A 56,763-nucleotide genomic window follows, 5' to 3' on the forward strand; every position below is an offset into this window, starting at 1 on the left:
GGGGTCAGTCCACCGCCGCCATGCGCATTTCGTCGTTGTGGTGGCGCTGCTGCTCTTCCATCACCAGCATGCCGAGTTCGCGCTTGAGGGCGTTGAACTCGGACGAGGCGGGGTCGCGCAGGCGCGGCAGCTCGACCAGGATGTCGCGCTTGACCGTGCCGGGACGGTAGGTCATGACGACAATGCGGTCGGCCAGGTAGATCGCTTCCTCGATGCTGTGCGTGACGAAGATGATGGTCTTCTTCAGCTCGGCCCAGATGCGCAGCAGCTCGTCCTGCAGGTTGCGGCGGGTGAGGGCGTCCAGCGCGCCGAACGGTTCGTCCATCAGCATGATGGGCGAATCGAGCGCGAGCACGCGGGCGATCGCCACGCGCTGGCGCATGCCGCCCGACAGGTCTTTCGGGAAGCGGTGGCGGAAGTCGCTCAGCGACAGCATGGCCAGCAGCTTCGAGACGACCTGGTCGATCTCGCCCTTGGCCATGCCTTTGATTTCCAGGCCGAAGGCGATGTTCTTTTCCACCGTCATCCACGGGAACAGCGCGTACTCCTGGAAGACCATGCCGCGCTCGGGGCCGGGGCCGGTCACCAGCCTGGCGTCGGCGGTGATCTCGCCGCTCGATGGCAGCGAGAAGCCGGCGATGGCGTTGAGCAGCGTCGATTTGCCGCAGCCCGAAGGGCCCAGCAGGCAGACGAACTGGCCCTGCGGGATGTCCAGGTTGATGTCCTTCAGGGCCACCACTTCGCGGTCGCTGCTCTTGAAGATCTTGTTCACGCCGCGCACGGCGATGTGGCTGAAGTTCTTTTCCATTTTGCTCATGTCAGTTCTCCAGGCCGCGGTGCCACCGCAGCAAATGATTGTTCAGTTTATTCATGCCGATGTCTATCATCAGGCCCAGGATGCCGATGCTGATCATGCCGGCGATGATCTTGTCGGACCAGAAGTACTCGCGCGCCTCGAGGATGCGGAAACCGAGGCCGTTGTTCACCGCGATCATCTCGGAGACGATCACCACGATGAAGGCGGTGCCGATGCCGATCCGCACGCCGGACAGGATGTAGGGCACGGCGGCCGGCAGCATCACGCGGACGAACATGGTGCGCTGGCTGACGCCGAGGTTGCGTGCGGCGCGGATGTAGATGCCATCGACTTGCCGCACGCCGGCGATGGTGTTCATCAGCACCGGGAAGAAGGCGCCCAGCGCGATCAGGAACACGGCCGGGGCGTTGCCCAGGCCGAACCACAGGATGGACAGCGGGATGTAGGCGATCGGCGGTATCGGACGCAGCACCTGCATCATCGGATTGAACCAGGCGTAGGCGCGCTGGCTGGAACCCATCATCAGGCCCAGCGGCAGCGCGAGGCCGGCGCCGATGGCGAAGCCGACCAGCACGCGGTACATGCTGCCCAGCGTGTCGAGCCACAGTTCGCCCGACACCGCCCACGACAGCCAGGAGCCGGCGGCCGGGTCGTATGCCGTCAGCGGCAGCGCGTATTCGGCCAGTTTCTGCACCACCGCCAGCGGCGACGGCAGCACTTGCGGGTTGACCCAGCCCAGCATGGCGCTGGTTTGCCACAGCAGCACCACTAAGGTGGGCACGACGAGGCCCGTGGCGATCTCCCGCCAATTATGTTTGACCATGATGTCTCCTGCTTATGTGATGGTAGTTTGTGATGGTTATTTGATGTTCAGGCTTTTCTTCGCTTCGTCCAGCAGGTCGGTCTTGACCCACTCGCTGGCCACCGGGGCCTTGCGCATCTTGCCCACGCCGGTCTTGGCCATCACGTCGGTGGTGATCTGGATGTGTTGCGGCGTGATGTCGTAGCTGTACGGCGAATTGCTGATGGCGTCCTGGAAGTCGTCGGCGGTGATCTGGTTCTTGAAGATCACTTCGCGCACGTATTTCTCGGCCGTCGGCTTGCTGTCGATGAAGGTCCTGGTCGCCTGCACGAAGCAGTTCATGAACTTGGCGGCGGTGGCGCGGCGCTCGGTGTAGAACTTCTCGCTCATCACCATGGTGCGGACCGGTTCGCCGATCGGCGTGTCGTAGGGCTTCATCACCTCCACGCCGAAGCCCTTGTTGATGGCCTGCGAGGATTGCGGTTCCGATTGCATGATGGCGTCGATGTTCTTGCCGAGCAGGGCCTGGTTCAGGTCCGCGAAGGCCAGGAAGATCAGCTGCACGTCCTTGCCCGGCTGGTCGGAGAAGGTGATGCCGGCCTGCTGCAGCTCGGCCGCCAGCAGCACCTCGTGGATGCCGCCGCGCGTCACGCCGACCTTCTTGCCCTTCAGGTCCTTGATCGACTTGATGCCGCCGTCCGGACGCGCAACCAGGCGCGCGCCGCCCTTGGCGAAACCGGCCACGACGTAGATGGGTGCGCCGTTGGCGCGGCCCTGGATCGCCGCTTCGGAGGCGGTGGCGCCCACGTCCAGCTCACCGGCCAGGATGGCCTGCATCACGTCCGGGCCCTTGGCGAAGATGTGCTCTTCGACCTTGATGCCGCACTTGGGCGCGATTTCCTTGATGTAGGACACGGCGCCGTAGTGCGCGAATTTGAGATTGCCGAGGCGGACCACTTCCTGGGCGCTCGCGGCAGATGCCGAGAACGCGGACGCGATGGCCAGTGTGAGGGAAAGAATGCGGGTGGTGCTCATGCTCGTCTCCTAAGCGGGGTTGTTGTGGAGATCTATTGAGCAGGTTCCGTGCCTGGCGGAGGGAAAACGCCAAGTGCCTGATTTGATTCATTTGGTGCGCCGCCGCAAAGCCGGAGGCCGGCGGACGGTGCGGCGGAATTCCAGAATCGGCGGCGGCGTCTGTGCGGATTTTCGCCGTGGCGTGCGGGCCAATGCCGTTCAGTTACTTGGAGTGCATGCGCAGCATGGATTGCCGTGGGGGCGCCGAGCCCTGCGCGGGAATGACAAGCAAACTGTCGTTCCCGCGAAAGCGGGAACCCATGCTGAGTAAAAATGCACAATATGCGCTTACGCAGGCTTGTTGGCGTTGCTGCCGTAGCACATGCTCGGCTCGATATCGGGCCGGTAGTTGTCCACCATGCGGTAGCGCGTCGCGTACCAGGCGAAGACGGCGGCCGCCAGTGCGGCGAAAGCGGCGAAGAAGTACATCTGGAAAGCCATCACTGAAAAGCCGGTGCTGGCGATGTAGGCCGACACGGCCTCGTTCTTCACGCTGGAATTGAGGATCAGTACCCACAGGTTGCCGACCGTGACGGCCAGGTACCACAGCGACATGATGGTGCCCTTCATCGAGGCCGGGGCCTGGCTGTAGGCGAATTCCAGGCCGGTGGCGGACACCAGCACTTCGCCGAAGGTCAGCAAGGCATACGGCAGGATCTGCCATGCCATCGACACCGGCGTGCCGCCGTCCATGACCACCTGTATGGTGCCGATGACCACCCAGGCCAAGGCGGACGACAGGATGCCCGCGCCCATGCGGCGCAGCGCCGTCGGTTCGATGCCGATGGCGCGCAGCAGCGGCAGCAGCGCCAGGTTGTTGAACGGGATCAGCAGCATCACCAGCATGGGGTTGAGCGCCTGCATCTGGGCCGGCACGAGACTGAAGGTCCAGCCCAGCAGGTTGTAGGTCGGATGCGTCATGTCGTTCGCCTGCACGATCCAGGTCGATGCCTTCTGGTCGAACAGGGACCAGAACGGCGTCACCAGCGCGAACACGATGAAGATGCGCAGCACGGCGCGCACGCCGTCGACGCCTTCGTCGCTATGCTTGCCGCGCGCGCGTTCCAGCTGCATCGAGGTGCCGATGCCGCCGAAGGCCAGCAGCAGCACGAGCGCGGAGCAGGCGGCGATCACGAAGCCCCACTTGGGCGTCATGGCCAGCGAGGCGAGGGCACCGATGACGCCGATGGTGGCGACCGTCAGGCCGGGGCGGGACTGGCCCGGCGCTGCGCTCGTCAGCGCGCTCTTGGCCACGTTGAAGAAGGAGTTCGGGTTGGGCGCGGCGGGCGGCACGTGCACATACTTCCTGCGGCCCAGCCACAACACGAAGGTGGCGATGAACATCAGCACGCCCGGTATGCCGAAGGCGACGGCGCCGCCGTAGTCGCGCAGGAAGATCGGCATCAGCAGCGAGGCGAAGAAGGAGCCGAAGTTGATGCTCCAGTAGAAGGCGTCGAACACGACCTTCGCGCGTTTCTTGTTGGTCTGGTCGAACTGGTCGCCCACGAAGGACGCCACCAGCGGCTTGATGCCGCCCGAGCCGAAAGCGATCAGCGCCAGGCCCAGGTAGAAGCCTTGCAGATTTTTCTCGAAGACGGCAAGGCAGGCGTGGCCGGCGCAGTAAATGAGGCTGAACCACAGGACCGTGTTGTACTTGCCGAAGAATCGGTCGGCCAGCCAGCCGCCCAGCAGCGGGAAGAAATAGACGCCGATGACGAAGGTGTGGAACACGTGCTTCGCTTCGCTGGGGCGGTCCGCCAGCGGGATGAATAGCAGCAGTGTGCTGATCAGGAATGGCGTGAGGATGTTGCGCATGCCGTAGAAGCTGAACCGTTCGCATGCCTCGTTGGCGATGATGTACGGAATTTGCCGCGGCAGTGGTCCGTTACCCTGCTGCGTATCGTTTTGTGACATTGGGGATCTCCCTGTTTGGATCTGAGCGGGATGCTATGCCGAAGGCATCTGCTTTGGCAACTGGTATATGCAAGTTGTCATGTCGTAAATATGGGATAAATTTTGTAGTTTGACTACTATGGTGACGCGGTTGTTTTGCGCTATTTTTATGTATCACGATGATTTTAAACGATATTTACTTGATTTTCGCACGCGTGACTGGAATTGAAAAAAGCAGTGTGTTCATGTATATTATCTACAAACTCCCCCACATGGATACCGACATGAGCAAAGAATTGTCCCCGAACTGGTGGCGCGAAGCCATCATCTACCAGGTTTATCCGCGCAGTTTCAACGATACCAATGGCGACGGCGTGGGCGACCTGCCCGGCATTACCGCCAAGTTGGACTACATAGCGCAACTGGGCGTGGACATCGTCTGGATCTCGCCATTCTTCAAATCGCCGATGAAGGACTTCGGCTACGACATTTCCGACTACTGCGACGTCGATCCCCTGTTCGGCACCCTGGCCGACTTCGACCGGCTGATCGCCAAGGCCCACAGCCTGGGCCTGAAGATCATGATCGACCAGGTGATGTCGCACACGGCCGAGGACCACGCCTGGTTCGCCGAGAGCCGCAAGAGCCGCGACAATCCCAAGGCCGACTGGTACGTCTGGTCCGATCCCGCGCCGGACGGCTGCCCGCCCAACAACTGGATGTCGGTATTCGGCGGTTCCTCGTGGCAGTGGGACTCGCGCCGCAAGCAGTACTATATGCACAACTTCCTGGTCAGCCAGCCGGACCTGAACTTCCACAACCCGGAAGTGCAGCAGGCGCACCTGGACGCGCTGCGTTTCTGGCTGGAGCGCGGCGTCGACGGCGTGCGCATGGACGCCTGCAACTTCCACTTCCACGACCGCCAGCTGCGCAGCAACCCGCCGGCGCTGGTGCGCGACACCTCCACCGTGACGGACGTGAACCCCTACGGCATGCAGGCCCACATCCACGACAAGACCCAGCCTGAGAACGTGGCCTTCCTGAAGAAGCTGCGCGTGCTGCTGGACGAATTCGGCGCAGTCGCCATCGGCGAAGTGGGCGCGGACGATTCGCTGGCCGTGATGGCGGAATACACCGAAGGCGGCGACAGGCTGCACATGGCCTACAGCTTCAACCTGCTCACGCCCGTTTGCTCGGCCAGGCATATCCGCTCGCAGGTCGAACAGTTCGACGCGCGCGTGAAAGATGGCTGGGCTTCCTGGTCGGTCGGCAACCACGACTCGATCCGCGTGATGACGCGCTGGGGCGGCGAGGACCCGTCGCCGGAGATGGCCAAGCTGGTACTGGCGATGCAGCTGTCCCTGAAGGGCACGCCCTGCCTGTACCAGGGCGACGAGCTGGCCTTCACCGAGGCGGACGTGCCCTACGAACTGCTGCAGGACCCGTACGGCATCACCTTCTGGCCGGAGTTCAAGGGCCGCGACGGCTGCCGCACGCCGATCGCCTGGAACGACGACAGCAACGGCGGCTTCACCAGCGGCAAGCCGTGGCTGCCGGTGGACGAGAAGCACATCGCCCGCGCCGCTTCGCTGCAGGAAAACGACCCGTCGTCGGCGCTGGCGTTCGCCCGCAAAATCATCGCGTGGCGCCGCACCGTGCCGCAGCTCACGCGCGGCGACATCGTCTTCTTCGACGCGCCCGAGCCGGTGCTGGCGCTGCGCCGTGACCTGGAAGGACAGCGCAGCGTGCTGGCTGTCTTCAACCTCGGCGCCGCGCCGGTGACGTTCGCGCTGCCGCAGGCGGCCGGCGCCGAGACGATAGACGCGCCGGGTCTGCCGGGCGCGATGGCGGCGGACGGCACCGCGACCTTGCCGGCCTACGGCGCTTGGTTCGGCTACGCGGCATAGTAGGCCGGGCATGGATTCCCGCTTGCGCGAGAATGACAAGGGTGGGCCGTCATCCCCGCGCATGCGGGGATCCATAGTGCGTAGTTTTTATCCACGGTTTATTGCTTTTTCGGTTATCCTTGCCCCCTTTACAGGCATAACCCTGCATAACGAAATCGACGATGAAACTAGCTGCAGTTGACCAAAAATCCAGCCGCACCGCGTTCGCGGACGGTCCGCGCTTGCTGGCCGACATCGGCGCCACGCATGCGCGTTTCGCGCTGCAAACCGCTCCCTCGGAGTTCCGCGCCGTGCGCGTGCTCAAGTGCGACGATTTCGCCGGCATCGTGCCGCTGCTGCGCAGCTACCTGGCCGACCATGCCGACATCACGCTGAACCATGCCGCGCTGGCCGTGGCCAACCCGGTCAGCGGCGACTACGTGCGCATGACCAACCGCGACTGGGAATTCTCCACCGACGAGGTGCGCCGCGCGCTGGGCCTGCACACGCTGCTGGTGGTGAACGACTTCACCGCGCTGGCCATGTCGCTGCCCGGCCTCAAGCCGGCGGACCTGATGCAGGTCGGCGGCGGCGCCCCGGCCAGCAATTCCGTCATCGGCGTGCTGGGACCGGGCACCGGCCTGGGCGTGTCCGGCGTGATCCCGACCGTGGACGGCTTCGTCACCCTGGGCTCGGAAGGCGGCCACACCAACTTCGCCCCGGCCGACGAGCGCGAATACGCGATCCTGCAATACGCGTGGCAGACCTGGCCGCACGTGTCGACCGAGCGCCTGATATCAGGCCCCGGCATGGAAATCATCTACCGCGCCATCGCCAAGCGCAACGGCCGCAATGTGAAGGACTTGAACGCGCAGGAAATCATGGCCGGCGCGCTGACCGACAAGGACCCGCTGTGCCTGGAAGTGCTGGAGTGCTTCTGCGCCATGCTGGGCGGCGCCAGCGCCAACCTGGCGGTGACGCTGGGCGCCTTCGGCGGCGTCTTCATCGGCGGCGGCATCGTGCCGCGCATGGGCGAGTGGTTCGCCAGCTCGCCGTTCCGCGCCCGCTTCGAAGCCAAGGGCCGCTTCACGAGCTATCTGTCCGAGATTCCGACCTACGTCATCACCACGCCGAATCCGGCCTTCTACGGCGTGGCGACGATCTTGTCCGAACACCTGCGCGGCCGCAGCGGCGCCAACACGCTGATGGAGCGCGTGCAGCACCTGCAGCACGAATTGACCCCGGCGGAGCAGCGCGTGGCCGCGCTGGTGCTGGAGCAGCCGCGCCTGGTGCTCAACGAGCCCATCGCCGACATCGCGCGCCTGGCCGAAGTGAGCCAGCCGACCGTGATCCGCTTCTGCCGTTCGCTGGGCTTCTCCGGCCTGGCCGACTTCAAGCTGAAGTTCGCCAGCAGCCTGACCGGCGCGATCCCCGTGCGGCACAGCCAGGTGCGCGTGAGCGACAGCACGCACGACCTGAGCGCCAAGGTGATCGACAACACCGTGTCCGCCATCCTGAAGTTCCGCGACCAGCTGGACGTGCGCTCGCTGGACCGCGCCATCGCGCTGGTGGCGAAAGCCAAGCGCATCGAGTTCTTCGCGATGGGGAATTCGCGCGTGGTGGCGCTGGACGGCCAGCACAAATTCTTCCGCTTCCGCATTCCGACGGCCGCTTACGGCGATTCGCACCTGTTCGTGCTGGCGGCCGGGCTGCTGAAGGCGGGCGACGTGGTGATCGCCATTTCCAATTCAGGCAAGCTGCCCGAATTGCTGGAAGCGGTGGATGCGGCGCGCGCGGCCGGCGCCGACGTCATCGCCATCACCAGCAGCCAGTCGCCGCTGGCCAAACGCGCCTCGGTGTGCCTGGCCGTGGACCACTCGGAAGACAGCACCACCTTCCTGTCGATGATCTCGCGCATCCTGCAGCTGCTGCTGATCGATATCCTGTCGGTGGGTATTTCGGTGGACGCGCAAAACGCCGAGCTGGTGCTGGAACGCAAAGCGGGCGAGGGCGTCGAAACCGACAGCCGCCGCCTGCTGATCTCCCACCTGGACAGTTAGCGGCCGGTTCTCAACGCGGCGGCTATTCGCTAGCCTGCCGCACCACCAAATCCAGCAGCGCCTGCGCGCTTTGGATCGCCGACGATGCGCGCGCATCCCTGGCCAGCATTTCAAACGTGCCTTGCGTGAAGTACAAGCCATCGGAAGCCAGGAAGGCGATGCGCAGGTGGCCGGGGCCGGGCGGCGGCGTGCGCGCGCCGGGTGCGGCGGCCGCGTTGCGCAGCGCCGGCTTGGCCGTTTCCACCAGCGCCTTGGCACTATCGGCCACCGCGTCCGGTGCGCCCTCGAACACGGCGAACTTGCCGGTCTGGTTGATGTAGCGCACGGTGCCGTCCGCGTAGGCGGCAAGCACATCGAGGCCCTCGTCGAGCGGCACTTCCACGATCACACCCAGCAATTCGCGCGACGGCACGGCATGCCCGTTCTCGCGCAGCCAGTTGTAGGCCAGGATGCGCACGCGGCTCTCCTCGTCATGGTCCTCGGCGATGGTGCGCACCACGGCGGCGTCGGCCTGCTCGCCGAACAGCGCGGTTTCCGTTCCCTGCGGCTTGTACAGCGTCGATTCGTCGCAGAACAGCAGGTTGTAGATCAGGTTGAGCTCATCCTGCTTGTACGGCGCGCTGGGAACAGCGGGGCCAGCCGGCGGCGCCGGGTCTTTGATGCCTAAGAGGGCGAGTATTTTCTTGAACATGGGGCTGAACGACGGGACAGAGTTTGCATGATACGGCAATGCGCAGAACAGGGTGGTACAAAAAACATCTTGAATTCTCGAAAAAACAAGTTAAGATATATCTTACTTCGATATATCTTATGGAGATGTGCCATGTTTCACTTTTTCAAAAACCACCATCGTTTCCACCAGCACATGCACGGCCACGGCCACCACCGGGGCGGCGGCGGACGCGGACCCAAGATGTTCGATTCCGGTGCCATGCGCTACGTGGTGCTGCAGCTGATCTCCGAAAAACCGCGCCACGGCTATGAAATCATCAAGGAGCTGGAGCAGCGCACCGGGGGCGCCTACACGCCCAGCCCGGGCGCGATCTACCCTTTGATGGCCATGCTGTACGACATGGGCCATGTTTCGATCAGCCATGACGGCGCCAAGAAGCTGCATACCGTCACGCCGGAAGGGCAGGCTTTCCTCGACGAGAACCGCCAGATGGTGGACGCCGTGATGGCGCGCCTGAACGAGCCGGCCGAGGCGGGCGGCGACCTGCGCTCGCTGATGCATGAACTGAAGGAAGCGGTGATCCGGCGCGCGCGCGAAGGCGCGCCAAGCGATCTGCGGCTGGATCAGATTCGCGCTATCCTGCGCAAAGCCGCCGCCGACATCAACCTGCTGGATTGAAGGAGAGCCTATGACTTCTGTTCCCCCCTTGGCTGCGAAGCGCGAGCGGCTGATCCTGTGGCTGCTGGCGCTGACCCAGTTCACCGTCATCATGGACTTCATGGTGATGATGCCGCTGGCGCCGCAGCTGATGCAAGCGTTCTCCATCACGCCCGCCGCCGTGTCGGGCGCGGTGTCGGCTTACGCCTGGTGCGCCGGCCTGTCCGGCCTGCTGGCCATGACCTATATCGACCGCTTCGACCGCAAGCGCCTGCTGCTGGCGATGTTCTTCCTGTTCAGCCTGTCGAACCTGGCGTGCGCGCTGGCACCCAATTTCCACGTGCTGGTGCTGTCGCGGGCTTTCGCCGGCCTGACCGGCGGCGTGCTCGGCGCGATCGGCATGGCCATCATCAGCGACCTGATACCGGCCAACCGGCGCGGCGCGGCCACCGGCATCGTCATGACCTCGTTCAGCCTGGCCGCGATCGCGGGCGTGCCGGGCGGCGTGATGATGGCGGCCCACTTTGGCTGGCAGTCGGCCTTCTATCTGCTGGTCGGGTTCTCATTGGTCATCTGGCTGCTGGCATTGCGCGTGCTGCCGTCGATGACGGCGCACATCCAGGCCGCGCCGGTGCCGGTGGCTGCCGTGCTGCCAGAGCTGCTCGCCATCTTCCGTGTGCCTGCGCATCTGAAAGCCTTCCTGCTGACGGGGCTGACCATGCTCGCGAGCATGATGGTAATCCCGTTCATCTCGCCGGTGCTGGTGGGTAACCACGGCGTGCAGCCGGCCGAGATCACGTGGATCTACCTGGGCGGCGGGCTGACCACACTGTTTACCGCGCGCGTGATAGGCGGCTGGTCGGACAGGGCGGGCAAGCAGCGCGTGTACCGCATCATGGCCGCGATTTCGATATTGCCGCTGCTGCTGATCACGCACTTGCCGCAGATGCCGCTGTACGGGATCATCCTGATTTTCCCCTTCTTCATGGTGGCGATCTCTGGGCGCGGCATACCGCTGCAGGCCTTGATGACGACTGTGCCCGAGCCATCGCGCCGGGGCGCCTTCCTGAGCGCGAATTCCGCGATGCAGCAGATCGGCACGGGGCTGGGCGCCTTGCTGGGCGGGCTAGGTCTGAGCACGGACGCAGCCGGGCATATCGCCGGCTACGGCAACAACGGCCTGTTCGCCGCCGGCATCACCCTGTTTACGATCTGGTGGGTAGGCCGCGTGCAGAGCGCACCGGCCATGGTGCAGAGCGTGGAGCGAACGGCTGCATAGATGGGGCATGGACCGCGTCGGCCGACCGTCCCGCCTGCGCTGCAGTCCACCGATGCGGAATGACAAGGCTGTGTCATTCCGCATCGGCGGACCGCTGCGAAAGCGGGAATCCATGCTGAGCCTGCCCTTACTCCCCCGGCCCATTCCTCAATAACGGCCGCTTCTCCTTGCGCCACTGCTCCAGCGGCAGCAACTGGTTATCCTCGTCGTCATCGACCAGGATTTCCCCATCAGACTGCGCGACCAGGAAGCTCTCCCAGCGCCGCGCCGAGTCGCTGCTGTTCTCCACGAAGCTGAGCTGGTAATACTGCTTGCCGTTCACGGCGCGCAGCTGCGCGTCGTATTCGATCAGCGCGCCATGCGCCTTGCCCTGGGATTCCTTCTCGATCTTGGTCGACCATGCCTTCAGTTCCGGCAGCGCCATCAGCGCCGCCACCGCCTGCTCGCGGCTCAGCGCAGCGCCCTGTTTGGCGGCTGGCGCAATACCATCCTTCAGCGCCACGCTGCCCGCGCTGGCGACGGTCGCCACCCTGGCCGGCTGTTGCTCCTGCTTCACCGAATACAGGTAATAGGCGCCCAGGCCAGCCGCCAGCAGTCCAGCCAGCGTTCCGGCGACTGCGGCGGTTTTAGAAGAAGAGGAGCGCGAAGACATGAGGATGCAGCCTTGTCATAGAAGAGAAAAGTTGCGGCCATACTAAACCAAGCGCCGGCCCTCAGCAACTTGTGGTTTTGAAACTCGGATGGATGGCGGTGAGGCAGGCGATCAGGGGCCTTAACGCGAGAAGGTAATAAAAAAGCCCGCAAGGCGCGAACCTTGCGGGCTTTTCAGCGTTGAACCGGAACGGTTCGGCGCGACCGGCTGTTACATCATGCCGTCCATGCCGCCCATGCCGCCCATACCACCCATGCCGCCCATGCCGCCGGCTGGCTTGTCTTCGGTGATTTCAGCAACCATGCAGTCGGTGGTCAGCATCAGGCTGGCGATCGACGCTGCGTTTTGCAGGGCCGAACGGGTTACCTTGGCTGGATCCAGAACGCCCATTTCGACCATGTCGCCGTAGGTGCCGTTGGCTGCGTTGTAGCCGTAGTTGCCCGAACCGGCCAACACTGCTGCAACGACGACCGATGCTTCTTCGCCGGCGTTTTGCACGATCATGCGCAGCGGCTCTTCCATCGCGCGCAGAACGATCTTGATGCCAGCTTCCTGGTCAGGATTGTCGCCTTTGACGGTCAGCTGCGAACGGGCGCGCAGCAGGGCTACGCCGCCGCCTGGCACAATGCCTTCTTCCACGGCTGCGCGGGTTGCGTGCAGCGCGTCTTCCACGCGGGCTTTCTTTTCTTTCATTTCAACTTCGGTGGCTGCACCGACTTTGATCACGGCAACGCCGCCAGCCAGCTTGGCTACGCGCTCTTGCAGTTTTTCACGGTCGTAGTCCGAGGTCGCTTCTTCGATCTGCACGCGGATCTGCTTGACGCGCGCTTCGATGTTCGAACCGTCGCCGGCACCGTCGATGACGATGGTGTTTTCCTTGCCGACTTCGATACGCTTGGCTTGGCCCAGTTCGGCCAGGGTGATCTTTTCCAGGGTCAGGCCGATTTCTTCAGCAACAACCTGGCCGCCGGTCAGGACAGCGATGTCTTCCAGCATGGCTTTGCGGCGGTCGCCGAAGCCTGGGGCTTTCACTGCGCAGGTTTTCAGGATGCCGCGGATGTTGTTCACAACCAGGGTCGCCAGCGCTTCGCCTTCGATGTCTTCCGCGATGATCAGCAGTGGACGGCCAGCTTTTGCAACTTGTTCCAGTACCGGCAGCAGGTCACGGATGTTGGAGATTTTCTTGTCGCACAGCAGCACGAATGGATTGTCCAGGATGGCAACTTGCTTTTCCTGGTTGTTGATGAAGTATGGCGACAGGTAGCCGCGGTCGAACTGCATACCTTCAACGATGTCCAGCTCGTCGTTCAGCGACTTGCCGTCTTCCACGGTGATGACGCCTTCTTTGCCGACTTTTTCCATCGCTTCAGCGATGCGCTCGCCGATCGAGTAGTCCGAGTTCGCCGAGATCGCGCCAACCTGGGCGATTTCTTTGGTGGTGGTGCATGGACGGGCCAGGATGGCGATCTGCTCGACGGTGGCAGCGACTGCCTTGTCGATGCCGCGCTTCAGGTCCATCGGGTTCATGCCGGCGGCAACGAACTTCATGCCTTCGCGGACGATGGCCTGGGCCAGCACGGTCGCGGTGGTGGTACCGTCGCCGGCGTTGTCGCTGGTCTTGGAAGCAACTTCCTTGACCATCTGCGCGCCCATGTTCATCAGCTTGTCTTTCAGTTCGATCTCTTTAGCGACCGACACGCCGTCCTTGGTGACGGTTGGGGCGCCGAAGGAGCGCTCCAGCACCACGTTGCGGCCTTTCGGGCCCAGGGTGACTTTGACTGCGTTGGCGAGGATGTTCACGCCTTCAACCATCTTGGCGCGCGCTGCGTCGCCGAATACTACGTCTTTAGCTGCCATGTTCGAATTCTCCTGAAATTATTTGTTAACAACGGCCATGATGTCTTCTTCGCGCATCACCAGCAGCTCGTCGCCGTCGACTTTGACAGCTTGGCCGGAGTATTTGCCGAACAGGACGCGGTCGCCGACTTTGACTTCCAGTGGACGTACTTTGCCGTCTTCCAGCACTTTGCCATTGCCAACAGCCAGGACTTCGCCCTGGTCTGGTTTTTCGGCGGCTGCGTCAGGGATGATCAGGCCGGATGCGGTTTTGGTTTCCTGGTCGAGACGTTTGACGATGACGCGATCGTGCAAAGGGCGAAGGTTCATACAAAACTCCTTTATCAATGGTTGTCGTGCTGATGAGGTCCGGTAAGCTTGTTGCCTCAGCGAAACCTCAGAATTCTTGTTAGCACTCTCGGCTAACGAGTGCCAATTATAGGGACGGTTATGCCCTATTTCAAGACAGGCATGAACTTATTTGGATAAAAGGCTAAGAAACGGCGGGCAGGGTGAGGCGAAACCGCACTTGTCCGGGGCCGCCGTCGGCCAGGTGCAGGGCGCCGCCGTGGGCTTGCACGATGTCGCGCGCCAGCGCCAGACCAAGGCCTACGCCCGGGACGCGGCGGTTGTGGGCGTGGTCGGCGCGGTAGAAACGGTCGAACAGGCGGTCCCAGTGTTCGGACGGGATGCCGTCCGAGGCGTTGCTGATGTCGATTTGCCAGTTTCCGTCGCCGGCGCGCGCCGCCAGGGCGATCCAGCCGCCGGGAATGCCGTATTTGATGGCATTGCTGACAAGGTTGTGCAGCACTTGGCGCAGCAGGTCGGCGTCGCCGCGCACAGGGATGCCGGACGGGAGTTGCAGCCGGACCGGGCGGCTGTCGTCCATCAGTTCGATGTCCTCGGCCAGTCCGTCCAGCATGGGGCGCAGGTCCACCGGGCACAGGGGGATGGCCAGCTGGCCGGCGTCGGCGCGCGCGAGCAGCAGCAGTTTTTTGACGATGCTGTCCAGGCGGCGCACCTCGTCAAGCATATTGGCCAGGCCTTGCTCCAGCGCCGGATCGCCCTCGGCGCGGGCAAAGCTGCGTTCCAGTTCGCCTTGCAGGATGGTCAGCGGGGTTTTCAGCTCGTGGGCGGCGTCGCCGGAAAAGCGGGCCGCTTGCATGAAGCTGCGTTCGAGGCGGTCCAGCATGGCGTTGAAGACGATGACCAGCTGGGCGAATTCGCGGTCTTCCTCTGCGGCCGAGACGCGCTGGCCGAGGTCGGCCGCGTTGACGCGCACGATGACGCCGGTCAGGTGTTCGATGGGGCGCATGGCGCGGCCGGCCAGGTACCAGGAGAGCAGGCCGATCAGCGCGACCAGTCCCACCACGGCGGCGCCGAAGCGGCCCAGGCTGGCGCGCACCTGGGCGTTGGACAGGCTGCGGTTGACGCCCACCCACACCGTCAGCGGGCCGTTGCCGGTGCTGCCGATGCGCCAGCTTTGTCCGGCACCGTCCACCGTCTGGAGCGTGGCGGCGGCCAGGGCCGCCTGCGGCGTTGCCGGCTGGCCGGAAGGGGCGGGGGCCGACAGGGGCGAGGCGCCAGTCGTGTGCAAGGCGTGCGCCGCCGGTGCGGGCTGCGCCGCCTGCGCGGGCTGCGTCGCCTTCACCAGCTCGCGCGGCCAGTTGCTGCTGCGGTACAGTTCGCTGCCGTCGGCGTGCACCACGCGCAGGATGGCGTAACCCTCGGTGGTGCCGGCCGGTGCGAAACCGCTGAAATTGGCGTTGAGCTGGGCGTCCACCGCCGACCACGGCGCTTGCGGCGCGGTTTGCAGCATCGGCCCGGACAGCTGGGCCGACAGCATGCGGTCGATGATGGCGGCGCGGCGCGAGACGATGGTGACGCTGGCGGCTATATACAAGGCGGTGATGGCGGCCAGCGCGGTGAGCGTGGAAACGAGCGCCACGCGCAGCCGGAAGGAGCGGAGGCGGGGCAGGCGCGGCAACGCCCTGCGCGCGCCTGCGGCTTGCTTCACGCCGCGCCGTCCGGCTTGCGCAGGCGGTAGCCGACGCCGCGCACCGCTTCGATCGCGGCGCACTCCGGCAGTTCCAGCTTCTTGCGCAGGCGCTGGATGCACACGTCCACCATATTGGTTTGCGGTTCGAAGTCGTAGCCCCACACGTGCTCCAGGATCTGGGTGCGGGTGTAGACCCGGCCGGGCGAGCGCATCAGGTATTCGAGCAGGTTGAATTCGCGGCTGGTCAGCTCGACGGCGCGGCCTTCGACCTCGGCCACGCGGGTGATGCGGTCCAGCTTGACGGGCCCCAGCAGCAGCACGTTTTGCCGCTCGCCGCTGACACGCCGCAGCAGGGCGTGGATGCGCGCGATCAGTTCCTCCACATAGAAGGGCTTGGCCAGGTAGTCGTCGGCGCCCAGGTTCAAGCCCATCAGGCGGTCGTCCAGTTCGTTGCGCGCGGTCAGCAGGATGACGGGCGTGTTGCTGCCCTCGCGCCGCATCGCCTTCAGGATGGCCAGGCCGTCGCGGCCGGGCACCATTACGTCCAGCAGCACCACGTCGTACTCGCGCGACAGCGCGTAGTCGTAGCCCAGGTTGCCTTCTTCGCAATGGTCGACCAGGAAGCCGTGCTCGCGCAGGCCCGCGCAGACAAAGCTGGCGATACGTTGTTCATCTTCGACGAGTAATGCTTTCATGCTTTCAATTTCCGGCTCTCAACCCGCCATTGTCCGGGCTGGCGGGCCTGTCCGTCAATTGCGCGGATTACAACACCGTAATCGAAATGTGTGTCTTTCCGTCATATTGAATTGTTTCAATGGAAAGGTATCTATCCACACAAGGGAACACACATGGGCATCGGCAGCTGGATCAAGAAGAATGTTGTCAAACCGGTCACTAAGTTGGTCGACAAGGTCGGCGACACGGTGAAGGACATCGGCGGGGACCTGGGCGGCATTGGCGACGCGTTCGAGGAAATCGGCGACGACGTCAACGCGATCGCTAAAAAGGTAAGCGAACTGGGCTACACCAAGAAGAACCTGGGCGGCGGCAACGACACGTATACGGCGTCCTCCATCGGCGCCAACATCATCCACGGCGAGGGCGGCAACGACAACATCACCGTCACGGCCGGCGCCTACAACAACCTGTACGGCGACGACGGCAACGACACCATCACCGTCAAGGTAGGCGGCTACAACAAGATCGACGGCGGCAACGGCGACGACACCATCCGCGTCGACGTGGGCGTCTACAACAAGATCTTCGGCGGCAACGGCAACGACAGCGTGACCGTGGCGGCCGGCGCGGCGGCCGACGTCGACCTGGGCGAGGGCAACAACACGCTCACTGTCAACAGCGCCTACAACGAGATCGACGCCGGCGCCGGCGACGACCGCGTGAGCGCCAACGGCGGCTGGAACGACATCGACCTGGGCAACGGCAACAATACCGTCACTGCGGGCGGCGCGTCCAACGTCGTCAACACGGGTAACGGCGCCGACACGGTGACGGCCGACGGCGCGAGCAACGTCATCAAGACCTACGGCGGCAACGACAGCATCACGGTCAAGGCGGCCAGCAACGTGATTGACGCGGGCGACGGCAACAACACCGTGCGCGCAGAAGGCGGAAACAACAAAATCACCGCCGCCGGCGGCAGCGACAGCATCACCGCCAACGGCGCCGCCAACCAGGTGCGCGCGGGCGACGGCGACAACCGCGTCACGCTGGGCGGCGCGTCCAACCAGCTGTGGACCGGTGGCGGCAACGACACGATCGCGGCCAACGGCGGCGCCAACATCATCAACGACACTGGCGGCGCCAACGACGTCACGCTCAACGGCGCGGCCAATGTGCTGACCACCGGCGGCGGCAACGACAAGGTGAACGCCAGCGGCGGCGCCAACGTGATCGACACAGGCGGCGGCAGCGACACCATCACCGCCGCCGGCGGCGCCAACGTCGTCAAGGCCGGCGCCGGCAACGACAGCGTGACCGCGCTGGGCGGCGCCAACGTGATCACCGCCGGAGACGGCAGCGACACCGTCATCGCGCTGGGCGGCGCCAATGTGGTCACTGCCGGAGAGGGCAGCGATACGGTGGTCGCGCTGGGCGGCGCCAGCGCCATCACGGCCGGCGGCGGCAGCGACAACATCGTTGCCGGCGGCGGCGCCAACGTGGTGATCGACGACGGCGGTTCGAACAACATCGTGCTGGGCGGCCTGCTGAACGTGCTCTACACCGGCGGCGGCAACAACAAGGTGGCCGCGCTGGGCAACACCAACGCGCTGGTGAGCAACCAGGGCGGCAATATCGAAGCGGCCATCGGCCTGAACAACGTCATGCTGGCCAACGGCGCCGGCAACACGCTGGTCGGCCTGGGCGGCGGCAACCTGATCGCCACTGCCGTGGGCGGCAACACCGCCGTCGCCATCGGCGGCACCAACGTGGTGCTGACTGAACTGGGCGGCATGGTCAAGGCGGCCGCCGGCGGCCTGGGCAAGGTGCTGGGCGACGTCATGCCGGGCAAGGACGCGGCCAAGGCAGTGAGCAACGCCACGTCCAAGCTGACCGCCGCCATCAACAGCGGCAGCGGCGCGGACACCGTGGTGGCAGTGGGCGGCAACAACGTGGTCTACACCGGCGCCGGCAAGGACGTGGTGACGGCGGCGGGCGGCAACAACATCGTGCTGGCCAACGGCGGCGACAACGTCACCACCGCGCTGGGCGGCAACAACATCGTCGTCAACACGGCGGGCAACAACGTGGTGACGGCGGTCGGTTCGGTCAACGTCATCGTCACCGGCCTGGGCGACGGCCTGGCCGACGTCAGCAGCAAGCTGGCCAGCGCTGCCGGCGGCTCGGTCACCAAGGCGGTGGCCACCTTCATCGGCAGTACGCTGGCCAGCACGGCGGGCAACGACGTGGTGACCGCCATCGGTTCGACCAACGTGCTCTACACCGGCAGCGGCAACGACGTGGCCACCGCCATCGGCGCCAGCAACGTGGTGTGGAGCGGCACCGGCAACGACGTGGTGACCGCCTTCGGCGCGCGCAACCTGGTCTGGGGCGACGCGGGCGCGGACACCATCACGGCGGTCGGCGCGAACAACCTGCTGGCCAGCGGCAATTACGCCGAAATCGGCGCCACCGCAGTCGGCCTGGTCGATTCGATCGCGGCCGGCGTGGCGGCCACCAGCCTGGTGGCGAAAGCCGGCCTGTCCGGCGCGGCGTCGAACCAGAGCGGCAGCGACGTGATGACCGCCTTCGGCAAGAACAATGTGCTGGTCGGCGGCAGCGCCGACACCGTGGCCACCGCGCTGGGCGTAAACAACCTGGTGGCGACCGGCGCGGGCAACGACGTGGTTACGTCGCTGGGCAGCAAGTCGGCCATCGTCACCGGCGCCGGCAACGACGTGGTGACCGTGATCGGCAGCTACGACGTGGTCGCGGCGGGCGAGGGCAAGAACGTGGTGACGGCGCTGGGCAAGGCCAACCTGGTCGAAGGCGGCGGCGGCGACGACGTCATCACCGCGCTGGCCTTCGGCAGCGCCGCCAAGTCGGTCAACGTGAACGGCAACCTGATCGTCGCCGGCGACGGCAACAACGTCGCCACCGTGGTCGGCAAGGACAACGCCGTCATTTCCGGCAGCGGCAAGGACGTGCTGGTGATGGTCAGCTACGGCGGCGAGAACAGCAAGACCAGCAGCACCGACAAGGAGGGCGCGACGCAGTCGACCACCAGCACCACCAAGGGCAGCACCCAGTTCAACCTGGGCTGGACCGGCGCCGGCGACGACACGGCCGTGGTGTACGGCGACCACAACGTGGTGCTGGCCGACGCCGGCAACGACTTCCTGGTGGTGGTCAACGCAGGCAGCAAGCTCAGCTACAGCAGCACCACCAGCACCGTCGTCGACGGCGCGGACCAGGCGCAGGTGGACAGCTCGACCAAGGTCAGCGTCGACACCGGCATGAACTTCGTGCACGCCGGCGACGGCAACGACACCATGATCCTGGCCGGCACCACCACCATCGGCATGGGCGGCGCGGGCAGCGACCTGATCGTCTCATCCGGCCAGAACAACGTGGCCATCGGCGGCGCCGGCAACGACACCATCATCGGCCTGGCCGAGATCACCGTGTTCAACGCGGCCGAGGCCATCGTCGAGAACGACTACGAGTCGGCCGGCGACTGGGTGGGCGCGGCGATGAACGCCAACTTCATCCGCTCGCAGTACGGCGCGCTGGCCAAGGGCGACCTGGGCAAGCTCAACCTGGTCGGCAATGTGATCGTCGGCGGCGACGGCGACGACATCGTGTTCGCCACCAACGCGGGCAGCTATGTCGGCGGCGGCAACGGCAACGACACCATGATGGGCCTGGGCTGGGGCGTGATCGACCATCTGCTGGTGGGCAAGGCCAGCGCGCTGAACGCGGCGTGGAAGGATGTCGGCTCCGGCTTTGACGCCATCACCAAGTACCTGAACACGACCATGATCGATTCCATCAGCAAGGGCTGGAGCGGCGTGGCGGCCAGCATGAAGAGCGAGCTGGCCAAGGCCACCGCCAACGCGGGCGGCCTGGTGGACGGCTTGAACAAGGCGGGCAACAGCGCGCTGTCCGGCATCACCGGCACGGCGGGCCTGGGCTCGGCGGACTTCGACGCGGCCACGCCGCTGAAATCCGCACTGGAAACCGGCAAGAGCGGCTTGAACGCTGCCATCAACGGCATCGGCAGCGGTGTCGACTACGTGGCCGACGCCGATGTGGGCACGGCGCTGGCCGATTCGGTGTCCTGGCTGGGCGACGCGGTGAAGACCGCCTCCAACGCCAGCGGCAACGGCGTGGACTGGCTGACCAGGCAGCTCGGCGTCGACCTGCACCTGAGCGAGTTCAAGGGCGCGGACTTCTTCATCGCCGGCGCCATCGCCTACACGCTGGGCTACAAGTACGCCGGCAACAACCGCCTGTTCGGCGGCGCGGGCGACGACACCTTCTACAGCGGCATGGGCAACGACCACCTGCACGGTGGGGCCGGCAAGGACACCTATGTGATGTCGATGGGCGACGGCAAGGATACCGTGCACGAGACGGCGGGCGGCGGCGACGTGCTCAAGTTCACCGGCAACCAGCTGTTCTCGACGGTGGCCATGAGCGGCGACAACGTCAAGGCCAACATCGCGGACGGCGACCTGGTGATCAACTACGTCGCCGGCGGCAAGTCCTATGCGCAGTTCACCATCAGCGACTATGCCAGCACGAGCTTTAGCGAGCTCGATGTGGTGGACGCGGCGGGCAAGCAGGTGGCGGCCATCGCCATGGCCGACCTGATCGCGCGCGCCGGGCAGGGCGCCGACTCGTACGACATGGCCAGCACCTGGACCGCAGCGCGCCTGGACGACTTCGCCGAGTTGATCGGCACGGCCCTCACCGGCGCCTGAACCGTTTTCACCAGCCCCTGTCGTCCTGGACGATAGCCTGTGGGAAAGCTTCTCCATGCCGCGCAGCATTACAAACGCATGGCAGCTTTCCTACAGCCTGAGGACTTCTCCTAAATATGTGCATCATGCACGTGTAGCTGTTGACGCGGCTTCGCTTGCCATCCTATAGTTGCGGGATGATTTCAGAATTCCAAGAACTTTCCGATAAAATCGACCAGCTCGCCGAGATGAGCCTGGCCCTGCGGCGTGAAAACGCCCAGCTGCGCCAGGCCAACGCGGCCCTGGTGGCCGACAATATGGCCGTCCAGCGCCGCCTGGCCGAGGCGCGCGCGCGCGTGTCGGCGCTGCTGGAGAAAATCCCCGCCATTGAAGAAGCCGTGGACGCTGTGGCTCCTGTGCAAGAGGACGTGCAATGATACATCTGGACGTGAGCATCATGGGCCAGCCGTATCGCCTGGTGTGCAAAGAGGAAGAGGAGCGCGCGCTGCGCGAAGCGGCCAGCTTCCTCGACAAGAAGATGACGACCATCCGCGACGCCGGACGCATCAAGGGCAACGACCGCATCGCCGTCATGGCGGCGCTGGGCATGGCGGCCGAATTCCTGTCGGCGCGCGCGCCGCAAGGACCGCTGTCGGACATGTCGGTGCTGGACATGCAGGACAAGATGGCGGCCATGAACAAGGTGCTCGACAGCGCGCTGACGCCGCAAGAAATTCTGTTTTAAGGGTCGAAAGCCCTTTCCCTGGCGCGCATTGAGGAGTAAACTCCGTGTCACCCTGCGGTGTTCGCGGTTGCCATATATTCCTTGAACCATTTATATGCACCGGTCGCGGAATTTTGTTTGATGGGAGTGAGCGTCGCTAGCCCGATGAACCCGAAATTGAACTAACTGTGACCACCTTGAGCCTCTTGGTTCGGGATGCCGGCATAGCGGCACAGGCGGGGCTTCATTCCAAAAGAGCGGTTGTTAGCACTTCGGTGCGCAGCCGCTTTTTTACGTCCATACCTTTTGAGGGAGCGCCATGGCTTACTGGTTGATGAAGTCCGAACCGGACGAGATGAGCATCGACGACGTGCTGGCCGCGCCGGCGCACACGGTGCCGTGGTTCGGCGTGCGCAACTACCAGGCGCGCAACTTCATGCGCGACGGCATGCAGGCCGGCGACGGCGTGCTGTTCTACCACTCCAGCTGCCCGCAGCCCGGCATTGCCGGCATCGCCGAGGTGGCCAGCAGCGCCTATCCCGACCATACCCAGTTCGACCCCGAGAGCCACTACTACGATCCCAAGTCCAAGCCGGAGCAGCCGCGCTGGCAGATGGTGGACGTGAAGGCCGTGCGCAAGACGCGTTTGCTGCCGCTGGCCGAGCTGCGCACCATCCCCGCGCTGGAAGACATGGTGCTGTTGCAAAAGGGCAGCCGCCTGTCGATCACCCCGGTCACGCCGGCCCAGTGGAAAACCATCCAGGCGCTGCTGAAGTAGCTCAGGCGGCGGCCGGCGCGGTGGGCACGATGTTGCGCTTGTAGGACCACAGCAGCAGCAGGATGGCGCCCACGATCATCGGCAGCGACAGCATCTGGCCGGACGAGATGGTGACGCCGGCGAAGCCCACTTCATAGTCCGGCGTGCGGAAGTATTCGGTGAAGAAGCGCGCGCAGCCGTACAGCAGGGTGTACATGGCGCCTACCGCCAACCTCGGCCGCGCGTGGCGCGCGAACAGCCACAAGACCGCGAACACCAGCAGGCCGTCCACCAGCGCCTGGTAGATGGGCGAAGGGTGGCGCGGCAGGCCGTCGATGTTGGGCCAGATCATGGCCCACGGCAGCGTCGGGTCGGCGATGCGGCCCGGCAGTTCGGCGTTGATGAAGTTGCCGATGCGTCCGGCCGCGTAGCCCAGCGGCACCAGCGGCGCGATGAAGTCGTACACGTCCAGCACGTTGCGCCCGGACTTGCGCGCCCACAGCCACATGGCCAGCATCACGCCCAGGAAGCCGCCGTGGAAGGACATGCCGCCGTGCCACACGGCGAACACTTCCAGCGGATTGCGGGCGAATTCAGGATGATTGGACCAGTAGAACAGCACCTCGCCCAGCCGTCCGCCCAGCACCACGCCCAGCATGCCGTAGAACAGCATGTCGTCCAGGTCCTTGTTCTGCCAGCCCAGCCGCGCGATGTGGGGCTGCTTGATGCGCACCCGGCCCAGCGCCACGAACAGCGCGAACGCCAGCACGTACATCAAGCCATACCAATGGACTTTGACCGGGCCGAGGGCGAAGGCGATGGGGTCGGGCAGCGGGTGTATCAGCATGTTGTTCCTTAAAAATTGCGCAGCAAATCCAGAAAGCCTTTCAGCACCGGCGAGGGATTGTCGCGGCGCCAGGCCAGCCCGGTCTCCACCAGCGGCGTGGGGTCGAGCAAGGCCCGGTATTCTACTCCGGGCCGCTTCAGGTTCGACACGGATTGTGGCACAAGTGCGATCCCCATGCCAGCCGACACCAGGCTGACGATGGTCTGCATCTGGATCGCCTCCTGGCCGATGTCGGGCGTGATGCCGGCCGCGCGGAACACGCTGAAGATGGCGTCGTACAGCGCCGGCGAGATGGCGCGCGGGAACACGATCAGCGGCAGCGCCGGCAGGCCGGCCAGCGCCACCTTGCGCTTGCCGTGCAGCGCGGCCAGGCCGGCCGGCGCGGCCAGCACCAGCGGCTCCCTGAGCACCGGCAGATAGTCCAGCTCCTCGCGCGCCCGCTCCGGCAGCGGCGGGATCAGGAGGCCTGCGTCGATGCGCCCGTGCAGCAGGTCTTCCAGCTGCAAGTCCGACGTCGCCTCCTGCAGCGCGATCTGCACCTGCGGGAAAGCGGCGCGGTAGGCGCGCAGGAAGGGCGGCAGCACGCTGTAGTCGGCCGAGGAGACGAAGGCCAACGCCAGGCGCCCGGCCTCGCCGGCGGCGGCGCGCTGCACCAGTTGCGGCAATTCCTGCGCCTGCAGCAGCAAGCGGCGCGCTTCCGGCAGCAGGGCGGCGCCGGCCGCCGTCAGCGCCACGCCGCGCCGGTTGCGCTCGAACAGCGGCGCGCCCAGCAACTCCTCCAGCGCCTGGATCGCCTGCGACAGCGGCGGCTGGGTCATGTGCAGGCGCTGCGCGGCCTTGCCGAAATGCAGTTCCTCGGCGACGGCGGCGAAGTAGCGCAGCTGGCGCAATTCCACGTTCATATGGATTCCTATGGTATTTCGTTGCTGTGATATGTATAGCGTATCACAGGAAGCCGAATCTCATATTTGACACCGCAGTGCGGGCAAGGCACTCTGCTAGCACATCATAGGAGTCCGTCATGCCCCAATACCGTTCCCGCACCACCACCCACGGCCGCAACATGGCCGGCGCCCGCGCCCTGTGGCGCGCCACCGGCATGAAAGACGGCGATTTCGACAAGCCCATCATCGCCGTGGTCAATTCCTTCACCCAGTTCGTGCCCGGCCACGTGCACCTGAAAGACCTGGGCCAGCTGGTCGCGCGCGAGATCGAAGCGTCCGGCGGCGTGGCCAAGGAATTCAACACCATCGCGGTCGACGACGGCATCGCCATGGGCCACGGCGGCATGCTGTACTCGCTGCCGTCGCGCGACCTGATCGCCGACTCGGTCGAATACATGGTCAACGCGCACTGCGCCGACGCCATGGTCTGCATCTCCAACTGCGACAAGATCACCCCCGGCATGCTGATGGCCGCGATGCGCCTGAACATCCCCGTCGTGTTCGTCTCCGGCGGCCCGATGGAAGCGGGCAAGGTGCTCAAGGTGGTCGACGGCACGAAGAAGATCATCAAGCTGGACCTGGTGGACGCCATGATCAAGGCCGGCGACACCACCGTGTCCGACGCCGACGTGGCCGAGATCGAGCGTTCCGCCTGCCCGACCTGCGGTTCCTGCTCCGGCATGTTCACCGCCAATTCGATGAACTGCCTGACCGAGGCGCTGGGCCTGTCCCTGCCGGGCAACGGCACCATCCTGGCGACGCACTCGGACCGCAAGGAACTGTTCCTGAAAGCCGGCCGCCTGGTGGTCGAGCTGGCCAAGCGCTACTACGAGCAGGACGACGCCTCGGTGCTGCCGCGCAATATCGCCACCAAGGCCGCGTTCGAGAACGCGATGGCGCTGGACGTCTCCATGGGCGGCTCGACCAACACCGTGCTGCACCTGCTGGCCGCCGCGCACGAGGCCGAAGTCGAGTTCAAGATGGCCGACATCGACCGCATCTCGCGCAACGTGCCCTGCCTGTGCAAGGTCGCGCCGATGACCGACAAGTTCCACATCGAGGACGTGCACCGCGCCGGCGGCATCACCTCCATCCTGGGCGAACTGGCGCGCGCCGGCCTGCTCGACACCTCGGTCTACAGCATCCACGCGCCGACCCTGGGCGACGCCATCGAGCGCAACGACATCAAGCGCAGCGACGACCCGGCCGTGCACCAGATGTTCCGCGCCGCGCCCGGCGGCGTGCCGACCCAGACCGCGTTCTCGCAGTCCGAGCGTTTCGCCGAGCTGGACATGAACCGCAGCACCGGCTGCATCCGCGACAAGGAACACGCTTACTCGCAGGACGGCGGCCTGGCTGTGCTGTACGGTAACCTGGCGGAAAACGGCTGCATCGTGAAAACGGCGGGCGTGGACGAAAGCATCCTGAAATTCAGCGGCAAGGCGCGCGTGTTCGAAAGCCAGGACGCGGCGGTCGAAGCCATCCTGGGCGACACCGTGCACGAAGGCGACGTCGTCATCATCCGCTACGAAGGCCCGAAAGGCGGCCCCGGCATGCAGGAGATGCTGTACCCGACCTCCTACATCAAGTCCAAGGGCCTGGGCAAAGCCTGCGCGCTGTTCACCGACGGCCGCTTCTCGGGCGGCTCGTCCGGCCTGGTGATCGGCCACGCTTCGCCGGAAGCGGCCGAAGGCGGCGCCATCGGCCTGGTCGAAGAGGGCGACATGATAGACATCGACATCCCGAACCGCACCATCAACCTGCGCATCGATGCCGCCGCGCTGGCCGCGCGCCGCGCGGCGATGGAAGCCAAGGGCGCCGACGCCTGGCAGCCGGTCAACCGCGACCGCTACGTGTCGCAGGCACTGCAGGCCTACGCCGCGCTGACCACCTCGGCCGACCGCGGCGCCGTGCGCGACCTGTCGCAGCTGAAGCGTTAATCTTCAGCCTGGCCAAGCAAAAAGGGAGGATCGCCAGATCCTCCCTTTTTTACTTTTTCTTATCGAAACTCTGCTTGACGCGGTCCTTGCGGCGCTGTTCATCGACGTTGTGGGCCTTGCGCTTGTCCAGGCCCAGCATCGGTTCCAGGAACTCGAACCAGACGAAGGCGAACACCATCAGCCCGATGATCCAGTACCAGGACACTTCGCCGAAGCGCCAGACTTCAAAGTAACGCAGCCCGCACAGGGCCAATATCAGCAATATCAATGGCATGGAAGTTCTCCTTTACATCATCTTACAAAAGATTTGCCTATACGGGGTCCAATATTGTGGCGGCCGTCAACCCGGGCTATCATGCCTGCGTTGTGGAAAAGCGTTAGAATGAATGAAGTTACTATGGAGAAAACGATGAAACGATTTCTGATGGTTGGTATGGTGGCCGTATCGGCTTTCGCAACGCAATCCGCGATGGCGAATGCCGACCTGGCCAAGGCAAAGAACTGCATGGCTTGCCATGCGGTGGCGACCAAGCTGGTCGGCCCGGCTTACAAGGATGTGGCGGCGAAATACGCCGGCCAAAAGGACGCCGAAGCGAAACTGGTGGCCAAGGTCATGAAGGGCGGTTCCGGCGTGTGGGGCGCGATCCCGATGCCGGCCAACCCGCAGGTGACCGAGGCGGAAGCCAAGACCCTGGTGAAATGGGTGCTGGCCCAGAAATGACGATGTAAAAAAGGCGCCGATGGCGCCTTTTTAATGCCTGCTTACTTGACCACTTCCAGCACCACCCGCTTGCCGTCCTTGTAGCCATACAGGGTCAGCGCGCCGTCGTTGATGTCGCCGAACTTGTCGAAGCTGATCGGACCGGTGATGCCCTGGTACTTGATCTTGTGCAGGAAGGGCAGGTATTTGGCCGGATCGGCGGACTTGGCGTTGGCCATGGCGGTCGCCATCGCCATCACGGCGTCGTAGGCGTAGGGCGCGTAGATCTGCACGTCGGAGTTGTACTTGGCCTTGTAGCGCGCGACGAAGGCGTCCAGCGCCTTGCGCTCGCCCGGCAGGATGCCGCCTGCTTCGGCGCAGGTGACGATGTCGTCGGCGCCGCCGGACAGCTTGGGCAGCGCTTCGCTGCAGATGCCGTCGCCGCCCATGAACCTTGCCTTGATGCCCAGCGCCTTCATCTGGCGCAGCAGCGCGCCGGCAATGGCGTCCATGCCGCCGAAGAACACCAGGTCCGGATTCTTGGCGCGGATGCTGGTCAAGATCGCCGTGAAGTCGCTCGATTTGTCGGTGGTGTACTGCTTGTCGACGATTTGCGCGCCCTTGGAACCCTTGATGAACTCGCCGGCCACACCCTGGCCGTAGGCCGTGCGGTCGTCGATCACGGCGATGCGCTTGGCGCCCAGCTTCTGTACCGCGTACTTGCCCAGCGTGCCGCCCAGCTTGTTGTCGTTGGCGACGATGCGGAAGGCCGTGTTATAGCCCTGGTGGGTGTAGACCGGGCTGGTGGCCGAGGCGGAAATCTGGGGTATGCCGGCGTCGAAATAAATCTTCGACGCGGGGATGGAGGTGCCCGAGTTCTGGTGGCCGATGATGCCGTTGATCCTGGCGTCCACCAGCTTTTGCGCAACGGCCGTGCCCTGTTTCGGGTCGCCCGCGTCGTCTTCGGGCATCAGCACGAATTTGACGGCTTTGCCGTCGATCTTGTAGCCTTTGGCGTTCAGGTCTTCCACGGCCAGGCGGGCGCCGTTTTCGTCTTCCTTGCCCAGGTGGGCCGACGGGCCCGACGTGGCGGCAACGTGGCCGATCTTGATGATTTCCTGGGCCGCGGCTGCGCCGGAAATGCTGCCGGTGAATGCCAGCGCGAGCGCCGCAGCGATACACTTAATTTGCATGGTGCTGTCCTTGAAATGTAAAAAGGCCGTCCAGCGCTGGACGGCCTAATATAATTATCGCCGATTATGTACTAAGGCCACGTCAAAAAATACCTTGGACTCTTTCGCTGGCCGTAACCGGCGCGCTACATCGTTGCCAAGCGCTTGCAGTGCTCGCACTGCGGCGCGCCCGGCGCCTTGTATCGCATCCGGTTACGTCCGCCAAAAAGTCCAATCTATTTTTTAACGCGTCCTAAAGGGCTTTACTTGATGACTTCGGTTTTGGTCTTCTGGCCGTTCCTGTACGTGAACAAGGTCAGCGCACCGTCCTTGATGTCGCCCTTGGAATCGAAGGAGATCATGCCGGTCACGCCCTGGTACTTAATGTTGGCCAGGAAAGGCAGGTACTTGGCCGGATCGGACGATTTGGCGTCCATCATGGCCTGGGCCATCAGCATGACCGAGTCGTACACATAGGGTGCGTACAGCTGCACTTCCTGGTTGTACTTGGCCTTGTAGCGGGCGCGGAAGTCGTCCATATTCTTCTGCAATTCGGGGCCGACGCCGCCGGCTTCCGCGCAGGTGACCACGCTTTGCGGCGCATTGTCGCCGGACAGGCGCGGCAGCGCGTCGGTGCACAGGCCGTCGCCGCCCATGAAGCGGGCGTTGATGCCCAGCGCTTTCATCTGGCGCAGCAGCGGGCCGCCGACCGAGTCCATGCCGCCGAAGAACACCAGGTCCGGATTCTTGGCCTTGATGGTGGTCAGGATGGCGTTGAAGTCGGTCGCCTTGTCGGTGGTGAATTCCTTGGCCACGATCTGCACGCCTGGGCCCGCCTTGCTAGCGCCTTTGACGAACTCGTCCTTCACGCCCTGGCCGTAGGCGGTGCGGTCGTCGATGACGGCGATCTTCTTCGCGCCCAGCTTGTTGACCGCGTAGGCGCCCAGCGTGCCGCCCAGCTTGGCGTCGTTGGCAACGATGCGGAAGGTGGTCTTGAAGCCTTGCTGGGTGTATTTGGTCTGGGTGGTGGCAGGGGAAACCTGCGGGATGCCGGCGTCGGAGTAGATCTTGGAGGCCGGGATGGAGGTGCCGGAGTTCAGGTGGCCGACCACGCCGTTCACCTTCGCGTCCACCAGCTTCTGCGCAACCGTGGTGCCTTGTTTTGGATCGCTGCCGTCGTCTTCGGCCTGCAGCACGAACTTGACCGGCTTGCCGTTGATCTGCGGATTCTTAGCGTTCAAGTCCTCGATCGCCATGCGGGCGCCGTTTTCATTATCCTTGCCAAGGTGGGAGGAAGGACCGGAGACTGGGCCGACGTGGCCGATCTTGACTATTTCCTGCGCGCCGGCGCTGCCCGCGAAAGCCAGTGCGATGGCGAGTGGAATCAACTTGGTGTTGAACTGCATGAATATTCTCCGATAGATTAATAACGGCAGCGTCTCATGAACGCTACTTCTGACTATGCAGCCGAGAAGGTACAACAAATATTCAGCCGCGCAAAGCGTCAAGGTGATGTTTTGATCAATTTGATCCTTATTGATCGCAAACACCCTACATCAACGCATCGGGGTGGCAAGCGGTGCACCGGCCTTATTTTTTCTGCGCCTGCAGGTGCGTCAGTTCCTGCGCGACCGCGCGGCTGACGATTTTGGACAGCGTGTCGTGCAGGCCGTGGCGGATTTCCGCGGTCAGGCCGCGCAGCGCTTGGCCCAGCACTTCCTCCATGCTGTCCTTGATGCGCTGCTCCAGCACGAAGTCCACCCGCGACTGCAACTGGCGCAGGATGCGCTCGGACAGCTGCTGCTGCAGCATGTCCCACTCGTCGGCCGGCGCCAATGCGGGCTCGGCCACGGTCGCGGCCAGAGGCAAGGCCACGGCATCGGCAACAGCGACGGGGGCCAGGGCAGGATGGTCATCGAACACTTCGGTCAGGACCGGGATGGACGCGTCGAAAGGATGGGCTGGGCTCATGATTTGTTCGCGACGAAGTGGGTGGGTTGATAGTCCTGGTGCTTATAGGCGACATAGCGCTGGCGTCCGGCCATGGCGTCCGTTTCCTCGGACGATACCACTTCGATCACGCGCTGGAAGCGGCTGAACATGGTGGGCGTGCGGCGCGACAGGTTCACCAGCAGGTCGGTGTGCGGCAGCTCGGCGGCGTCGCTGTCGGTCAGCACGATGGGCGTTTCGGCCGCCAGGACATCGCCGCAGACCACGTGCGGCAGATAGTCCACGCCGGAAAATGCCCACAACGCAGCGTCAAGATCCGCCAACTGCTCGGCATCGTCCGTCATCAGAACGATGCGGTTGCGGGCGGCGTAAGCCTTGCGCACCAGGCGGCAGGCGTAGGCGATTTTGTCGGGGACGTTGGTGTGGAAGTCGATACGGGTCATGGCTGAACGGCTAATGCTGATGTCGGTTCAGCATTTTAACCGTAGCCGGGTTTTAGAACTGGAAATCCGGCTTGGCGTTGATGGGCGGCAAACGGCGTGCGCGTTCGGCTTGCTCGGCGGCCTCTTTTGCTGCAGCCGTTGCGCGCTCCTGCGCCGTGGGGCCTGGCGGCGGCGCTGCGGGGGCGGGGGCCGGGTTCTGGTAGCCGGACGGCAGCATGGGCTGGGCGGGATAGCCGGCGTCGCTCAGCAGTGTTTCCCAGGTGCTCGCTTCATAGCCGACCTGTTTGCTGCGGCCGACCAGCAGCAGCGGCAATTGGCCGGCGCTGCCTGCGCGTTTCAGCATGGCATGGTCTTCCGCGCTGTTGACGGTTTTCTCGGTGTAGGGGATGCCGCGCGTCTGCAGCAGCGCGCGGCCCTGGTCGCAGCCGGCGCAGGCGACCGTGGTGTACAGCGTCACCGGGCGGCTCTGCGCGGCGGCGGCCAGTTCGGGCGGCATGGCCGCCGGACCGCCGGTGTTGTAGGACTTCACCGACACCTCCCTGGCGGGCACGGTGGCCGGCGGCGGCGTGTCGCTGAAATGGGTGACGCCGTTGGCGTCCTTCCATTTGTACATCTGCGCGCTGGCTGCGCCCGCGCACGTCAGCAGAACGACTGCCAGCCGCATTTTCATCGCTCCTCCTTATGCCACTCAGGCCGCCATGCCGCTGTGGCGCAGCAGCGCATCGATGCTGGGCTCGCGGCCGCGGAAGGCCGTGAACGATTCCAGCGCCGGGCGCGAACCGCCCACGGACAGGATTTCCTTCAAGTAGCGCTTGCCCGTTTCGGACACCGCGTCGGCGCCCAGCGCCTGCGCCTCCTCGAAGGCCGCGTAGGCGTCGGCGGACAGCACTTCGGCCCACTTGTAGCTATAGTATCCCGCCGCGTAGCCGCCGGCAAAGATGTGGCCGAAGGAGTTCTGGAAGCGGTTGAACGCGGGCGGAATGACGATGGAGAACTTGGCGCGCACCTCGTCGATCACCTGCTGCACCGACTTGCCGCCGTCGGGCTGGAAATCGTAGTGCAAGTGCATGTCGAGCAGCGAGAACTCGACCTGGCGCAAGGTTTGCATGCCGGACTGGAAGTTCTTGGCGGCCAGCATCTTGTCGTACAGCGCGCGCGGCAGCGCTTCGCCGCTCGTCACGTGCGAGGTCATGTGGCTCAGCACGTCCCATTCCCAGCAGAAGTTTTCCATGAACTGCGACGGCAGTTCGACCGCGTCCCACTCGACGCCGGAAATGCCGGACACGCCGATCTCGTCCACCTGCGTCAGCATGTGGTGCAGGCCATGGCCGAACTCGTGGAACAGCGTGATGACTTCGTCGTGCGTGAACAGCGATGGCTGCACCTTGCCGTCCACCACCGCAGGTTCGGTGAAATTGCAGGTCAGGTAGGCGACCGGCGTCTGCAGCAAGCCCTTGGCCACGCGGCGGCCGCGCGCGTCGTCCATCCAGGCGCCGCCGCTCTTGCCGGCGCGCGCGTACAGGTCCAGGTAGAACTGGCCCACCAGCTTGCCGTCGCGCTCGATGCGGTAGAAGCGCACGTCCTTGTGCCAGGCCGGCGCCTGGTCGGGCGCGATGCTGACGTTGAACAGCGACTGGATCAGGCGGAACAGGCCGTCGACCACCTTGTGCTCGGGGAAGTACTGCTTCACTTCCTGGGCCGAGAAGGCGTAGCGGCGTTCCTGCAGCTTCTCCGAGGCGTAGGGCACGTCCCACGCTTCCAGCCTGGCGATGCCCAGTTCGTTGCTGGCGAAATCGCTCAGCTCGGCGTAGTCCTGCTCGGCGAAGGGCCGGGCGCGGCGCGCCAGGTCTTCCAGGAAGGCGATCACCTGCTCGGGGTCTTTGGCCATCTTCGGCACCAGCGACACCTCGGCGAAGTTCTTGTAGCCCAGCAGTTTGGCTTCCTCGTCGCGCAGCTTCAGCAGCGTGACGATGTTTTGCGTGTTGTCCCACTCCTCGCGCTTGCTGAACACCTCGCCCAGCTCGGAAGCCTTGGTGGCGTTGGCGCGGTAGACGGTTGCGCGCAGTTCGCGGCTGGAGGCGAACTGCAGGATGGGGTAATAGGAAGGGAAGTGCAGCGAGAACATCCAGCCGGCCTTGCCTTCCTTCTCGGCCAGCGCCCTGGCGGCCTGCTTGACGTCGTCCGGCAGGCCGGCCAGCTCGGCTTCGTCCTCGACGGTCAATTTGTAGTCGTTGGTGGCGTCGAGCACGTTTTCCGAGAAGCGCGTCGACACGGCCGCGTGTTCTTCCTGTATGTCGGCGTAGCGCGCCTTCTGTTCGGCGGGCAGTTCCGCGCCGCCCATGCGGAAGTCGCGGATGGCGTTGTCGATGATGCGCTTGCGGGCCGGGTCCAGCGCGTCGAAGCCGGCGCTGGCGCGCAGCGCCTTGTACTTGGCGAACAGCGCCTCGTTCTGCGACACGGCGGTGCCGAACTCGGTCATCTTCGGCTGGTTCTCGTTGTACGCGGCGCGCAGCTCGGGCGTATCGACCACATTGTTCAGATGGCTGACGATGCCCCAGGCGCGGCCCAGCAGTTCGGAGGCGTTCTCCAGCGGCGCCACGAAGCTGTCCCAGTCCACCGCGCCGTCCGGCGCTTCCAGCGAGGCGACCACGGCGTAGCTTTGCTCCAGCAGATGGTCGATGGCCGGCGTCACGTGCTCGGCCGTGATGGCGTCGAAGCGCGGCAGGCCGGAGAAGTCCAGCAGGGGATTGTTGCTAACGTTGCTTGCGTCTGTCGTCATAGTCTGTCCAATGTGGCCGTAGCCTGTTTATTTACGCTCAGCCGATTCGATGGTGTTCATCAGCAGCATGGTGATGGTCATCGGACCGACGCCGCCCGGCACCGGCGTGATGTGCGAAGCGACTTCCTTGATGTTGGCGAAATCCACGTCGCCGCACAGCTTGCCGTTATCGTCGCGGTTCATGCCCACGTCGATCACGATCGCGCCCGGCTTGACCATGTCGGCGGTCAGCGTGTTGCGGCGGCCGACGGCGGCCACCACCACGTCGGCCTGGCGGGTGTACAGGCCCAGGTCCGGGGTCGCGCTATGGCAGATGGTGACGGTGGCGTTGGCTTGCAAGAGCAGCAGCGCCATCGGCTTGCCGACGGTGTTGCTGCGGCCGATCACGACCGCGTGCTTGCCGCGCAGGTCGACGCCGGTCGATTCGATCAGCTTCATGCAGCCGTACGGCGTGCACGGGCGGAAGCCTTCCAGGCCCGTCATCAGTTCGCCGGCGCTCAGCACCGAATAGCCGTCCACGTCCTTCGACGTGGCGATCGCCTCGATCACCTTGTGCGGGTTGATGTGCCTGGGCAGCGGCATCTGCACCAGGATGCCGTGGATGGCCGGATCGGCGTTCAGCTGGGCGATGCGCTCCAGCAAGGCCGCTTCGCTCAGGTCGGCCTCGTACTTCTCCAGCACCGAGCGCACGCCGACGTCGCCGCAGGCTTTCACCTTGTTGCGCACGTAGACCTGGCTGGCCGGGTCTTCGCCGACCAGGATCACGGCCAGGCCGGGCTGTTTGCCCTGGGCGGTCAGGGCGGCGGCGCGGGTGGCGATTTCCGAGCGCAGTTTTTGGGAGAGGGCGATACCGTCGATCAGTTGAGCAGACATGATTTTGGAGAGGTGGGAGGGAAAAGCAGAATTATAAGGCCGGAGCGCCCCCGCCGCCGCATACATCAGCCAAGCTGGGCTGCATCCGCGGCTACGTGAATTCCACAATATGAAATCGATTATCGTAATTTGAAAAATCCACAAATCGCTGTTAGAATCTTCACACTAATCCGAAGTCTTAGTAAATAATCACGACGCACCGTCCGACAGCGATCCGGGCACTCACACTAGGAGACTCACCGCATGGCACCTCAACTTGACCAGGTCACGGCACTCACGGCCAACGATTCTGATACGCAGGAAACGAAAGAATGGCTGGAGGCGCTAGAAGCCGTCCTGGAAAATGAAGGTCCGGACCGCGCGCACTATCTGATGGAACGTCTGGTCGACCTGGCCCGCCGCCGCGGCGCCCAGATCCCGTTCTCCTCGAACACCGCCTACGTCAACACCATCCCGCTCAAGCAGGAAGTGCACTGCCCGGGCAACCTGGAACATGAAGAGAAGCTGCGCTCGTGGATGCGCTGGAACGCGATGGCGATGGTGGTCAAGGCCAACCGCGTCGATGGCGACCTCGGCGGCCACCTGTCCTCGTTCGCCTCGCTGGCCAATATGCTGGGCATCGGCTTCAACCACTTCTGGAAAGCCCCGAGCGAGAACCACGGCGGCGACCTGCTGTACATCCAGGGCCACTCCTCGCCCGGCGTCTACGCCCGCGCCTTCCTGGAGGGCCGCCTGAGCGAAGAACAACTGACCCATTTCCGCCGCGAAGTCGGCGGCAAGGGCCTGTCGTCGTATCCGCACCCTAAGCTGATGCCGGACTTCTGGCAGTTCCCGACCGTGTCGATGGGCCTGGGCCCGCTGATGGCGATCTACCAGGCCCGTTTCCTGAAGTATCTGCACGCACGCTCGATCGCCGACACCACCGACCGCAAGGTCTGGGCATTCTGCGGCGACGGCGAGATGGACGAGCCGGAATCGCTGGGCGCGATCGGCATGGCCGCGCGCGAGCGTCTGGACAACCTGGTCATCGTGGTCAACTGCAACCTGCAGCGCCTGGACGGCCCTGTGCGCGGCAACGGCAAGATCATCCAGGAACTGGAAGCGGACTTCCGCGGCGCCGGCTGGAACGTGGTCAAGGTCATCTGGGGCCCGGGCTGGGACGCCCTGCTGGCACAGGACAAGGAAGGCCACCTGCAGCGCGTGATGATGGAAACCATCGACGGCGAATACCAGAACTACAAGGCCAAAGACGGCGCCTACGTGCGCAAGCACTTCTTCGGCAAGCATCCGAAGCTGCTGGAAATGGTCGCCAACATGTCCGACGACGACATCTGGCGCCTGACCCGCGGCGGCCACGACCCGCACAAGATCTACGCCGCCTTCAAGGTCGCGCAGGAACACAAGGGCCAGCCTACCGTGCTGCTGGTGAAGACCGTCAAGGGCTTCGGCATGGGCAAGCACGGCGAGGCGCGCAACACCGCGCACAACACCAAGAAGCTGACCGACGAAGCCGTGCGCGAAATGCGCGACCGCTACTCGATCCCTATCCCGGACGACAAGCTGGCCGAGATCCCGTTCTACAAGCCGGCCGACGACGCGCCTGAAATGAAGTACCTGCACGAGCGCCGCGCCGCGCTGGGCGGCTACCTGCCGGCCCGCCGCCAGAAAGCCGACGAGCAACTGGTCGTGCCGCCGCTGTCCGCATTCCAGAACGTGCTGGACGCCACCGCCGAAGGCCGCGAAGTGTCGAGCACCCAGGCTTACGTCCGTGTCCTGACCACGCTGCTGAAGGACTCCAGCCTGGGCCAGCGCATCGTGCCTATCCTGGTCGATGAATCGCGCACCTTCGGTATGGAAGGCCTGTTCCGCCAGGTCGGCATCTTCAACCAGCAGGGCCAGTTGTACGAGCCGGTCGACAAGGACCAGGTGATGTACTACCGCGAAGACAAGGCCGGCCAGATCCTGCAAGAGGGTATCAACGAAGCGGGCGGCATGAGCTCGTGGATCGCGGCTGCGACCTCGTACTCGAGCAACAACCGCGTCATGATCCCGTTCTACACCTACTACTCGATGTTCGGCATGCAGCGCATCGGCGACCTGGTGTGGGCAGCGGGCGACATGCGCGCACGCGGCTTCCTGATGGGCGGCACCGCCGGCCGCACCACGCTGAACGGCGAAGGCCTGCAGCACGAAGACGGCCATAGCCATCTGTTCGCAGCCGCCGTGCCGAACTGCGTTCCCTACGATCCGACCTACGGCTACGAGCTGGCGGTGATCATCCAGGACGGCCTGCGCCGCATGGTGACGGAACAGGAAGACGTGTTCTACTACATCACCATCATGAACGAGAACTACCCGCACCCAGGCATCCAGGCTGGCAAGGAAGAGGGCATCCTGAAGGGTATGTATCTGCTGCGCGAAGGCGACAAGTCGCTGAAGCAGCGCGTGCAGCTGATCGGTTCGGGCACCATCCTGCGCGAATCGGAAGCGGCCGCCGAGCTGCTGAAGAACGACTGGAACATCGCGGCCGACGTCTGGTCCGCGCCTTCGCTGACGCTGGTTGCCCGCGACGGCCAGGACGCCGAGCGCTGGAACCTGGTCAACCCGACCAAGGAACAACGCGTGCCGTACGTGGCCCAGCTGCTGAAGGACACCAGCGGTCCTATCGTGGCGACCACCGACTACATGCGCGCCTTCGCTGAACAGATCCGCGCCTTCATTCCGAAAGACCGCACCTACCGCGTGCTGGGCACCGACGGTTTCGGCCGCTCGGACAGCCGCGCCGCGCTGCGCGAGTTCTTCGAAGTGAACCGTTACTACATTACGGTCGCTGCGCTGAAATCGCTGGCGGAAGAGGGCAAGATCAAGGCTTCCGTGGTTGAAGAGGCTGTCGTCAAGTACGGCCTGGACACCAATAAGCCAAATCCGGTGACCCAATAACAGTAATCGCGCTTTGTCATTCCCGCGCATGCGGGAATCCATGCGTCGCCAGCATCGTCGCCGGCGCACGGGTCCCCGCTTGCGCCAGGACGACGGGCGATAGCACAACTAGAATACGGAGCAAACGCTATGAGCATTGTGGAAGTTAAAGTCCCGGATATCGGCGATTTCAAGGAAGTTGAAATCATCGAGCTGATGATCAAGGTCGGCGATACGATCAAGGTCGACCAATCGCTGATCACCGTTGAATCGGATAAGGCCAGCATGGAGATTCCTTCGAGCGCCGCCGGCGTGGTCAAGGAAATCAAGGTCAAGGTAGGCGACAAGGTTGCTGAAGGCTCGCTGCTGTTGCTGCTGGAAGCGGACGGCGCTGTCGCCGCCCCCGCTGCACCTGCCGCTCCCGCTGCCGCCGCGCCAGCCGCTGCTGCAGCTGCGGCACCGGCGCCAGCCGCTGCACCGGCTCCGGCCGCCGCCGCGGCTTCGGCCGGCCCGGTTGAAGTCAAAGTGCCGGACATCGGCGACTTCAAGGAAGTGGAAGTCATCGAAGTGATGGTCAAGGTTGGCGACGTCATCAAGGTTGACCAGTCGCTGCTGACCGTCGAATCGGACAAGGCCAGCATGGAGATTCCCTCCTCGCACGCCGGTGTGGTCAAGGAAGTCAAAGTCAAGGTCGGCGACAAGGTTGCCATGGGTTCGGTCGTGCTGGTGGTCGAATCCACCGGCGGCGCCGCCGCTCCCGCTGCCGCCGCAGCTCCTGCCGCTGCTTCGGCTGCTCCCGCCGCTGCTGCCCCGGCCCCGGTTGCTGCCCCTGCACCTGCCGCCGCGGCCGCCGCGCCGGCGTCGCAAGGCTCGGTCGCGACCAGCAAGCTGGCCCACGCATCGCCGTCCATCCGCAAGTTCGCCCGCGAACTGGGCGTGGACCTGGGCAAGGTGCCCGGCACCGGCGCCAAAGGCCGCATCAACCAGCAGGACGTGCAGAACTACGTCAAGGGCGTGATGGCCGGCACCACTGCCGCTCCGGCTGGCGCAGCAGCGCCTGCGGGCGGCGCCAACGGCGGCATGAGCGTGCTGCCGTGGCCGGTGATCGACTTCAGCAAATTCGGTCCGACCGAACTGCTGCCGCTGTCGCGCATCAAGAAAATCTCCGGTCCCAACCTGCACCGCAACTGGGTCATGATCCCGCACGTCACGCAGTTCGACAACGCGGACATCACCGACCTGGAAGCGTTCCGCGTCGAGACCAACAACGCCAACGCCAAGAACAAGGATGCCGCCAAGCTGACCATGCTGGCCTTCGTGATCAAGGCTTCGGTCGCCGCGCTGAAGAAATTCCCGGCGTTTAACGCCTCGCTGGACGAGAAGGGTGAAAACCTGATCCTCAAGCAGTACTACAACATCGGCTTCGCGGCCGATACGCCGAACGGCCTGGTGGTGCCTGTAATCAAGGGCGCGGACCAGAAGTCCGTGTCGCAGATCGCCCGCGAAATGACCGAGCTGTCGCTGCAAGCGCGCGAAGGCAAGCTGAAACCGACCGATATGCAAGGCGCCAGCTTCACCATCTCGTCGTTGGGCGGCATCGGCGGCACGCACTTCACGCCTATCGTCAACGCACCGGAAGTGGCCATCCTGGGCCTGTCCAAAGCGTCGATGCAACCCGTGTGGGACGGCAAAGCCTTCCAGCCGCGCCTGATGATGGGTACGTCGCTGTCCTACGACCACCGCGTGGTCGACGGCGCGATGGGTGCCCGCTTCTCCGTGTACCTGAGCGAAGTGCTCGGCGACATGCGCAAAATTCTGCTGTAAGGAGCGATTATGAGCACAGTGGAAGTCAAAGTCCCGAACATCGGCGACTTCGCCGAAGTGGAAGTGATTGAAGTGATGGTCAAGGTCGGCGATACGATCAAGGCCGACCAGTCCCTGATCACCGTCGAATCGGACAAGGCCAGCATGGAAATCCCCTCGTCGCACGGCGGCGTGGTGAAAGAAATCAAGGTCAAGGTCGGCGACAAGGTCAAGGAAGGCGTTGCGCTGCTGGTGGTCGAGGAGAGCGCCGGCGCTGCTTCGGCGCCTGCCGCCGCGGCGCCCGCCGCGGCACCGGCTCCTGCCGCAGCTCCGGCGGCGCCGATCGCCGCACCTGCCGGTGGCAGCTATGCCGGCCAGGTCGACATCGATTGCGACATGATGGTGCTGGGCGGCGGTCCCGGCGGTTACTCCGCCGCGTTCCGCGCTGCGGACCTGGGCATGAACACGGTCATCGTCGAGCGTTACGAAACGCTGGGCGGCGTGTGCCTGAACGTGGGCTGCATCCCGTCGAAAGCGCTGCTGCACGTGGCGTCGGTGATCGACGAAACCGCGCACATGTCCAAGACCGGCGTCACCTTCGCCAAGCCGACCATCGATATCGATGAAGTACGCAAGTACAAGGAAGGCGTCATCAAGAACATGACCGGCGGCCTGGCCGGCATGGCCAAGGCCCGCAAGACGCAAGTCGTCACCGGCGTCGGCCAGTTCCTGAGCGCGAACCACATCGAAGTGACGGCCGGCGACGGCAGCAAGAAGGTCGTGCAGTTCAAGCAAGCCATCATCGCCGCCGGTTCGGCGGTCGTGAAGCTGCCCTTCGTGCCTGAAGATCCACGCATCGTCGATTCGACCGGCGCGCTGGAACTGCGCCAGATCCCGAAACGCATGCTGGTCATCGGCGGCGGCATCATCGGCCTGGAAATGGCAACCGTGTACTCGACCTTCGGTGCCCGCATCGACGTGGTCGAAATGCTCGATGGCCTGATGCAGGGCGCGGACCGCGACGCGGTCAAGGTCTGGCAGAAGTTCAACGAGAAGCGCTTCGACAACATCATGACCAAGACCAAGACGGTCGCGGTCGAGGCCCTGCCGGAAGGCATCAAGGTCACGTTCGAAGCGGCGGAAGCCGGTGCCGCAGCGCCTGCGCCGCAGGTCTACGACATGGTGCTGGTGGCAGTCGGCCGCAGCCCGAACGGCAAGAAGATTGCCGCCGACAAGGCCGGCGTGATCGTCACCGACCGCGGCTTCATCAACGTCGACAGCCAGATGCGCACCAACGTGCCCAACATCTTCGCCATCGGCGACCTGGTGGGCCAGCCCATGCTGGCGCATAAGGCGGTGCATGAAGGCCACGTCGCGGCCGAAGCGGCCGCAGGCCAGAAGTCGCACTTCGACGTGAAGGTGATTCCATCGGTCGCCTACACGGATCCGGAAGTGGCATGGGCCGGCATCACCGAAGACGAAGCGAAAGCCAAGGGCATCAAGGTCGAGAAGGGCCACTTCCCTTGGGCAGCGAGCGGCCGCGCAGTGGCCAATGGCCGCGCGGAAGGCTTCACCAAGCTGCTGTTCGACGCTGAGACGCACCGCATCATCGGCGGCACCATCGTCGGCACGCACGCCGGCGATATGATAGGCGAAATCGCGCTGGCCATCGAGATGGGCTGCGACGGCACCGACATCGGCAAGACGATCCACCCGCACCCGACCCTGGGCGAGTCGATCGGCATGGCTGCCGAAGTGTACGAAGGCGTCTGCACCGATTTGCCGCCGCCGCGCAAGCGCTAAGCAAGAGGCATGTCATCCGCGTTAGTCGCATGTCATTCCCGCGAAAGCGGGAATCCATGCATAGCTAGCGCGGCATGGATCCCCGCTTTCGCGGGGACGACAGAATAGGGCCCGGTCTCGTACCGGGCTTTTTTACGTCTGTTTTTACGCCATCGCGGAGGCGGGCAAGCCGAACACCCGGTCGAACATCCAGCTGAAGGCGAAAGTGTAGACCATGAAGAAAATCACCAGCCCCAGGTCCAGCACGAACGCGTCCCACAGCGACAGGTTCAGCCACCACGCGAACAGCGGCACCAGCGCCAACACCAGTCCTCCTTCGAAGCCCACAGCGTGGGCGATGCGGCGAGATACGCTGCGGCCGCGCGTCGCCTGGCGCGCTTCCCAAGCCTCGAACAGCGTGTTGTAGACCAGGTTCCACACCACCGCCGTCAGCGACGAGCCCACGGCGGCGATACCGGCGTGGCCTGCGTCGTGCCCGCCCAGCAGCACCAGGGCGCTGCTGGTCAGCCCGACCGCGATCAGTTCGAACAGCGACACGTACACTACTTTGCGTTTCAATCCCTGCATGGCTTTCCTTGGTGGAGTCAATGCGCTCATCATAAAGAGGATGCGCTGATCGAAAAAGTCGACAGCTATCAGTTTTTCTGACAGCATGACGGTATGGCTTTCTCCAGTGACAATGTCGCCGTTTTCCTCGCCGTGCTCGACCACGGTTCCTTCTCCGCGGCGGCGCGCGCGCTGGGCCGGGTGCCGTCCGCCGTCAGCATGGCCGTCGCGCAGCTGGAGGCGGAACTCGATCTGCAACTGTTCGAGCGCAGCTCGCGCAACGTGCGCGCCACCGTATCGGCGCTGGCGCTGGAGCCCGAGGCGCGCCAGATGGCGGGCCAGCTGCGCCGGCTGCAGGCGCACGCGCTGTCGCTGCATCGGGGCCTGGAGCGGCATTTGACGCTGGCCGTCGCGCCGGAATTGCTGTCGGTGCCGTGGAGCCATCCGCTGGCACGGCTGGCGGAGGAATTCCCCTCGCTGGACGTGGCGGTGCTGTCGGCGCCGCAGGCGGACGCGCTGCGCATGCTGTATGACGGATCGGCGCAGTTGGCGCTGATCTACGAACGCGCGCGGGTCGACGAGCGGGAAAGCTTCCAGGAACTGGGCAGCGAGGTGCTGGTGGCCGTGATCTCGCCGCAGCATCCGCAGGCGCGCGAGCGCAACGGAAGCTTCCGCTGGGAAGACTTGGTCGACATCCGCCAGATCGCCATCGTCAGCCGCGACACGCAGACCCAGGACGAGCGCATCCTCATCTCGCGCAAGGTGTGGCGCACGGACAGCCATCTGGCGACGCTGGGCATGGTGCAGGCGGGGCTGGGATGGGCGTATCTGCCGAAACGCCTGGCCGCGCCGCTACTGGACACGGGCGAGCTGCTGGGCATCGGTTTCGAGCACATGAGCAACCAGGTGCGGCTGTGGGTGGATATGGTGTGGCTCAATGACAAACCGCTCGGCCTGGGGGCCAAGCGGCTGATCGCCCTGATGAAGGACATCTCGGGGCTGGAGGCGCGCCCGGCGCAGGACTAGGCAGGCCGGACGGCGGAGGTATCAGTTGCTGCGGTATTTTTCGAAGTTGGTCTCGAAGTCGCCGAAATTATCGTTCAACATCTTCTCGTGCTGATCCTTGTAGTACTTGATCGCCTCGTCCTTCTGCTGGCTGAACACTTCCACGGTGCCGGTCGACGAGGCCAGCATGTAGGCGTTGAAACGCGTGGCGGCGAACAGGATGGCCGGGCCGATGATGTTGCGGTCCATGGTCTGCGCCTTGTCGTTGGCCAGGCTGATGAAGCTGTCGACCAGTTGCCAGAATTGCTCGTCGTTGCTTGGGGTAGTCATAGATTTCTCGCAGGAATTAATTTTAACCAGTGGGCATCGTGCCACGAAAGTATCCCCTATAGCAAGTTCAGCGTCATGTCGATGTGGCTGGCCACCGGCGCGCTGTTGACCAGTTCGCGCGCCCGCAGCAGCGCGCTGCGGGCGTCATTGTTGCGGCCCAGGCGCTTGAGCAGCATGCCGCGCATGCTGAAGTAGTAGGCGTAGCCGGACAATTCCTGCGCCAGCGGTTCGATCAGGTTCAGCGCCGCCGTGGGTCCGCGCAGCTTGCTGACCGCCACCGCGCGGTTCAGCGTGACGATGGGGGACGGGTGCACCGTTTGCAGCACCGCGTACAGGCGGTCGATCTCGGCCCAGTCGGTCTCCGCGGCGTTGCCGGCGTGCGCGTGCACGGCCGCCACGGCGGCCTGGATCTGGTAGGGCGTCAGTTCGCGGCAGTGCAGCGCCGCGTCCACCATCGGCAGCGCCTCGTCGATCAGGTCCTGGTTCCAGCGGCGCCGGTCCTGGTCGTCGAGCAGGATCAACGCGCCGTTGGCCGCGACCCGCGCGCCGGCGCGCGCATGCTGCAGCATCAGCAGCCCGGCCAGGCCGAGGGCGCCGCCATCGTGCGGGAACATGCGCGCCAGCAGGCGCGCCAGCGCGATGGCCGCCTCGCACAGTTCGATGCGGATGTACTGGCGGCCGTTGCTGGAGGCGTAGCCTTCGCTGAACAGCAGGTAGACCATGGCCAGCACGGTTTTCAGGCGCGCCGCGCGCTCGTGCGCGCCGGGCGCGTCGAAGGAGGTGACGGCCTCTCCCACGCTGCGCATGGCGCGCGCGATGCGCTGCTCCATTGCCGCCTCGCGGATCAGGAAGGCGTGCGCGATCTGCGGCACCGACAGGCCGCACGCCACGCGCAGCGCCAGCGCGATCTGGTGCGAGGCCGGCAGGCCAGGGTGGCAGCAGATGAACAGCAGGCGCAAGGTGTCGTCGAGGTAGGGCACGAAGTCGGCGTTGCGCTGGATGGTGGTGAACAGTTCGGCGTCCGCCACCAGGTCGGGATCGGGCAGGGCGGCGTAGTGGCTGGGATGGCGCACCGCGTCCAGGCCGGCGTTGCGGCCGCACGCCACCAGCCACGCCAGCGGATCGCGCGGCAAACCGTTGCGCGGCCAGTGCAGCCTGGCGCGCATGCTGGCGTCGTCGTAGGCGTCGAGCGCCTGGCCGAGGTCGCGGAAGTAGTACAGCAGCGCGGCCAGGGCCTGCGGCCGGGAGGTGGAGAGCAGGTGCGCGATGGTGTCGGTGTCGGGTGAGGCCACGTCGAAGTCGGTCAAGGTTGTACGCAATGGCCTAGCTTACGGTAAAGCGCATGAACGCGCTTGTCTGGCGCGCCCGGACGTAAAAAAACCGGGAAAAATTCCCGGTCGGGTGTGCCGCCCTCGGGCGCTCAGTTCGCGATGAAACGCGGCGGGATCTCGATGCCGCCCGCCCGCGCGGCCTCTGCGTAGGCGCGCAATTCGTCGATGGCCGCTTCGAGCTGTTCCTTGCTGGGATTCGCCTGGAAGCCCTTGATGCGCTCGTTCAGCGCGGCTATTTGTCTACTCCATTCGAGCCGATTGGACTTGCTCATACAACCTCCTGTTTGAAAGGCATAGCATGCGCTGCGGCGCCGTTTCGCTCGGTGCGGCAGTTCACATATTGCCGCGTCAGCCGGGCTGGCGCCGGGCGCCGCCGAGGAACAGGTCGATGCCGCGTTCGACCTGCGGCAGCACGTCGGTCACCGGCGCGGCCAGCGGCACGACGAACAGGTAGCGCTTGAGCTGGTCGCCCATGATGCAGTTCAGCAGGTGGACCGCCAGCGCTTCCGGAGGCATGTCTTCGCGTAACTGGCTGCGGATGTCGGGACGGCCGAAGAAGCGCTGCAGGGCCTCGCGGGTCTGCTTGGGGCCGGAATCGAAGAAGGCGCTGGCCAGTTCCGGGTTCGACATCGACTCGGCAATCACCATGCGGTGCATGGCCAGCACCGACGGCGAGGTGATCAGCTGAGCGAAGCGCAGGCCGAAGTCGAGCAGGATATCGCGCAGCGGCCGCATCGACGTTTCCATGTCGTGCATGGCGTCGAAGAAGTGCGCGCAGCCGGCGTTGATGACGGCCGTGAACAGGCCGGCCTTGCCGCCGAATTTCACATAGATGGTGCGCACCGCAACCCGGGCCTGCCTGGCGATCGTCTCCAGGCTGACCTTGCTGTAGCCCGTTTCCAGGAACAGCCGGGCCGCGACCGCGACCAATTCCTGGGTGCGTGCCTCGGCCTCGGCCGCGCGTGGGCGCCCCGCCGTCTTGGCAGGGCACAGGGACAGGCCGAATGGGTCGACTGGCGGCGGGGGCGATTTTTCTGGCGTGGCGGTGGTCATGGCTGGCTGCTAACTATCTAGGCGAGATCTTATCAGATGGGGACTGTATTCCAAAATAAAATGAAATGCAATCGTTTCATTTCTTGACTTGCTTGATCCTTTGTCGAATAATGCACCTATCCCATTTCATTATTCGGAGCCCACATGTCTAACCAAGCAGAGCAAAAAGTGCTGAGCGCCGTTCCGGCCGCCGCACCCGCAGCCCCAGCCCAGGCTCCGGCCCCGGCCGCGCCGGCGGCCACCCCGCCGAACCGCCGCGTGCTCGTCATCGCCGGCCTGATTGCGCTGGCCGCCATCGGTGCGGGCGCCCGCATGTGGTATCGCAGCCATTATTTCGTCGAGACCGAGAACGCCTACGTGGCCGGCCACGTGCATCCGGTGTCGGCGCGCATCGCCGGCGTGGTCACCAAGGTGCTGATCGAGGACAACCAGCTGGTCAAGCAGGGCGACGTGATCGCCGAACTCGACCCCTTCGACCAGCGTGTGAAGGTCGAACAGATCGAAGCGCAGATCGCCACCGCCGAGCAGCAAGTGCTGCAGTCGGAAGCGCAGATCGCGCAGGTCAACGCGCAAGCCAGCGCCGCCGCCGCACAAGTGGCGCAGTCCGAAGCGCAGCTGCTGCGCGCCAGGCAGGACGCCGAGCGTTACGGCCAGCTGTACAACAGCCAGATGAAAGCCGTGTCGAAGGCGGAGCTGGACGCCGCCAACGCGGGCCGCTCCAGCGCCACCGCCGACCTGGCGGCGCGCAGGGACAACGCCGTTGCCGCCAAGGCGCAGACCACCGCCGCCGCCGCCGCGCGCGACGTGCTGAAGGCGCAGGTGCGCGTGCTGCGCGTGCAGCTGAAGGACGCCCAGCAGCAACTGGCGTACAACCGCATCGTCGCGCCGGTCGACGGCCGCATCGGCAAGCGTGCGCTGGAAGTGGGCCAGCGCGTGCAGCCGGGCCAGCAGCTGACCGCCATCGTGCAGGACAACGTCTGGGTCACCGCCAACTTCAAGGAAACCCAGCTGGCCGAACTGAAAGTGGGCCAGCCGGTGCACGTCACCATCGACGCCATGCCGGGCAAGACCCTGGTCGGCCGCGTGGACAGCTTCGCGCCGGCTTCCGGCGCCCAGTTCGCGCTGCTGCCGGCCGATAACGCGACCGGCAATTTCACCAAGATCGTCCAGCGCGTACCGGTAAAAGTCACCTTCAAACCGGAAGACGTGAAGGCCTTGAGCGGCCGCCTGGTTCCCGGCATGTCGGCCATCGCCGAAGTGGAACTGAAGAGCGCCGAAGCTGCGGCGCACTGACCGGGAGCGGCGATGAGCGGCACGACTAATATCAACAGCGTTAATAGCGTCAATAGCGTCAACAGCGCCCCGGCCATGCCGCAGAACGGCCAGAAGGTCGACATGCGCACCTGGATCGCGGTCGGCGCCGGCATGCTGGGCGCCTTCATGGCGGTGCTGGACATCCAGATCACCAACGCCTCGCTGAAGGACATCCTCGGCACCCTGTCCGCCACCCAGGAAGAAGGCTCGTGGATCTCCACCGCCTACCTGGTGGCCGAGATCATCGTCATCCCGCTGACCGCGCTGCTGACGCGCGTGTTCGGCGCGCGCACTTATATGATGGCCACCACCGCCCTGTTCCTGCTGTTCTCCACCCTGTGCGGCGCGGCCTGGAACCTGGGCAGCATGATCGTGTTCCGCATGGCGCAAGGCTTCACCGGCGGCGCCCTGATCCCGATGGCGTTCACGCTGGTGATGCTGAAGCTGCCGCCGTCCAAGCGCGCGGTCGGCATGGCCATCTTCGGCCTGACCGCCACGCTGGCGCCGTCGATGGGCCCGACCCTGGGCGGCTACCTGAGCGAAATCTACGGCTGGCCGTCGATCTTCTACATCAACTGGGTGCCCGGCCTGCTGCTGATCGCCGGCATCGCCTACGGCCTGGACGACGAGAAAACGCAATGGAGCCAGCTGTTCAAGACCGACTGGCTCGGCATCGGCTTCATGGCGCTGGGTCTGGGCTGCCTGACTATCTTCCTGGAAGAGGGCAACAGCAAGGACTGGTTCGATTCCGGCTTCATCATCGCCTTCGCCGCGCTGGCGCTGGTCGGCCTGCTGGGCTGGATCGTCACCAGCGCGATGCGCCCGGAACCCTTCGTCAACCTGGCGCTGTACGGCCAGCGCAACTTCCTGGTGGCCACCGCGCTGTCGGCGGTGTTCGGCATGGCGCTGTACGGCTCGTCCTTCCTGCTGCCGCTGTTCCTGGGCCAGATCGCCGCCTATTCGCCGATGCAGATCGGTGAAGTGATCATGTGGGCCGGCCTGCCGCAGCTGTTCATCATGCCCTTCGTGGCCAAGCTGTCGGGCAAGGTGGACAACCGCATCCTGTGCTCCTTCGGTCTGCTGCTGTTCGGCCTGTCCTGCCTGATGAACGCCTACATGGACGCCGGCACCGGCTACGACCAGCTGCTCGCGTCGCAAGTGGTGCGCTCGCTGGGCCAGCCCTTCGTGATGCTGACCCTGTCGAACTTCGCCATGCAGGGCATCGCGCCGAAAGACATGGCGTCCGCATCGAGCCTGTTCAACATGACGCGCAACCTGGGCGGCTCGATCGGCATCGCGCTGCTGGCCACGTCGCTGTCGCAGCGCGAGCACTTCCACTCGCAGCGCCTGGGCGAGGCGATCAACTCCTTCGCACCGGCCACGCAGGAACGCCTGGCCGCGCTGACGCAGTCCTTCATCAGCAAGGGTTACGAAGCGGGGATGGCGGCCGACCAGGCGCTGAAGGCGATCGACGGCATCGTGCGGCGCGAGTCCTACGTGATGTCATACAACGACGGCTTCTTCATCGTCGCGGCAATCCTGCTCGCTTGCATACCGGTGCTGTGGATGTCCGACAAGGTCAAGTCCCCCGGTAGCGGCGGTGGCGGCGCGCACTAAATTCGAAAAGGTATAAACGATATGTTCAGCACATTCAAAAAAATGACACTGGTGGCCGCCGTCGGGCTGACGCTGGCGGGCTGCGGCACCGTGGGATCCGACTTCAGCGCGCCGAAGAACGTGGCCGACGCGGGCTTCCGCCACGCCGCCGGCGCCGACACCAGCCAGGCGCGCCTGCCGGCGCAATGGTGGACCATCTACGGCGACGACACACTGAACCGCCTCGAACAAAGCGCACTGCGCGACAACCCTAGCGTGAAGGCCGCGGCGCAGCGCCTGGTACAGGCGCAGGCGCAACTGGGGCTGGCGCGGGTGAGCGAATCGCCGACGCTGAGCGCCAACGCCGGCGTGTCGAACACGCGCACCTCGGCCAATACCTCGCAAAGCATCGCGCTGGGGCGCCGCTCCATCCACGGCGACAACTACGCGCTGGGCGCTTCCATGTCCTATGAGCTGGATCTGCTGGGCCGCGTGCGCCGCATGGTCGAAGCGGCCGACGCGCAGGCGCTGGCCGCCGAAGCTGACCGCGACGGCGTGCTGCTGCTGCTGTCCTCGCAAGTGGCCGCCACGTACTGGCAGCTGCGCGGCCTCGACACCGAGATCGCCATCCTGAACGGCGCGCTGGATACCCGCCGGGAGTCGGAAGAACTGGTCACGGCACGTTTCGACGCCGGCCTGTCGAACGAACTGGACACCTCGCGCGCCCGCATCGAGCGCGCCAACGCCGAAGCCGACCTGCACGAAGTGCAGCGCCAGCGCAACACGCTGGAGCACGCGCTGGCCACCTTGACCGGCGCCTCGCCGTCGGCCATGCAGCTGCCTGCCGCGGACGTGGCCAGCCTGCCGCAGCCGCCGGCGATACCGGTCGGGCTGCCGGCGAGCTTGCTGTCGCAACGCCCAGACCTGGCCGGCAGCGTGGCCTCGCTGCGCGCGGCCAATGCGCAGATCGGCGTGGCCGAAGGCGCGTTCTACCCGAGCATCAGCCTGACCGGCAATTTCGGCGTCGCGTCCGAAAGCCTGAGCGAGCTGGCCAAGGGCAGCTCGCGCCAGTTCAGCATCGGTCCGCTGGCCCTGTCGCTGCCCATCTTCGACGGCGGCCGCAACCGCGCCAACCTCGCGCTGGCCAAGGCGCGCTACGAGGAAGCGCTGGCCAACCACGAAGGCAAGCTGCTGACGGCGCTGCGCGAAGTCGAGGATGCCCTGTCCGACGTGCAGCAAAAGCAAAAACAGGAGCTGGTGCAAGCGCAGTCGCGCGCCGCGGCGGCGCGTGCCTACCAGGTCGCGCGCGCCCGCTACGAGCGCGGCGTGTCGACCTATCTGGACGTGACCGACGCCCAGCGCAGTGCCTTGACGGCCGACCGTGCCGCAGCGCAAATCAACACCCAGCGCCTGCTGGCGACGGTTGCCGTCGCCCGCGCCCTCGGCGCCGGCTGGCAAGCCTCCGTGCCTCTCGCCGCCGTCGCCAGCCGCTAGGCAGCCTGAGGCGATCTTCAAGCGAACTGAGCCGCGCACGGGGACTCGGCGTCCCCGTCCGGCCCGGAATGCGGCCCAGCTCGCTGTAAGTCAGCCAGCGCCGAAGCGGGCCAGCATGAAGTCGATGAAGGTTTTCAGCTTGGGTGTGGGCTGGCGGTCGCGCGAGTAGACCAGGTGCATCGGCCGCGCGACGGGGACGTAGTCTTGCAGCACCGCCACCAGGCGCCCGGCTTCAATCTCTTTTGCCAGCAGCATCTCGGCCTGCATCACGATGCCGAAGCCGTGCAGCGCGGCGATCCGCAGCGCGTGGCCGTTATTGGAGCGGAAGCGGCTTTCGCGCACGCTGTTCGCACCCAGTTGGCCTTTCAGCCGCCACCGCACCTGGTGGCTCCATTGCATGAAGTCCAGGCATTCGTGGTGCGCCAGGTCCTCCGGCGTGCGCGGCGTGCCGTGCCGCTCCAGGTAGGCCGGCGCGGCGCAGATCAGCATCCGGTAGGGCCGCAGCGCTCGCGCCACCATGCTCGAATCCTCCAGCACGCCGATCCGCACCGCCGCGTCGTAGCCTTCTTCCACGATGTCGACCAGCCTGTCGTTCAGGTTCAGGTCCAGGCTCACTTCCGGGTGCCGCGCCAGGTATTCCGTCATCGCCGGGCTGATCCATTCGCTGCCGAAGGAGACCGGCGCGGTGATCTTCAGCTTGCCGCGCGGCGTGGCGCGCATCGCTTCGGCGCCCGTTTCGGCGGCGCTGATCTGCGCCAGGATGGCGCGGCACTGGTCGACATACTGGCGGCCGATTTCGGTCAGGCTCTGGCGCCGCGTGGTGCGCGTCAGCAGTTGCGCGCCGAGCCGGGTTTCCAGCGCGCGGATGTGCTTGCCCACCATCACGGGCGAGATTTCGAAAGCGTCGGCGGCGGCCGTGAAACTGCCCTGGTCGACCACCGTCACGAACACTTCCATGCTACGCAGTTTGTCCATATTAAGAACCCGTGGTTTGGAATGTTGTTCATTCTAGTGCATTTATTCCTGCGGTGAAGGTGTCCATACTGGCTGCTCCATCCCCTCACCACCCAACAGGAGAACAGCATGAAAGTAATCGTCATCGGCGCCACCGGAACCGTCGGCAAGGCCGTCGTGGAGCAACTGGGCCTGCGTCACGACATCGTGGCCGTCGGCAGCAGCAGCGGCCAGTACCAGGCCGATATCGGCGACATCGCGCAGGTGCGCGCGGTGTTCGAGAAAATCGGCAAGGCGGACGCGGTGGTCGTGGCGGCCGGCGCGCTCGCCTTCGCGCCGCTGGCCGAGTTCACGCCGGAGCAGTTCCGCGTGGGCCTGGACAGCAAGTTGATGGGGCAGGTCAACGTGGCGCTGGTGGCGCAGGAGTTCCTGAACGACGGCGGCTCGATCACGCTCACCAGCGGCATCGTGGCCGACCAGCCCATCCGCAACGGCGCCAGCGCCACCATGGTCAATTCGGCGGTGGAGGGCTTCGCGCGCGCTGCGGCGATCGAGTTGCAGCGCGGCATCCGCATCAACGTGGTCAGCCCGAGCTTGCTGACCGAATCGCTGGAAACCTACGGCCCATTCTTCCGTGGCTTCGAAACCGTGCCCGGCAGCCGCGCCGCGCTGGCCTACAGCCGCAGCGTGGAGGGCGCCCAGACCGGGCAGGTCTACAAAGTCTGGTAAGGCCAGCAAGGCTGGGCTGGGTCGGGCGGGCGGCCGAGGGCTGCGTTGCCGATTAAAAAAAAATGCACGAATGCAGGCCTGACCCCAAGGCTGGGGTCAGGCCTGCATTCGTGCATTTACAAGTAAGCTCATCTACGTAAGACCCACTGTCTACGCCGTTTTCCGAATTGGCGTCCGAATTGGCGTCTGGCTTGCATTCGTGCAGTATTGGCTAATGCCGGGTCAAGCCTGGCGTAAAAAAGCACGGATGCAGGCCTGACCCCAGGGGGAGGGCCCGAGGGAGCAGGGGTACAATGGGCGCTCGCTTTTTCCGAAAACCCATCGTCAATATCCATGAAAAATATCCTGCTTCCTCTGGTACTGGCTTTCGCAGGCGCTGCCACCGCAGCGCCTGCGAATGTCGATGAACTGAATAAAATGGCCAGGCGCTACGCGCCGGTCGAACTGAAGGCCGATGCGTCCAGGCTGTCCGCTGGCGACAGGCAGGCCATCGTGAAGCTGATCGAGGCGGCCAAGATCGTCGACGTTCTGCAGATGCGCCAGCGCTGGGAGGGCAACGAGGCGCTGTGGTCCGCGCTGCAAAACGATGCCACGCCGCTGGGCAAGGCGCGCCTGGATTATTTCTGGCTCAACAAAGGGCCGTGGTCCATCATCGACGGCAACCAGTCCTTCCTGCCGGAGGAGGTCGCGGGTATCAGGATCCCGGCCAAGAAGCCGGAGGGCGCCAACTTCTATCCTTCGGGCGCCGGCAAGGCCACCATCGAGGCGTGGATCAACAAGCTGTCCGGCCCGGACAAGGAGCAGGCGCAGTGGTTCTTCACCACCATCCGCACCGGCGCGGACGGCAAGTTCAAGACCGTCAAGTACTCGGACGAGTACAAGCCTGAGCTGGAAAGACTGGCCGCGCTGCTGCGCGCAGCGGCGGCCGCCACCGACAACGCGTCGCTGAAGAAATTCCTGACGCTGCGCGCCGACGCCTTCCTCTCCAACGATTACCTGGCGTCCGACTTCGCGTGGATGGACCTCGATTCGCCGGTCGATGTCACCATCGGCCCCTACGAGACCTATAACGATGAGCTGTTCGGCTACAAGGCCGCTTTCGAAGCCTACGTCAGCATCCGCGACCACAAGGAAACCGGGAAACTGAACTTCTTCGCGCAGCACATGCAGGAACTGGAGGACAACCTGCCGCTGGATCCGAAGTACCGCAACCCGAAAGTGGGCGCGCTGGCGCCCATGGTCGTGGTGAACGAGGTGTACGGCGCGGGCGACGGCAATATGGGCGTGCAGACCGCCGCCTACAACTTGCCGAACGACGAGCGCATCATCAGCCAGCGCGGCTCCAAGCGCGTGATGCTGAAGAATATCCAGGAGGCGAAGTTCAAGTCCACGCTGACGCCGATCTCCAGGCTGGTGCTGAAGCCGGCCGACCAGAAGGACGTCGACTTCGATTCCTTTTTCACCCATATCCTGGCGCATGAAATCATGCACGGCCTGGGTCCGCACGCGACCATGGTCAACGGCGCGGCGTCGACCCCGCGCCAGGACCTGAAGGACGCGTATTCCACCATCGAGGAGGCCAAGGCCGACATCACCGGCCTGTACGCGCTGATGCACATGATGGACAAGGGCCAGCTGAAAGGCACGCTGGGCCAGGGCGAGGCGGCCGAGCGCAAGCTGCACACGACCTTCCTGGCGTCCGCCTTCCGCACGCTGCACTTCGGCCTGACGGATTCGCACGCGCGCGGCATGGCGATCCAGGTCAACTACCTGCTGGACAAGGGCGGCTTCGTGTCGCACGGTGACGGCACTTTCGCGGTGGACTTCAAGAAGATCAAACAGGCGGTGCTGGACCTGGACCGCGAATTCCTGACCATCGAGGCGACCGGAGACTATGCGGCCGCCAAGGCCATGATGGCCAGGTATGTGGTGATACGCCCGGACGTGCAGAATGCGCTGGACAAGATGAAGTCGGTGCCGAACGACATCCGCCCATCCTTCGCGACGGCCAGGCAATTGCTGAGAAAATAAGCCGCGCCGGCGGCAGGCAAGCGCCCGCTTGATCTGCCGCATCCTCCCTCCTTGGTGCCAAGCGGAAATGCTTCATCCGTGTTAAATTTTCCTCTTATTTCCAAAATTCAATAATTGGATAATCGGACACAGGGATAGGACATGGACCTCTACAGCACCAAGATCAGCACCCGTTTGGCTACCGGCTTCGGCCTGGTATTCCTGCTCCTTATCGTCGTCACCGCGCTCGGCATCAACCGGGTGCAGAAGATCGACACCATCCTCACCAACATCAGCGACGTGAACAACGTCAAGCAGCGCTACGCGATCAATTTCCGCGGCAGCGTGCATGACCGTTCCATCGCGCTGCGCGACGTGGTGCTGGCGGCCGATGCCGGCGCGGCCCGTCCGCACATCGAGCAGATCAGGACGCTGGCCGACAACTACGCCAAGTCGGCCGCGCCGCTGGACCAGATCATCTCGTCGGGCAAGGGCGTGACGCCGGAAGAGCGGGCGGCGCTGGAAGGCATCAAGGCCAGCGAGGCCAAGGCCCAGCCGCTGATCGCCAAGGTGATCGCGCTGCGCGAGGGCGCCCAGGCGCCGGAGGCCACCGCGCTGCTGCAGCAGCAGGCGGCGCCGGCCTTCGCCGAGTGGCTGGCGTCGGTCAACAAGATGATCGACCTGGAGGAGAAAATGAGCCGCGACCAGGCCGACAGCGCCAGCAGCGTGGCGCGCAGCTTCTTCGTGTTCATGGTGGTGCTGTGCCTGATCGCGATCGGCATCGGCGTGGCGGCGGCGTGGTTCATCGCGCGCGGCCTGCTGCGCCAGCTGGGCGGCGAACCCGAATACGCCGCCGCCATCGTCGCCGACATCGCCTCGGGCAACCTGGCGGTGCGGATCGACACCAAGCCGGGCGACAACAGCAGCTTGCTGCACGCGATGCAGGGCATGCGCGACAGCCTCGTTAACATCGTCAGCCAGGTGCGCAGCGGCACGCAGACCATCGCCACCAATTCGCGCGAGATCGCCGCCGGCAATATGGACCTGTCCGGCCGTACCGAGCAGCAGGCCGCCAACATCGAGGAGACCGCCTCGTCGATGGAGCAGCTGACCGGCACCGTCAAGCAGAACTCGGACCACGCTTTCCAGGCCAACCAGCTGGCGCTGTCGGCCTCCGAGGTGGCGCTCAAGGGCGGCGCCGTGGTGGACGAGGTGGTGCAGACCATGGCCTCGATCAACGCGTCCTCCAAGAAAATCGTGGACATCATCGGCGTCATCGACGGCATCGCTTTCCAGACCAATATCCTGGCGCTGAACGCGGCCGTCGAGGCGGCGCGCGCGGGCGAACAGGGCAGGGGCTTCGCGGTGGTGGCGACCGAGGTGCGCAACCTGGCGCAGCGCTCGGCCGGCGCGGCGAAAGAGATCAAGGGCTTGATCGACGACTCGGTGCTGAAGGTGGACGCGGGCGCCAAGCTGGTGGACCAGGCCGGCGCGACGATGCTGGAGATCGTCAGCAGCGTCAAGCGCGTGACCGACATCATGGGCGAAATTTCGACCGCCAGCGCGGAGCAGACCTCGGGCATCGAACAGGTCAACGAGGCGATCGGCAAGATGGACCAGGTGGTGCAGCAGAATGCGGCGCTGGTGGAGCAGGCTGCTGCGGCCGCCGCGTCGCTGGAGGACCAGGCCGGCAATCTGTCGCAGGTGGTGAGTATCTTCAAGCTGGACGCGTCCTGGCAGCAGGCAGTGCTGAAGCCTGCGGCCAGGCCCGCCACCGCGGCCAAGGTCAGCGCCATCGCCGGCAAGCCGGCGCGCCCGTCCGCGGCCCGCTTGCCGGCGGCGCAACCGGCGCCGAGGAAGGCTGCCGCCGGCGCCGGCCCCGGCGAGGGCTGGGAAGAGTTTTGACGGCAGCCCGAAGCTTGAAAGGGTGACAATTTAAATTTGGCAAAAGTGAACTTTAACCAAGCAAATATTTTGTAACAGCCACGCCGATACGGTTACAAGTTGACGTCAGGCATGTACTATTACCTTCAAGAGGGGTAAATCATGCCTAAAGTCATCTTGTCCACATTGTCCGCCGCGCTGCTCTCGCTGCCGGTGTTCGCCACGGCGGCGCAACTCACCGATATGGAGTCGCGCTGGCTGCAGGCTGGCGCTTCGGTGCTGGCTTATGCCAAGCAGCAGCAGTTGCCGATCGATATCATCGTGCAGCCGCAAGCCCAGCCGGGCGCCGTGCCGCTGGCCATGGGTTTCGACGGCGGCCGCTGCAAGCTGGTGTTGTCGATGCGCGGCAATCCCGGTGCCGAGGACGTGCTGCAGGCTGTGCCCGCCGCGCAGCGCGCACTGATGATAGAGGCGATGACGGCGCATGAAGTGGCGCATTGCTGGCGCTACGCGCAGGGCGCCTGGCACTCGGTGCCGAGCGGCTTCCAGGAGCGCACGGCGGACGCGTCGCTGGCCCCCGAACTTCAGAAAATGACCCAGGAATTGCGCGAGACGCGCCGCGAGGAAGGCTATGCCGACCTGGTGGCCCTGGCGTGGATGCGGCGCAGCCATCCGGCCCAGTACGCGCAAGTGTACGGCTGGCTGCTGCAGGTGCGCGCCGAACAACCGGCCAGCCACGTGTCGCACGACACCGGAACCTGGCTGTCGCTGGCGGCCGACGGCGCCGTGTTCCGCAACGGGGGCACGCCGTTCGAACAGGCCGGCGTGCTGTGGGACAAGGGTCTGCTTTCCACCGACTGAGCCGCCGCAATCGGCAATTTAGCACTGCTGGGCAAGATGAGCCTTATGTTGGTTAGCGTACAGAGTGATTTTCGCCACAGGCGTTTAATCAATGCGCTAACCATCACTTAGGGGGACTTATCATGAACAAACTCGTTATCCTTGCACTGGCGACCGCCATCAGCAGCGGCTACGCCGTGGCCGCCGACAACGATCCGGTTGCCTACAAGGCCATGAAGGACAAGGCCGCCACGGAATACAAGGTCGCCAAGGCGCAATGCGACAACCTGAAGAAAAACGCGAAAGATATTTGCCGGGAAGAGGCAAAAGTGGCCCGGGCCAAGGCTGAAGCCGACGCGGTGGCCCAGCACCGGTCCGACGCCAAGGACATCCGCAAGGCCCGCGAGGACGTGGCGGAGGCCGAGTATGACCTGGCCAAGGAAAAATGCGACGATATGAGCGGCAATGCGAAGAGCGCTTGCAAGCTGGACGCGAAGGCTGCGCGCGACACCGCCATCGCCGATGCGCGCCGCGCCGATCCGACCCCGACGATGGCCGAACGCACCGCCGACGCGGTTGACAGCACCCGCGCCAAGACCGCCGACGCGGTCGACACCACCCGCGACCGCACCGCAGCCGCCACCGACACCACCCGCAACACGGCCCGCGACACCACCACGACCGCCGGCGAAGCCGTGGCCGACACCGTCATCACCACCAAGGTGAAAGCCGACCTGGCCGCCGATCCCGCCGTGAAGGCCATGGACGTGCACGTGGAAACCGTGAAGGGTGTCGTCATGCTGAGCGGCTTCGTGCCATCCAAGGCGGAGGCCGACAAGGCCGTGCAACTGGCGCGCGGTGTGAAAGGCGTGACCGAGGTGAAAAGCTCGCTCCAGGTGAAATCCAAGTAAGCACGATTTCCGGGCCACAGACAGGCCCGCAAGCAGGAACAGCCCGCCGCGCGCGGGCTTT

The 56,763-nt window shown here is 64.8% G+C and carries 48 protein-coding genes and 1 other RNA gene; 23 read left to right on the top strand and 26 right to left on the bottom strand.

The features are described from left to right. Positions 1 to 4: 4 nt before the first annotated feature. The 4 genes from ACSQ8Y_RS00005 to ACSQ8Y_RS00020 form a co-directional block, all read right to left on the bottom strand. Positions 5 to 808 carry an ABC transporter ATP-binding protein gene (locus ACSQ8Y_RS00005; RefSeq protein ID WP_436269717.1) on the bottom strand — a complete coding sequence of 268 codons (804 nt, stop codon included), beginning with the start codon at positions 806 to 808 and terminating at the stop codon, positions 5 to 7. Between the two features lie 10 nt (positions 809 to 818). Next, entirely contained in the window at positions 819 to 1,640 is an 822-nt protein-coding gene (locus tag ACSQ8Y_RS00010) for an ABC transporter permease (protein WP_436264422.1), read from the bottom strand. Positions 1,641 to 1,676: 36 nt separating this feature from the next. Then, positions 1,677 to 2,654, bottom strand: coding sequence for an ABC transporter substrate-binding protein (locus ACSQ8Y_RS00015; RefSeq protein WP_436264423.1), 978 nt, complete (start codon positions 2,652 to 2,654; stop codon positions 1,677 to 1,679). Positions 2,655 to 2,981: 327 nt separating this feature from the next. After that, on the bottom strand, positions 2,982 to 4,607 hold the full coding sequence (locus ACSQ8Y_RS00020; RefSeq protein ID WP_436264424.1) for a POT-type proton-dependent oligopeptide transporter: 1,626 nt from the start codon (positions 4,605 to 4,607) through the stop codon (positions 2,982 to 2,984). A 263-nt stretch (positions 4,608 to 4,870) separates the two neighbouring features. Between ACSQ8Y_RS00020 and ACSQ8Y_RS00025 the strand changes: the two genes are divergently transcribed. Further along, on the top strand, positions 4,871 to 6,493 hold the full coding sequence (locus ACSQ8Y_RS00025; protein ID WP_436264425.1) for an alpha-amylase family glycosyl hydrolase: 1,623 nt from the start codon (positions 4,871 to 4,873) through the stop codon (positions 6,491 to 6,493). Between the two features lie 161 nt (positions 6,494 to 6,654). Then, positions 6,655 to 8,532, top strand: a complete 1,878-nt coding sequence (locus ACSQ8Y_RS00030; protein WP_436264426.1) for a glucokinase — start codon at positions 6,655 to 6,657, stop codon at positions 8,530 to 8,532. A 22-nt stretch (positions 8,533 to 8,554) separates the two neighbouring features. On the opposite strand, the gene ACSQ8Y_RS00035 is transcribed toward ACSQ8Y_RS00030, so the two are convergent. Further along, on the bottom strand, positions 8,555 to 9,223 hold the full coding sequence (locus ACSQ8Y_RS00035; RefSeq protein ID WP_436264427.1) for a hypothetical protein: 669 nt from the start codon (positions 9,221 to 9,223) through the stop codon (positions 8,555 to 8,557). A 132-nt stretch (positions 9,224 to 9,355) separates the two neighbouring features. Here ACSQ8Y_RS00035 and ACSQ8Y_RS00040 point away from each other — a divergent pair, with 132 nt between their 5' ends. Continuing rightward, entirely contained in the window at positions 9,356 to 9,883 is a 528-nt protein-coding gene (locus ACSQ8Y_RS00040) for a PadR family transcriptional regulator (protein ID WP_436264428.1), read from the top strand. Positions 9,884 to 9,893: 10 nt separating this feature from the next. Continuing rightward, a complete protein-coding gene (locus ACSQ8Y_RS00045; RefSeq protein WP_436264429.1) occupies positions 9,894 to 11,141 on the top strand; it encodes an MFS transporter in 1,248 nt (415 codons plus the stop codon). Between the two features lie 127 nt (positions 11,142 to 11,268). Here the strand turns inward: ACSQ8Y_RS00045 and ACSQ8Y_RS00050 are convergent, their stop codons facing one another. The 5 genes from ACSQ8Y_RS00050 to ACSQ8Y_RS00070 form a co-directional block, all read right to left on the bottom strand. Then, complete coding sequence (locus ACSQ8Y_RS00050; RefSeq protein WP_436264430.1) at positions 11,269 to 11,793, bottom strand: hypothetical protein; 525 nt, start codon at positions 11,791 to 11,793, stop codon at positions 11,269 to 11,271. A 210-nt stretch (positions 11,794 to 12,003) separates the two neighbouring features. Continuing rightward, positions 12,004 to 13,650 carry a chaperonin GroEL gene (gene groL, locus ACSQ8Y_RS00055; RefSeq protein WP_436264431.1) on the bottom strand — a complete coding sequence of 549 codons (1,647 nt, stop codon included), beginning with the start codon at positions 13,648 to 13,650 and terminating at the stop codon, positions 12,004 to 12,006. A gap of 18 nt (positions 13,651 to 13,668) precedes the next feature. After that, positions 13,669 to 13,959 (bottom strand): co-chaperone GroES, encoded by a 291-nt coding sequence (gene groES / locus ACSQ8Y_RS00060; protein WP_093553132.1) that lies wholly within the window; start codon positions 13,957 to 13,959, stop codon positions 13,669 to 13,671. A 163-nt stretch (positions 13,960 to 14,122) separates the two neighbouring features. Then, a complete protein-coding gene (locus ACSQ8Y_RS00065) occupies positions 14,123 to 15,646 on the bottom strand; it encodes an ATP-binding protein (protein ID WP_436264432.1) in 1,524 nt (507 codons plus the stop codon). After that, positions 15,643 to 16,323: a response regulator transcription factor gene (locus tag ACSQ8Y_RS00070; protein WP_436264433.1), complete on the bottom strand. Its 681-nt coding sequence runs from the start codon at positions 16,321 to 16,323 to the stop codon at positions 15,643 to 15,645. Before ACSQ8Y_RS00070 ends, ACSQ8Y_RS00065 begins: the two co-directional genes overlap by 4 nt. A gap of 153 nt (positions 16,324 to 16,476) precedes the next feature. On the opposite strand from ACSQ8Y_RS00070, the gene ACSQ8Y_RS00075 reads away from it, so the two are divergent. The 5 genes from ACSQ8Y_RS00075 to ACSQ8Y_RS00095 all read left to right on the top strand — a co-directional run bounded on the left by ACSQ8Y_RS00075 (position 16,477) and on the right by ACSQ8Y_RS00095 (position 22,553). Next, positions 16,477 to 21,072, top strand: coding sequence for a beta strand repeat-containing protein (locus tag ACSQ8Y_RS00075; RefSeq protein ID WP_436264434.1), 4,596 nt, complete (start codon positions 16,477 to 16,479; stop codon positions 21,070 to 21,072). A gap of 176 nt (positions 21,073 to 21,248) precedes the next feature. After that, entirely contained in the window at positions 21,249 to 21,488 is a 240-nt protein-coding gene (locus ACSQ8Y_RS00080; protein ID WP_436264435.1) for a hypothetical protein, read from the top strand. Beyond that, positions 21,485 to 21,796 carry a cell division protein ZapA gene (locus ACSQ8Y_RS00085; RefSeq protein ID WP_436264436.1) on the top strand — a complete coding sequence of 104 codons (312 nt, stop codon included), beginning with the start codon at positions 21,485 to 21,487 and terminating at the stop codon, positions 21,794 to 21,796. The genes ACSQ8Y_RS00080 and ACSQ8Y_RS00085 overlap by 4 nt, the downstream gene beginning before the upstream one ends. Positions 21,797 to 21,842: 46 nt before the next feature. Continuing rightward, a non-coding RNA gene (ssrS, locus tag ACSQ8Y_RS00090) (6S RNA) lies at positions 21,843 to 22,022 on the top strand. 72 nt (positions 22,023 to 22,094) lie between these two features. Further along, on the top strand, positions 22,095 to 22,553 hold the full coding sequence (locus tag ACSQ8Y_RS00095; protein ID WP_436264437.1) for an EVE domain-containing protein: 459 nt from the start codon (positions 22,095 to 22,097) through the stop codon (positions 22,551 to 22,553). A 1-nt stretch (position 22,554) separates the two neighbouring features. On the opposite strand, the gene lgt is transcribed toward ACSQ8Y_RS00095, so the two are convergent. Then, the gene (gene lgt, locus ACSQ8Y_RS00100; protein WP_436264438.1) at positions 22,555 to 23,379 is read right to left on the bottom strand and encodes a prolipoprotein diacylglyceryl transferase; all 825 of its coding nucleotides are present in this window, start codon (positions 23,377 to 23,379) and stop codon (positions 22,555 to 22,557) included. An 8-nt stretch (positions 23,380 to 23,387) separates the two neighbouring features. Next, complete coding sequence (locus ACSQ8Y_RS00105) at positions 23,388 to 24,281, bottom strand: LysR family transcriptional regulator (RefSeq protein WP_436264439.1); 894 nt, start codon at positions 24,279 to 24,281, stop codon at positions 23,388 to 23,390. 119 nt (positions 24,282 to 24,400) lie between these two features. On the opposite strand from ACSQ8Y_RS00105, the gene ilvD reads away from it, so the two are divergent. Further along, positions 24,401 to 26,263 carry a dihydroxy-acid dehydratase gene (ilvD, locus tag ACSQ8Y_RS00110; RefSeq protein WP_436264440.1) on the top strand — a complete coding sequence of 621 codons (1,863 nt, stop codon included), beginning with the start codon at positions 24,401 to 24,403 and terminating at the stop codon, positions 26,261 to 26,263. A gap of 49 nt (positions 26,264 to 26,312) precedes the next feature. Here the strand turns inward: ilvD and ACSQ8Y_RS00115 are convergent, their stop codons facing one another. After that, positions 26,313 to 26,537 carry a TIGR04438 family Trp-rich protein gene (locus ACSQ8Y_RS00115; RefSeq protein ID WP_436264441.1) on the bottom strand — a complete coding sequence of 75 codons (225 nt, stop codon included), beginning with the start codon at positions 26,535 to 26,537 and terminating at the stop codon, positions 26,313 to 26,315. A 135-nt stretch (positions 26,538 to 26,672) separates the two neighbouring features. Here ACSQ8Y_RS00115 and ACSQ8Y_RS00120 point away from each other — a divergent pair, with 135 nt between their 5' ends. Continuing rightward, positions 26,673 to 26,984: a c-type cytochrome gene (locus ACSQ8Y_RS00120; RefSeq protein WP_436264442.1), complete on the top strand. Its 312-nt coding sequence runs from the start codon at positions 26,673 to 26,675 to the stop codon at positions 26,982 to 26,984. 41 nt (positions 26,985 to 27,025) lie between these two features. On the opposite strand, the gene ACSQ8Y_RS00125 is transcribed toward ACSQ8Y_RS00120, so the two are convergent. The 7 genes from ACSQ8Y_RS00125 to folD form a co-directional block, all read right to left on the bottom strand. Next, positions 27,026 to 28,156 carry a branched-chain amino acid ABC transporter substrate-binding protein gene (locus tag ACSQ8Y_RS00125; protein ID WP_436264443.1) on the bottom strand — a complete coding sequence of 377 codons (1,131 nt, stop codon included), beginning with the start codon at positions 28,154 to 28,156 and terminating at the stop codon, positions 27,026 to 27,028. Positions 28,157 to 28,398: 242 nt separating this feature from the next. Then, positions 28,399 to 29,541, bottom strand: coding sequence for a branched-chain amino acid ABC transporter substrate-binding protein (locus ACSQ8Y_RS00130; RefSeq protein WP_436264444.1), 1,143 nt, complete (start codon positions 29,539 to 29,541; stop codon positions 28,399 to 28,401). Positions 29,542 to 29,725: 184 nt separating this feature from the next. Continuing rightward, on the bottom strand, positions 29,726 to 30,106 hold the full coding sequence (locus ACSQ8Y_RS00135; RefSeq protein WP_436264445.1) for a hypothetical protein: 381 nt from the start codon (positions 30,104 to 30,106) through the stop codon (positions 29,726 to 29,728). Continuing rightward, on the bottom strand, positions 30,103 to 30,528 hold the full coding sequence (locus ACSQ8Y_RS00140) for a DNA polymerase III subunit chi (RefSeq protein ID WP_436264446.1): 426 nt from the start codon (positions 30,526 to 30,528) through the stop codon (positions 30,103 to 30,105). The genes ACSQ8Y_RS00135 and ACSQ8Y_RS00140 overlap by 4 nt, the downstream gene beginning before the upstream one ends. A 52-nt stretch (positions 30,529 to 30,580) precedes the next feature. Next, the gene (locus ACSQ8Y_RS00145; protein ID WP_436264447.1) at positions 30,581 to 31,198 is read right to left on the bottom strand and encodes a DUF4124 domain-containing protein; all 618 of its coding nucleotides are present in this window, start codon (positions 31,196 to 31,198) and stop codon (positions 30,581 to 30,583) included. An 18-nt stretch (positions 31,199 to 31,216) separates the two neighbouring features. After that, positions 31,217 to 33,307, bottom strand: coding sequence for a M3 family metallopeptidase (locus ACSQ8Y_RS00150; protein WP_436264448.1), 2,091 nt, complete (start codon positions 33,305 to 33,307; stop codon positions 31,217 to 31,219). Between the two features lie 27 nt (positions 33,308 to 33,334). Next, positions 33,335 to 34,180, bottom strand: coding sequence for a bifunctional methylenetetrahydrofolate dehydrogenase/methenyltetrahydrofolate cyclohydrolase FolD (folD, locus tag ACSQ8Y_RS00155; RefSeq protein WP_436264449.1), 846 nt, complete (start codon positions 34,178 to 34,180; stop codon positions 33,335 to 33,337). A gap of 243 nt (positions 34,181 to 34,423) precedes the next feature. Here folD and aceE point away from each other — a divergent pair, with 243 nt between their 5' ends. From aceE to lpdA, 3 genes are all read left to right on the top strand, one after another. Further along, positions 34,424 to 37,120, top strand: coding sequence for a pyruvate dehydrogenase (acetyl-transferring), homodimeric type (gene aceE, locus ACSQ8Y_RS00160; protein ID WP_436264450.1), 2,697 nt, complete (start codon positions 34,424 to 34,426; stop codon positions 37,118 to 37,120). Between the two features lie 129 nt (positions 37,121 to 37,249). Then, positions 37,250 to 38,923: a dihydrolipoyllysine-residue acetyltransferase gene (gene aceF / locus ACSQ8Y_RS00165; protein WP_436264451.1), complete on the top strand. Its 1,674-nt coding sequence runs from the start codon at positions 37,250 to 37,252 to the stop codon at positions 38,921 to 38,923. A gap of 9 nt (positions 38,924 to 38,932) precedes the next feature. Next, entirely contained in the window at positions 38,933 to 40,705 is a 1,773-nt protein-coding gene (gene lpdA, locus ACSQ8Y_RS00170; protein ID WP_436264452.1) for a dihydrolipoyl dehydrogenase, read from the top strand. Between the two features lie 144 nt (positions 40,706 to 40,849). Here lpdA and ACSQ8Y_RS00175 read toward each other — a convergent pair whose 3' ends face one another. Further along, positions 40,850 to 41,272 (bottom strand): PACE efflux transporter, encoded by a 423-nt coding sequence (locus ACSQ8Y_RS00175; RefSeq protein ID WP_436264453.1) that lies wholly within the window; start codon positions 41,270 to 41,272, stop codon positions 40,850 to 40,852. 93 nt (positions 41,273 to 41,365) lie between these two features. Here ACSQ8Y_RS00175 and ACSQ8Y_RS00180 point away from each other — a divergent pair, with 93 nt between their 5' ends. Continuing rightward, the gene (locus tag ACSQ8Y_RS00180) at positions 41,366 to 42,277 is read left to right on the top strand and encodes a LysR family transcriptional regulator (RefSeq protein ID WP_436264454.1); all 912 of its coding nucleotides are present in this window, start codon (positions 41,366 to 41,368) and stop codon (positions 42,275 to 42,277) included. A gap of 21 nt (positions 42,278 to 42,298) precedes the next feature. Here the strand turns inward: ACSQ8Y_RS00180 and ACSQ8Y_RS00185 are convergent, their stop codons facing one another. The 4 genes from ACSQ8Y_RS00185 to ACSQ8Y_RS00200 form a co-directional block, all read right to left on the bottom strand. Beyond that, entirely contained in the window at positions 42,299 to 42,586 is a 288-nt protein-coding gene (locus ACSQ8Y_RS00185) for a DUF3144 domain-containing protein (protein ID WP_436264455.1), read from the bottom strand. Between the two features lie 56 nt (positions 42,587 to 42,642). Further along, on the bottom strand, positions 42,643 to 43,905 hold the full coding sequence (locus ACSQ8Y_RS00190) for an RNA polymerase sigma factor (RefSeq protein ID WP_436264456.1): 1,263 nt from the start codon (positions 43,903 to 43,905) through the stop codon (positions 42,643 to 42,645). Between the two features lie 101 nt (positions 43,906 to 44,006). Further along, positions 44,007 to 44,189, bottom strand: coding sequence for a hypothetical protein (locus ACSQ8Y_RS00195; protein ID WP_436264457.1), 183 nt, complete (start codon positions 44,187 to 44,189; stop codon positions 44,007 to 44,009). A 76-nt stretch (positions 44,190 to 44,265) separates the two neighbouring features. Continuing rightward, positions 44,266 to 44,970, bottom strand: a complete 705-nt coding sequence (locus tag ACSQ8Y_RS00200) for a TetR/AcrR family transcriptional regulator (protein ID WP_436264458.1) — start codon at positions 44,968 to 44,970, stop codon at positions 44,266 to 44,268. Between the two features lie 144 nt (positions 44,971 to 45,114). Here ACSQ8Y_RS00200 and ACSQ8Y_RS00205 point away from each other — a divergent pair, with 144 nt between their 5' ends. From ACSQ8Y_RS00205 to ACSQ8Y_RS00215, 3 genes are read left to right on the top strand one after another with little or no spacing between them, the layout of a single operon-like run. Next, positions 45,115 to 46,263 (top strand): HlyD family secretion protein, encoded by a 1,149-nt coding sequence (locus tag ACSQ8Y_RS00205; RefSeq protein WP_436264459.1) that lies wholly within the window; start codon positions 45,115 to 45,117, stop codon positions 46,261 to 46,263. Between the two features lie 12 nt (positions 46,264 to 46,275). Then, positions 46,276 to 47,901: a DHA2 family efflux MFS transporter permease subunit gene (locus ACSQ8Y_RS00210; RefSeq protein WP_436264460.1), complete on the top strand. Its 1,626-nt coding sequence runs from the start codon at positions 46,276 to 46,278 to the stop codon at positions 47,899 to 47,901. 21 nt (positions 47,902 to 47,922) lie between these two features. Continuing rightward, entirely contained in the window at positions 47,923 to 49,374 is a 1,452-nt protein-coding gene (locus ACSQ8Y_RS00215; RefSeq protein WP_436264461.1) for an efflux transporter outer membrane subunit, read from the top strand. 90 nt (positions 49,375 to 49,464) lie between these two features. Here the strand turns inward: ACSQ8Y_RS00215 and ACSQ8Y_RS00220 are convergent, their stop codons facing one another. Then, on the bottom strand, positions 49,465 to 50,349 hold the full coding sequence (locus tag ACSQ8Y_RS00220; protein WP_436264462.1) for a LysR family transcriptional regulator: 885 nt from the start codon (positions 50,347 to 50,349) through the stop codon (positions 49,465 to 49,467). Between the two features lie 108 nt (positions 50,350 to 50,457). Here ACSQ8Y_RS00220 and ACSQ8Y_RS00225 point away from each other — a divergent pair, with 108 nt between their 5' ends. The 5 genes from ACSQ8Y_RS00225 to ACSQ8Y_RS00245 all read left to right on the top strand — a co-directional run bounded on the left by ACSQ8Y_RS00225 (position 50,458) and on the right by ACSQ8Y_RS00245 (position 56,702). Beyond that, entirely contained in the window at positions 50,458 to 51,057 is a 600-nt protein-coding gene (locus tag ACSQ8Y_RS00225; protein ID WP_436264463.1) for a short chain dehydrogenase, read from the top strand. 333 nt (positions 51,058 to 51,390) lie between these two features. Further along, entirely contained in the window at positions 51,391 to 53,088 is a 1,698-nt protein-coding gene (locus ACSQ8Y_RS00230) for a dipeptidyl-peptidase 3 family protein (RefSeq protein WP_436264464.1), read from the top strand. 141 nt (positions 53,089 to 53,229) lie between these two features. Continuing rightward, positions 53,230 to 54,972, top strand: coding sequence for a methyl-accepting chemotaxis protein (locus ACSQ8Y_RS00235; protein ID WP_436264465.1), 1,743 nt, complete (start codon positions 53,230 to 53,232; stop codon positions 54,970 to 54,972). A gap of 141 nt (positions 54,973 to 55,113) precedes the next feature. Next, complete coding sequence (locus ACSQ8Y_RS00240; RefSeq protein ID WP_436264466.1) at positions 55,114 to 55,812, top strand: hypothetical protein; 699 nt, start codon at positions 55,114 to 55,116, stop codon at positions 55,810 to 55,812. A 122-nt stretch (positions 55,813 to 55,934) separates the two neighbouring features. Beyond that, positions 55,935 to 56,702 (top strand): BON domain-containing protein, encoded by a 768-nt coding sequence (locus ACSQ8Y_RS00245; protein ID WP_436264467.1) that lies wholly within the window; start codon positions 55,935 to 55,937, stop codon positions 56,700 to 56,702. The last annotated feature ends 61 nt before the right edge of the window (positions 56,703 to 56,763 follow it).

Source organism: Pseudoduganella sp. LjRoot289, from assembly GCF_964252925.1.
Classification (GTDB): domain Bacteria; phylum Pseudomonadota; class Gammaproteobacteria; order Burkholderiales; family Burkholderiaceae_D; genus Rugamonas.

Coding starts and splice junctions, on each gene's coding strand:
- ACSQ8Y_RS00005 (WP_436269717.1), bottom strand. CDS start 808: ATGGAAAAGAACTTCAGCCACATCGCCGTGCGCGGCGTGAACAAGATC.
- ACSQ8Y_RS00010 (WP_436264422.1), bottom strand. CDS start 1,640: ATGGTCAAACATAATTGGCGGGAGATCGCCACGGGCCTCGTCGTGCCC.
- ACSQ8Y_RS00015 (WP_436264423.1), bottom strand. CDS start 2,654: ATGAGCACCACCCGCATTCTTTCCCTCACACTGGCCATCGCGTCCGCG.
- ACSQ8Y_RS00020 (WP_436264424.1), bottom strand. CDS start 4,607: ATGTCACAAAACGATACGCAGCAGGGTAACGGACCACTGCCGCGGCAA.
- ACSQ8Y_RS00025 (WP_436264425.1), top strand. CDS start 4,871: ATGAGCAAAGAATTGTCCCCGAACTGGTGGCGCGAAGCCATCATCTAC.
- ACSQ8Y_RS00030 (WP_436264426.1), top strand. CDS start 6,655: ATGAAACTAGCTGCAGTTGACCAAAAATCCAGCCGCACCGCGTTCGCG.
- ACSQ8Y_RS00035 (WP_436264427.1), bottom strand. CDS start 9,223: ATGTTCAAGAAAATACTCGCCCTCTTAGGCATCAAAGACCCGGCGCCG.
- ACSQ8Y_RS00040 (WP_436264428.1), top strand. CDS start 9,356: ATGTTTCACTTTTTCAAAAACCACCATCGTTTCCACCAGCACATGCAC.
- ACSQ8Y_RS00045 (WP_436264429.1), top strand. CDS start 9,894: ATGACTTCTGTTCCCCCCTTGGCTGCGAAGCGCGAGCGGCTGATCCTG.
- ACSQ8Y_RS00050 (WP_436264430.1), bottom strand. CDS start 11,793: ATGTCTTCGCGCTCCTCTTCTTCTAAAACCGCCGCAGTCGCCGGAACG.
- groL (WP_436264431.1), bottom strand. CDS start 13,650: ATGGCAGCTAAAGACGTAGTATTCGGCGACGCAGCGCGCGCCAAGATG.
- groES (WP_093553132.1), bottom strand. CDS start 13,959: ATGAACCTTCGCCCTTTGCACGATCGCGTCATCGTCAAACGTCTCGAC.
- ACSQ8Y_RS00070 (WP_436264433.1), bottom strand. CDS start 16,323: ATGAAAGCATTACTCGTCGAAGATGAACAACGTATCGCCAGCTTTGTC.
- ACSQ8Y_RS00075 (WP_436264434.1), top strand. CDS start 16,477: ATGGGCATCGGCAGCTGGATCAAGAAGAATGTTGTCAAACCGGTCACT.
- ACSQ8Y_RS00080 (WP_436264435.1), top strand. CDS start 21,249: ATGATTTCAGAATTCCAAGAACTTTCCGATAAAATCGACCAGCTCGCC.
- ACSQ8Y_RS00085 (WP_436264436.1), top strand. CDS start 21,485: ATGATACATCTGGACGTGAGCATCATGGGCCAGCCGTATCGCCTGGTG.
- ACSQ8Y_RS00095 (WP_436264437.1), top strand. CDS start 22,095: ATGGCTTACTGGTTGATGAAGTCCGAACCGGACGAGATGAGCATCGAC.
- lgt (WP_436264438.1), bottom strand. CDS start 23,379: ATGCTGATACACCCGCTGCCCGACCCCATCGCCTTCGCCCTCGGCCCG.
- ACSQ8Y_RS00105 (WP_436264439.1), bottom strand. CDS start 24,281: ATGAACGTGGAATTGCGCCAGCTGCGCTACTTCGCCGCCGTCGCCGAG.
- ilvD (WP_436264440.1), top strand. CDS start 24,401: ATGCCCCAATACCGTTCCCGCACCACCACCCACGGCCGCAACATGGCC.
- ACSQ8Y_RS00115 (WP_436264441.1), bottom strand. CDS start 26,537: ATGCCATTGATATTGCTGATATTGGCCCTGTGCGGGCTGCGTTACTTT.
- ACSQ8Y_RS00120 (WP_436264442.1), top strand. CDS start 26,673: ATGAAACGATTTCTGATGGTTGGTATGGTGGCCGTATCGGCTTTCGCA.
- ACSQ8Y_RS00125 (WP_436264443.1), bottom strand. CDS start 28,156: ATGCAAATTAAGTGTATCGCTGCGGCGCTCGCGCTGGCATTCACCGGC.
- ACSQ8Y_RS00130 (WP_436264444.1), bottom strand. CDS start 29,541: ATGCAGTTCAACACCAAGTTGATTCCACTCGCCATCGCACTGGCTTTC.
- ACSQ8Y_RS00135 (WP_436264445.1), bottom strand. CDS start 30,106: ATGAGCCCAGCCCATCCTTTCGACGCGTCCATCCCGGTCCTGACCGAA.
- ACSQ8Y_RS00140 (WP_436264446.1), bottom strand. CDS start 30,528: ATGACCCGTATCGACTTCCACACCAACGTCCCCGACAAAATCGCCTAC.
- ACSQ8Y_RS00145 (WP_436264447.1), bottom strand. CDS start 31,198: ATGAAAATGCGGCTGGCAGTCGTTCTGCTGACGTGCGCGGGCGCAGCC.
- ACSQ8Y_RS00150 (WP_436264448.1), bottom strand. CDS start 33,307: ATGACGACAGACGCAAGCAACGTTAGCAACAATCCCCTGCTGGACTTC.
- folD (WP_436264449.1), bottom strand. CDS start 34,180: ATGTCTGCTCAACTGATCGACGGTATCGCCCTCTCCCAAAAACTGCGC.
- aceE (WP_436264450.1), top strand. CDS start 34,424: ATGGCACCTCAACTTGACCAGGTCACGGCACTCACGGCCAACGATTCT.
- aceF (WP_436264451.1), top strand. CDS start 37,250: ATGAGCATTGTGGAAGTTAAAGTCCCGGATATCGGCGATTTCAAGGAA.
- lpdA (WP_436264452.1), top strand. CDS start 38,933: ATGAGCACAGTGGAAGTCAAAGTCCCGAACATCGGCGACTTCGCCGAA.
- ACSQ8Y_RS00175 (WP_436264453.1), bottom strand. CDS start 41,272: ATGCAGGGATTGAAACGCAAAGTAGTGTACGTGTCGCTGTTCGAACTG.
- ACSQ8Y_RS00180 (WP_436264454.1), top strand. CDS start 41,366: ATGGCTTTCTCCAGTGACAATGTCGCCGTTTTCCTCGCCGTGCTCGAC.
- ACSQ8Y_RS00185 (WP_436264455.1), bottom strand. CDS start 42,586: ATGACTACCCCAAGCAACGACGAGCAATTCTGGCAACTGGTCGACAGC.
- ACSQ8Y_RS00195 (WP_436264457.1), bottom strand. CDS start 44,189: ATGAGCAAGTCCAATCGGCTCGAATGGAGTAGACAAATAGCCGCGCTG.
- ACSQ8Y_RS00200 (WP_436264458.1), bottom strand. CDS start 44,970: ATGACCACCGCCACGCCAGAAAAATCGCCCCCGCCGCCAGTCGACCCA.
- ACSQ8Y_RS00205 (WP_436264459.1), top strand. CDS start 45,115: ATGTCTAACCAAGCAGAGCAAAAAGTGCTGAGCGCCGTTCCGGCCGCC.
- ACSQ8Y_RS00210 (WP_436264460.1), top strand. CDS start 46,276: ATGAGCGGCACGACTAATATCAACAGCGTTAATAGCGTCAATAGCGTC.
- ACSQ8Y_RS00215 (WP_436264461.1), top strand. CDS start 47,923: ATGTTCAGCACATTCAAAAAAATGACACTGGTGGCCGCCGTCGGGCTG.
- ACSQ8Y_RS00220 (WP_436264462.1), bottom strand. CDS start 50,349: ATGGACAAACTGCGTAGCATGGAAGTGTTCGTGACGGTGGTCGACCAG.
- ACSQ8Y_RS00225 (WP_436264463.1), top strand. CDS start 50,458: ATGAAAGTAATCGTCATCGGCGCCACCGGAACCGTCGGCAAGGCCGTC.
- ACSQ8Y_RS00230 (WP_436264464.1), top strand. CDS start 51,391: ATGAAAAATATCCTGCTTCCTCTGGTACTGGCTTTCGCAGGCGCTGCC.
- ACSQ8Y_RS00235 (WP_436264465.1), top strand. CDS start 53,230: ATGGACCTCTACAGCACCAAGATCAGCACCCGTTTGGCTACCGGCTTC.
- ACSQ8Y_RS00240 (WP_436264466.1), top strand. CDS start 55,114: ATGCCTAAAGTCATCTTGTCCACATTGTCCGCCGCGCTGCTCTCGCTG.
- ACSQ8Y_RS00245 (WP_436264467.1), top strand. CDS start 55,935: ATGAACAAACTCGTTATCCTTGCACTGGCGACCGCCATCAGCAGCGGC.